Origin of the sequence: Bacillus sp. AG4(2022) (assembly GCF_031844465.1) — a bacterium.
Lineage (GTDB): Bacteria > Bacillota > Bacilli > Bacillales > Cytobacillaceae > Bacillus_AB > Bacillus_AB infantis.
The window spans coordinates 399,225-454,783 of record NZ_JAUZVH010000001.1 but is presented as its reverse complement, the minus strand read 5'-3'; the positions used below and the strand labels follow the sequence as shown (position 1 = coordinate 454,783).

At 41.7% G+C, this 55,559-nt stretch carries 65 protein-coding genes and 1 tRNA gene (1 of these 66 only partly in view); 45 read left to right on the top strand and 21 right to left on the bottom strand.

Annotated elements, in window-relative coordinates; translation table 11 throughout:
• Nucleotides 1–324 precede the first annotated feature (324 nt).
• Complete coding sequence (locus Q9R36_RS02290) at nt 325–591, bottom strand: hypothetical protein (protein ID WP_129612365.1); 267 nt, start codon at nt 589–591, stop codon at nt 325–327.
• 235 nt (nt 592–826) lie between these two features.
• Between Q9R36_RS02290 and Q9R36_RS02285 the strand changes: the two genes are divergently transcribed.
• Together Q9R36_RS02285 and Q9R36_RS02280 are read left to right on the top strand one after the other, a co-directional pair.
• On the top strand, nt 827–1,234 hold the full coding sequence (locus Q9R36_RS02285; RefSeq protein ID WP_022543746.1) for a hypothetical protein: 408 nt from the start codon (nt 827–829) through the stop codon (nt 1,232–1,234).
• 97 nt (nt 1,235–1,331) lie between these two features.
• Nucleotides 1,332–1,865, top strand: a complete 534-nt coding sequence (locus Q9R36_RS02280; RefSeq protein ID WP_009791594.1) for a helix-turn-helix domain-containing protein — start codon at nt 1,332–1,334, stop codon at nt 1,863–1,865.
• 113 nt (nt 1,866–1,978) lie between these two features.
• Here Q9R36_RS02280 and Q9R36_RS02275 read toward each other — a convergent pair whose 3' ends face one another.
• The 3 genes from Q9R36_RS02275 to lexA all read right to left on the bottom strand — a co-directional run bounded on the left by Q9R36_RS02275 (nt 1,979) and on the right by lexA (nt 3,886).
• Nucleotides 1,979–2,521: an IseA DL-endopeptidase inhibitor family protein gene (locus tag Q9R36_RS02275; protein ID WP_129612363.1), complete on the bottom strand. Its 543-nt coding sequence runs from the start codon at nt 2,519–2,521 to the stop codon at nt 1,979–1,981.
• 207 nt (nt 2,522–2,728) lie between these two features.
• Nucleotides 2,729–3,010 carry a DUF4257 domain-containing protein gene (locus tag Q9R36_RS02270; protein ID WP_094767396.1) on the bottom strand — a complete coding sequence of 94 codons (282 nt, stop codon included), beginning with the start codon at nt 3,008–3,010 and terminating at the stop codon, nt 2,729–2,731.
• A 252-nt stretch (nt 3,011–3,262) separates the two neighbouring features.
• Complete coding sequence (gene lexA / locus Q9R36_RS02265; protein ID WP_009791598.1) at nt 3,263–3,886, bottom strand: transcriptional repressor LexA; 624 nt, start codon at nt 3,884–3,886, stop codon at nt 3,263–3,265.
• 158 nt (nt 3,887–4,044) lie between these two features.
• Between lexA and yneA the strand changes: the two genes are divergently transcribed.
• The 7 genes from yneA (at nt 4,045) to Q9R36_RS02230 (ending at nt 8,866) form a co-directional block, all read left to right on the top strand.
• Complete coding sequence (yneA, locus tag Q9R36_RS02260) at nt 4,045–4,377, top strand: cell division suppressor protein YneA (RefSeq protein ID WP_129612362.1); 333 nt, start codon at nt 4,045–4,047, stop codon at nt 4,375–4,377.
• A gap of 15 nt (nt 4,378–4,392) precedes the next feature.
• Complete coding sequence (locus tag Q9R36_RS02255; protein WP_009791600.1) at nt 4,393–5,040, top strand: YneB family resolvase-like protein; 648 nt, start codon at nt 4,393–4,395, stop codon at nt 5,038–5,040.
• A gap of 130 nt (nt 5,041–5,170) precedes the next feature.
• Nucleotides 5,171–5,410 carry a DUF896 domain-containing protein gene (locus Q9R36_RS02250; protein ID WP_009791601.1) on the top strand — a complete coding sequence of 80 codons (240 nt, stop codon included), beginning with the start codon at nt 5,171–5,173 and terminating at the stop codon, nt 5,408–5,410.
• Between the two features lie 179 nt (nt 5,411–5,589).
• On the top strand, nt 5,590–7,590 hold the full coding sequence (tkt, locus tag Q9R36_RS02245; protein WP_022543748.1) for a transketolase: 2,001 nt from the start codon (nt 5,590–5,592) through the stop codon (nt 7,588–7,590).
• Between the two features lie 200 nt (nt 7,591–7,790).
• The gene (gene sirA / locus Q9R36_RS02240) at nt 7,791–8,228 is read left to right on the top strand and encodes a sporulation inhibitor of replication protein SirA (protein WP_022543749.1); all 438 of its coding nucleotides are present in this window, start codon (nt 7,791–7,793) and stop codon (nt 8,226–8,228) included.
• An 86-nt stretch (nt 8,229–8,314) separates the two neighbouring features.
• Nucleotides 8,315–8,530, top strand: a complete 216-nt coding sequence (locus Q9R36_RS02235) for a YneF family protein (RefSeq protein ID WP_009790944.1) — start codon at nt 8,315–8,317, stop codon at nt 8,528–8,530.
• Nucleotides 8,531–8,668: 138 nt separating this feature from the next.
• Nucleotides 8,669–8,866, top strand: a complete 198-nt coding sequence (locus Q9R36_RS02230; RefSeq protein WP_009790945.1) for a hypothetical protein — start codon at nt 8,669–8,671, stop codon at nt 8,864–8,866.
• A 46-nt stretch (nt 8,867–8,912) separates the two neighbouring features.
• Here Q9R36_RS02230 and Q9R36_RS02225 read toward each other — a convergent pair whose 3' ends face one another.
• Complete coding sequence (locus Q9R36_RS02225) at nt 8,913–9,182, bottom strand: hypothetical protein (RefSeq protein WP_009790946.1); 270 nt, start codon at nt 9,180–9,182, stop codon at nt 8,913–8,915.
• 204 nt (nt 9,183–9,386) lie between these two features.
• On the opposite strand from Q9R36_RS02225, the gene Q9R36_RS02220 reads away from it, so the two are divergent.
• Together Q9R36_RS02220 and Q9R36_RS02215 are read left to right on the top strand one after the other, a co-directional pair.
• Nucleotides 9,387–11,150: an ABC transporter transmembrane domain-containing protein gene (locus Q9R36_RS02220; protein WP_311224492.1), complete on the top strand. Its 1,764-nt coding sequence runs from the start codon at nt 9,387–9,389 to the stop codon at nt 11,148–11,150.
• Nucleotides 11,140–12,939: an ABC transporter ATP-binding protein gene (locus Q9R36_RS02215; protein WP_009790948.1), complete on the top strand. Its 1,800-nt coding sequence runs from the start codon at nt 11,140–11,142 to the stop codon at nt 12,937–12,939. The genes Q9R36_RS02220 and Q9R36_RS02215 overlap by 11 nt, the downstream gene beginning before the upstream one ends.
• A gap of 49 nt (nt 12,940–12,988) precedes the next feature.
• Here Q9R36_RS02215 and Q9R36_RS02210 read toward each other — a convergent pair whose 3' ends face one another.
• On the bottom strand, nt 12,989–13,162 hold the full coding sequence (locus Q9R36_RS02210; RefSeq protein WP_009790949.1) for an aspartyl-phosphate phosphatase Spo0E family protein: 174 nt from the start codon (nt 13,160–13,162) through the stop codon (nt 12,989–12,991).
• A gap of 322 nt (nt 13,163–13,484) precedes the next feature.
• Here Q9R36_RS02210 and Q9R36_RS02205 point away from each other — a divergent pair, with 322 nt between their 5' ends.
• From Q9R36_RS02205 to Q9R36_RS02195, 3 genes are all read left to right on the top strand, one after another.
• Nucleotides 13,485–14,192 carry a cytochrome c biogenesis CcdA family protein gene (locus tag Q9R36_RS02205; protein WP_311224491.1) on the top strand — a complete coding sequence of 236 codons (708 nt, stop codon included), beginning with the start codon at nt 13,485–13,487 and terminating at the stop codon, nt 14,190–14,192.
• A gap of 229 nt (nt 14,193–14,421) precedes the next feature.
• Nucleotides 14,422–14,781 (top strand): response regulator, encoded by a 360-nt coding sequence (locus tag Q9R36_RS02200; protein WP_009790952.1) that lies wholly within the window; start codon nt 14,422–14,424, stop codon nt 14,779–14,781.
• A gap of 135 nt (nt 14,782–14,916) precedes the next feature.
• A complete protein-coding gene (locus Q9R36_RS02195; protein ID WP_101547531.1) occupies nt 14,917–15,411 on the top strand; it encodes a CcdC family protein in 495 nt (164 codons plus the stop codon).
• 82 nt (nt 15,412–15,493) lie between these two features.
• Here Q9R36_RS02195 and Q9R36_RS02190 read toward each other — a convergent pair whose 3' ends face one another.
• On the bottom strand, nt 15,494–15,928 hold the full coding sequence (locus Q9R36_RS02190; RefSeq protein WP_148975530.1) for a DUF2621 domain-containing protein: 435 nt from the start codon (nt 15,926–15,928) through the stop codon (nt 15,494–15,496).
• 160 nt (nt 15,929–16,088) lie between these two features.
• Here Q9R36_RS02190 and Q9R36_RS02185 point away from each other — a divergent pair, with 160 nt between their 5' ends.
• The 6 genes from Q9R36_RS02185 to Q9R36_RS02160 all read left to right on the top strand — a co-directional run bounded on the left by Q9R36_RS02185 (nt 16,089) and on the right by Q9R36_RS02160 (nt 19,669).
• Nucleotides 16,089–16,433: a hypothetical protein gene (locus Q9R36_RS02185; protein WP_311224490.1), complete on the top strand. Its 345-nt coding sequence runs from the start codon at nt 16,089–16,091 to the stop codon at nt 16,431–16,433.
• Between the two features lie 79 nt (nt 16,434–16,512).
• A tRNA-Sec gene (locus tag Q9R36_RS02180) sits at nt 16,513–16,609 on the top strand.
• Between the two features lie 118 nt (nt 16,610–16,727).
• Entirely contained in the window at nt 16,728–16,985 is a 258-nt protein-coding gene (locus tag Q9R36_RS02175) for a hypothetical protein (protein ID WP_311224489.1), read from the top strand.
• Nucleotides 16,986–17,054: 69 nt separating this feature from the next.
• Nucleotides 17,055–17,261, top strand: coding sequence for a hypothetical protein (locus tag Q9R36_RS02170; protein ID WP_311224488.1), 207 nt, complete (start codon nt 17,055–17,057; stop codon nt 17,259–17,261).
• 156 nt (nt 17,262–17,417) lie between these two features.
• A complete protein-coding gene (locus Q9R36_RS02165; RefSeq protein ID WP_311224487.1) occupies nt 17,418–19,145 on the top strand; it encodes an ATP-dependent nuclease in 1,728 nt (575 codons plus the stop codon).
• 329 nt (nt 19,146–19,474) lie between these two features.
• Nucleotides 19,475–19,669: a hypothetical protein gene (locus tag Q9R36_RS02160; protein ID WP_311224486.1), complete on the top strand. Its 195-nt coding sequence runs from the start codon at nt 19,475–19,477 to the stop codon at nt 19,667–19,669.
• A gap of 62 nt (nt 19,670–19,731) precedes the next feature.
• Here Q9R36_RS02160 and Q9R36_RS02155 read toward each other — a convergent pair whose 3' ends face one another.
• Complete coding sequence (locus Q9R36_RS02155) at nt 19,732–19,938, bottom strand: hypothetical protein (protein ID WP_311224485.1); 207 nt, start codon at nt 19,936–19,938, stop codon at nt 19,732–19,734.
• Nucleotides 19,939–20,031: 93 nt separating this feature from the next.
• On the opposite strand from Q9R36_RS02155, the gene Q9R36_RS02150 reads away from it, so the two are divergent.
• A complete protein-coding gene (locus tag Q9R36_RS02150) occupies nt 20,032–20,208 on the top strand; it encodes a hypothetical protein (RefSeq protein WP_311224484.1) in 177 nt (58 codons plus the stop codon).
• 190 nt (nt 20,209–20,398) lie between these two features.
• On the opposite strand, the gene Q9R36_RS02145 is transcribed toward Q9R36_RS02150, so the two are convergent.
• Nucleotides 20,399–20,650 (bottom strand): hypothetical protein, encoded by a 252-nt coding sequence (locus Q9R36_RS02145; protein ID WP_311224483.1) that lies wholly within the window; start codon nt 20,648–20,650, stop codon nt 20,399–20,401.
• A 478-nt stretch (nt 20,651–21,128) separates the two neighbouring features.
• Between Q9R36_RS02145 and Q9R36_RS02140 the strand changes: the two genes are divergently transcribed.
• Both Q9R36_RS02140 and Q9R36_RS02135 read left to right on the top strand, forming a co-directional pair.
• Nucleotides 21,129–21,506, top strand: a complete 378-nt coding sequence (locus Q9R36_RS02140) for a hypothetical protein (protein WP_311224482.1) — start codon at nt 21,129–21,131, stop codon at nt 21,504–21,506.
• A 151-nt stretch (nt 21,507–21,657) separates the two neighbouring features.
• Nucleotides 21,658–22,116 (top strand): hypothetical protein, encoded by a 459-nt coding sequence (locus tag Q9R36_RS02135; RefSeq protein WP_311224481.1) that lies wholly within the window; start codon nt 21,658–21,660, stop codon nt 22,114–22,116.
• A 342-nt stretch (nt 22,117–22,458) separates the two neighbouring features.
• On the opposite strand, the gene Q9R36_RS02130 is transcribed toward Q9R36_RS02135, so the two are convergent.
• Complete coding sequence (locus tag Q9R36_RS02130) at nt 22,459–23,709, bottom strand: MFS transporter (RefSeq protein WP_311224480.1); 1,251 nt, start codon at nt 23,707–23,709, stop codon at nt 22,459–22,461.
• A 597-nt stretch (nt 23,710–24,306) separates the two neighbouring features.
• Here Q9R36_RS02130 and Q9R36_RS02125 point away from each other — a divergent pair.
• The 7 genes from Q9R36_RS02125 (at nt 24,307) to Q9R36_RS02095 (ending at nt 30,544) form a co-directional block, all read left to right on the top strand.
• The gene (locus Q9R36_RS02125; protein WP_311224479.1) at nt 24,307–25,185 is read left to right on the top strand and encodes an ABC transporter permease family protein; all 879 of its coding nucleotides are present in this window, start codon (nt 24,307–24,309) and stop codon (nt 25,183–25,185) included.
• On the top strand, nt 25,178–26,104 hold the full coding sequence (locus Q9R36_RS02120; RefSeq protein WP_311224478.1) for an ABC transporter permease subunit: 927 nt from the start codon (nt 25,178–25,180) through the stop codon (nt 26,102–26,104). Before Q9R36_RS02125 ends, Q9R36_RS02120 begins: the two co-directional genes overlap by 8 nt.
• A gap of 187 nt (nt 26,105–26,291) precedes the next feature.
• Complete coding sequence (locus Q9R36_RS02115) at nt 26,292–27,386, top strand: L-dopachrome tautomerase-related protein (protein WP_311224477.1); 1,095 nt, start codon at nt 26,292–26,294, stop codon at nt 27,384–27,386.
• Nucleotides 27,387–27,839: 453 nt separating this feature from the next.
• Entirely contained in the window at nt 27,840–28,091 is a 252-nt protein-coding gene (locus Q9R36_RS02110) for an ArsR/SmtB family transcription factor (protein WP_249276775.1), read from the top strand.
• An 11-nt stretch (nt 28,092–28,102) separates the two neighbouring features.
• Nucleotides 28,103–29,068: a TIGR03571 family LLM class oxidoreductase gene (locus tag Q9R36_RS02105; RefSeq protein WP_311224476.1), complete on the top strand. Its 966-nt coding sequence runs from the start codon at nt 28,103–28,105 to the stop codon at nt 29,066–29,068.
• A 37-nt stretch (nt 29,069–29,105) separates the two neighbouring features.
• Nucleotides 29,106–30,128, top strand: a complete 1,023-nt coding sequence (locus Q9R36_RS02100; protein WP_311224475.1) for an LLM class flavin-dependent oxidoreductase — start codon at nt 29,106–29,108, stop codon at nt 30,126–30,128.
• Nucleotides 30,129–30,208: 80 nt separating this feature from the next.
• Nucleotides 30,209–30,544, top strand: coding sequence for an IDEAL domain-containing protein (locus Q9R36_RS02095; protein ID WP_094767376.1), 336 nt, complete (start codon nt 30,209–30,211; stop codon nt 30,542–30,544).
• A 219-nt stretch (nt 30,545–30,763) separates the two neighbouring features.
• On the opposite strand, the gene Q9R36_RS02090 is transcribed toward Q9R36_RS02095, so the two are convergent.
• Nucleotides 30,764–31,201: an Rrf2 family transcriptional regulator gene (locus Q9R36_RS02090; protein WP_101547548.1), complete on the bottom strand. Its 438-nt coding sequence runs from the start codon at nt 31,199–31,201 to the stop codon at nt 30,764–30,766.
• A 173-nt stretch (nt 31,202–31,374) separates the two neighbouring features.
• On the opposite strand from Q9R36_RS02090, the gene Q9R36_RS02085 reads away from it, so the two are divergent.
• On the top strand, nt 31,375–32,247 hold the full coding sequence (locus tag Q9R36_RS02085) for an SDR family oxidoreductase (protein WP_311224474.1): 873 nt from the start codon (nt 31,375–31,377) through the stop codon (nt 32,245–32,247).
• A gap of 164 nt (nt 32,248–32,411) precedes the next feature.
• Here Q9R36_RS02085 and Q9R36_RS02080 read toward each other — a convergent pair whose 3' ends face one another.
• Genes Q9R36_RS02080 through Q9R36_RS02060 form a run of 5 tightly spaced genes read right to left on the bottom strand, consistent with a single transcriptional unit; the run spans nt 32,412 to nt 34,727 of the window.
• Nucleotides 32,412–32,711 carry a spore coat protein gene (locus Q9R36_RS02080; protein ID WP_094767373.1) on the bottom strand — a complete coding sequence of 100 codons (300 nt, stop codon included), beginning with the start codon at nt 32,709–32,711 and terminating at the stop codon, nt 32,412–32,414.
• Between the two features lie 18 nt (nt 32,712–32,729).
• Nucleotides 32,730–32,924: a hypothetical protein gene (locus tag Q9R36_RS02075; RefSeq protein WP_094767372.1), complete on the bottom strand. Its 195-nt coding sequence runs from the start codon at nt 32,922–32,924 to the stop codon at nt 32,730–32,732.
• A 17-nt stretch (nt 32,925–32,941) separates the two neighbouring features.
• A complete protein-coding gene (locus tag Q9R36_RS02070; RefSeq protein ID WP_094767371.1) occupies nt 32,942–34,078 on the bottom strand; it encodes a zinc-dependent alcohol dehydrogenase in 1,137 nt (378 codons plus the stop codon).
• Between the two features lie 18 nt (nt 34,079–34,096).
• A complete protein-coding gene (locus Q9R36_RS02065; RefSeq protein WP_094767370.1) occupies nt 34,097–34,465 on the bottom strand; it encodes a spore coat protein in 369 nt (122 codons plus the stop codon).
• 16 nt (nt 34,466–34,481) lie between these two features.
• Nucleotides 34,482–34,727, bottom strand: a complete 246-nt coding sequence (locus tag Q9R36_RS02060; RefSeq protein ID WP_094767369.1) for a spore gernimation protein GerQ — start codon at nt 34,725–34,727, stop codon at nt 34,482–34,484.
• 1,081 nt (nt 34,728–35,808) lie between these two features.
• Between Q9R36_RS02060 and Q9R36_RS02055 the strand changes: the two genes are divergently transcribed.
• Complete coding sequence (locus tag Q9R36_RS02055) at nt 35,809–36,789, top strand: SDR family oxidoreductase (RefSeq protein WP_396137101.1); 981 nt, start codon at nt 35,809–35,811, stop codon at nt 36,787–36,789.
• 252 nt (nt 36,790–37,041) lie between these two features.
• Here the strand turns inward: Q9R36_RS02055 and Q9R36_RS02050 are convergent, their stop codons facing one another.
• Genes Q9R36_RS02050 through Q9R36_RS02040 form a run of 3 tightly spaced genes read right to left on the bottom strand, consistent with a single transcriptional unit; the run spans nt 37,042 to nt 40,721 of the window.
• Nucleotides 37,042–38,106: a Ger(x)C family spore germination protein gene (locus tag Q9R36_RS02050; RefSeq protein ID WP_311224473.1), complete on the bottom strand. Its 1,065-nt coding sequence runs from the start codon at nt 38,104–38,106 to the stop codon at nt 37,042–37,044.
• Nucleotides 38,103–39,227 carry a GerAB/ArcD/ProY family transporter gene (locus Q9R36_RS02045; RefSeq protein WP_311224472.1) on the bottom strand — a complete coding sequence of 375 codons (1,125 nt, stop codon included), beginning with the start codon at nt 39,225–39,227 and terminating at the stop codon, nt 38,103–38,105. Before Q9R36_RS02045 ends, Q9R36_RS02050 begins: the two co-directional genes overlap by 4 nt.
• On the bottom strand, nt 39,228–40,721 hold the full coding sequence (locus Q9R36_RS02040; protein ID WP_311224471.1) for a spore germination protein: 1,494 nt from the start codon (nt 40,719–40,721) through the stop codon (nt 39,228–39,230). It abuts the gene before it with no gap.
• 621 nt (nt 40,722–41,342) lie between these two features.
• Here Q9R36_RS02040 and Q9R36_RS26095 point away from each other — a divergent pair.
• Nucleotides 41,343–41,561 carry a hypothetical protein gene (locus tag Q9R36_RS26095; RefSeq protein ID WP_338120348.1) on the top strand — a complete coding sequence of 73 codons (219 nt, stop codon included), beginning with the start codon at nt 41,343–41,345 and terminating at the stop codon, nt 41,559–41,561.
• 76 nt (nt 41,562–41,637) lie between these two features.
• Here the strand turns inward: Q9R36_RS26095 and Q9R36_RS02035 are convergent, their stop codons facing one another.
• Both Q9R36_RS02035 and Q9R36_RS02030 read right to left on the bottom strand, forming a co-directional pair.
• Nucleotides 41,638–41,796, bottom strand: a complete 159-nt coding sequence (locus Q9R36_RS02035; RefSeq protein WP_156917049.1) for a YjcZ family sporulation protein — start codon at nt 41,794–41,796, stop codon at nt 41,638–41,640.
• Between the two features lie 189 nt (nt 41,797–41,985).
• Entirely contained in the window at nt 41,986–42,816 is an 831-nt protein-coding gene (locus tag Q9R36_RS02030) for a protein-glutamine gamma-glutamyltransferase (protein ID WP_311224470.1), read from the bottom strand.
• A 425-nt stretch (nt 42,817–43,241) separates the two neighbouring features.
• Here Q9R36_RS02030 and Q9R36_RS02025 point away from each other — a divergent pair, with 425 nt between their 5' ends.
• The 12 genes from Q9R36_RS02025 to Q9R36_RS01970 all read left to right on the top strand — a co-directional run.
• The gene (locus Q9R36_RS02025; protein ID WP_311224469.1) at nt 43,242–44,936 is read left to right on the top strand and encodes a M3 family oligoendopeptidase; all 1,695 of its coding nucleotides are present in this window, start codon (nt 43,242–43,244) and stop codon (nt 44,934–44,936) included.
• Between the two features lie 205 nt (nt 44,937–45,141).
• The gene (locus Q9R36_RS02020) at nt 45,142–46,110 is read left to right on the top strand and encodes a tRNA dihydrouridine synthase (RefSeq protein WP_035400989.1); all 969 of its coding nucleotides are present in this window, start codon (nt 45,142–45,144) and stop codon (nt 46,108–46,110) included.
• 220 nt (nt 46,111–46,330) lie between these two features.
• Nucleotides 46,331–46,588, top strand: a complete 258-nt coding sequence (locus tag Q9R36_RS02015; RefSeq protein WP_009790976.1) for a hypothetical protein — start codon at nt 46,331–46,333, stop codon at nt 46,586–46,588.
• Nucleotides 46,589–46,901: 313 nt separating this feature from the next.
• A complete protein-coding gene (locus Q9R36_RS02010; RefSeq protein ID WP_311224468.1) occupies nt 46,902–47,876 on the top strand; it encodes an SIS domain-containing protein in 975 nt (324 codons plus the stop codon).
• 56 nt (nt 47,877–47,932) lie between these two features.
• Nucleotides 47,933–49,213: an ABC transporter substrate-binding protein gene (locus Q9R36_RS02005; RefSeq protein ID WP_311224467.1), complete on the top strand. Its 1,281-nt coding sequence runs from the start codon at nt 47,933–47,935 to the stop codon at nt 49,211–49,213.
• Between the two features lie 64 nt (nt 49,214–49,277).
• Nucleotides 49,278–50,162: a carbohydrate ABC transporter permease gene (locus Q9R36_RS02000; RefSeq protein ID WP_101547554.1), complete on the top strand. Its 885-nt coding sequence runs from the start codon at nt 49,278–49,280 to the stop codon at nt 50,160–50,162.
• Nucleotides 50,162–51,052, top strand: a complete 891-nt coding sequence (locus tag Q9R36_RS01995; RefSeq protein WP_094767354.1) for a carbohydrate ABC transporter permease — start codon at nt 50,162–50,164, stop codon at nt 51,050–51,052. Before Q9R36_RS02000 ends, Q9R36_RS01995 begins: the two co-directional genes overlap by 1 nt.
• Nucleotides 51,052–51,873: a PfkB family carbohydrate kinase gene (locus Q9R36_RS01990; protein WP_311224466.1), complete on the top strand. Its 822-nt coding sequence runs from the start codon at nt 51,052–51,054 to the stop codon at nt 51,871–51,873. Before Q9R36_RS01995 ends, Q9R36_RS01990 begins: the two co-directional genes overlap by 1 nt.
• Nucleotides 51,874–51,938: 65 nt before the next feature.
• The gene (locus tag Q9R36_RS01985; protein ID WP_094767352.1) at nt 51,939–52,679 is read left to right on the top strand and encodes a GntR family transcriptional regulator; all 741 of its coding nucleotides are present in this window, start codon (nt 51,939–51,941) and stop codon (nt 52,677–52,679) included.
• A 94-nt stretch (nt 52,680–52,773) separates the two neighbouring features.
• On the top strand, nt 52,774–53,052 hold the full coding sequence (locus Q9R36_RS01980; RefSeq protein WP_148950303.1) for a hypothetical protein: 279 nt from the start codon (nt 52,774–52,776) through the stop codon (nt 53,050–53,052).
• Nucleotides 53,053–53,356: 304 nt separating this feature from the next.
• Nucleotides 53,357–55,297, top strand: a complete 1,941-nt coding sequence (locus Q9R36_RS01975) for a BglG family transcription antiterminator (protein WP_311224465.1) — start codon at nt 53,357–53,359, stop codon at nt 55,295–55,297.
• Between the two features lie 240 nt (nt 55,298–55,537).
• On the top strand, nt 55,538–55,559 hold the start of the coding sequence (locus Q9R36_RS01970) for a PTS sugar transporter subunit IIB (RefSeq protein ID WP_311224464.1). 284 nt of this gene lie beyond the right edge of the window; 22 of the gene's 306 nt are visible here — the first part of the coding sequence; it begins with the start codon at nt 55,538–55,540; the stop codon falls past the right edge of the window.

Sequence of the window (55,559 nt, the reverse complement as noted above, 5' to 3'; positions counted from 1 at the left end):
CAAGTATTGAGGAGGTTAGGGCTTGCTTGGGGACTTTTCTCCACATTTATTTAAGCCGATGTCAATTTAGAATGGTGAAAACTTAGTAATCCACTTTTTCCCTTTTTCTGCTGGACCGCTGCCCGGGCAGAGGGGCGCTCATATAAGATGGTACAAAGTTATCCTAATGTTTGAAGGGGTGCTTATTCCCACTAAGGGCTCCTTTTAGAAAATAATGATGCAGCCATTTATATTTTTATAGTTATAACGGAAAACTCCCCCTATTCTAGATTTTTCTAAATCAAAAAAAGAGCCCTTTTATTCGGAAAGGGCCGGATTGCTTCCTTACTTTGGCTGTGCCTCGATGACCGTCGTTCCGAGTAATGTGTTGTCCACATACGTGTTTAATTTCCAGAGTCCTTCCCTGACTGGAGTAATATTCGCTATAAATTTTAGTGCATTTTCCGAATAGGGCATGCTTTGTTTTTCGTCGCTGGACAAATCAACCAACTTGGTGTCTGCAAGGTATATCTCCTCGTTTTTATCCTTCTCGCTGATTCCCTTGATTGTCACTTTCTCATGAAGCATTTCCTTTTTTTCTTCTGGTGTCACCCGAACATCCTGAACTTATCAATAGTGTGAAGAGTACATAAGCTAATATTTTCTTCAAAAGTCTATCTCCCAACTGTATAATATATACAATTATAATGTGATATTTTAAGAGCAGGAATAACAAGATGGTTGGGAAAATTTTAAGCACATGGTTTATAAGTGATTGCACCCTTCTAATATGAGAGCGAATTTACGCCGTAAAGGCAGGCAAAAAGTTGATAAGGGGGTTATATGCATGCACTTTGACAGGATACTGAATTCGACTGAACTGGAAGCATGGGACATTTTTTTGGATGATAAAACGTATCGAATGATAATCATTGATGAAAAAAGGCCCAGCACTCCTGATGATTTTTCTCAGGAAGATAGTTTGCCATCTGACGAAATGAGATCGAACATCATCAAAGCAGAAGTTTACTCAGAGGAAAAAGTTCTGGATGACCACATATATCCTCTGGATCAGCTGGCAAAAAGCTTTACTGATCATCTTGCGCTTGCTCATTGCCATGTAAGAGTGAATTTTTATGTGGAAGATATAGAAAGTGCACTGAATGACCATGTAAAAAGGAAATTGGGCTGCAGTTACGATGAGATTCCTATGGAAAGATTTTTTTATCTCAATCAAAATCCGGATTCGAAATAATGGCCAATCGTTATTCATTGAAATTACACATTGACTAAGTTCTATTCCTTCTCTTTTCACCAAGGGGGCCGTATTATGATAAAGAGGGGGGAATAGTATGAAACGCGACTGGCTGATAACGCTTAGAAAAAATAAAAATCTGACTCAAGCGGACGTGGCAGACTCGATTTTTATCGACCGGGCCTATTATTCGCAGATCGAATCTGGTACAAGAAATCCCAGTGTGGATATAAGCAGGAACCTTGCTAAGGTTTTAGATATAAACCCTTCGCTTCTATTGTCTGATTTAGCCGCCTTTCAAGAGGTGTTCACGCGAACGAAATGCATGCTTGCGCACAGTGACCTTGATCTGAGATATACATGGATTTTTGATTCGGCCAATCAGGAGGAAGTCAATCAGTTTATCGGTGCAAGGGATGATGAATTAAGCTTTTGCATCGATTCCCAAAAATTGATCTCTCTTAAACAAAGAGTACTGGATACCAAAGAAACATCAGGAACATTCGCAGAATATGAATATAACAATGAAGTACACACGCATTATATAGTAGGATATCCCCTGCTAGGGGAAGAAGGCGAATTAATTGGCATTGGTACATTTGGGATCAAAATAAATGCTTTGGGTTTATAATTCCTGGATTAATGTAGGCTGCAGATATTCTAAATGGCCATAAACAAATAGCGCGGCCAGCTAAAAAGGGAAATGCCTTGAACAAAAGTTCAAGGTATTTCCCTTTTCTTATACTATCTCACTGCATCAAAAGCATTGATCTGCCACTTCCCGCGTACCTTTACAAACGTAACCTTTTTCTTTTCATGCTGCTTTTCGCCGTAAGGCACCGTGAATTCAAACTGGCGGATATCTTTCCTGGAATAGATCAGCTTTGCCTTAGCATTATTCCACTGGAGCAGGCTGCCGCCATCGGCATTTGGCTGTGCCATTTTTCCTTTATACTCAATGAATCTGTATTTCTTGTAGCCTTTATCAATCGCATTTAAGGTGAAAGATTCGTTAAGGTACTTGGTCAGCTTTGCTTTCGTATTGATTTCACTGCAAAGGTAGCGATATTCTGTGCCTTTGTACTGAAAACTCTTGATGGAGCAGGCTGTATTCTTCTTAGATGGGATATGTCCGTTCATAGCATTCCAGTGATGCACACGTGCGCTCTGCGCCAGTTCGACTGCTTTCTTGCTGCTTAAATCTCCGCTCGCGGATTTGGCCGAGGCGCCAAGGCTGAAAGTAAACAGGGCGACAGCAGCCAGCAGGATGGATAATAATTTTTTCATTTTAAAGCCTCCAATAAGTTGTAGTCACTTGCTATCCTTATATTATCGTTCCATCTCTTCAAAAGAGTTACAGAAAGGTTACCGAAATGCAGATGATTGTTTACAGTTTTCAGGCATAAAAAGAGCCTCTGCCCCAATTTCCCGGGAGAGGCTTCTTACGTCTTTACTTTTGCAGTTTTAAGCATAGCTTCTGCATTTCCTCCTGTTTCATTTCTTTTCGGCCCTGATGAGGTCAAGGCTGCGGATCAGAGCTTCACCGCCAAGTCCTGCCAGCATGGACAGGAATGCTACCTTCAAGAGGGAGCTTGCATCTGATGAAAGCACAAGCAGCGCTGAGGCGAGTGATCCTAATACCATTTCCTCCAAAAAGCCGAGATAGATGAATTGCTTTGTTCTTTTCGGCATGATCAGCTTCCCGTGCTTCTTAAGATGCCCAACCGCGCCGACAAGGCCACCAATGAATATTGCGAAGACGACATGCTGCCACATTTGCCTCACACTCCTAAAGCCGGAATTTTTGGTGCGACCTTAGGTCAATCATGGTGCTGTCTCTATTATATAACAGAGCGGGAGGGGAAAGATATGCATAAATCGACTGAATTTTCAGCATACAATGAATGGTACATATGTACTCTTCAGGAAAAAATAAGCAGCAAAGATGTGACTATTCTAGTGCTCACAAGGTTTTTGGGCAGAAAAAAACCCAGGCAACACATGGCCCGGGCTGAGAGAATCATATAATCAGTGGATATGGCGGTAGACGCCAATGACCTTGCCAAGAATGGAAACATTCCTGAGAATGATAGGCTCCATTGTAGAGTTTTCAGGCTGAAGCCTGATATAATCCCTTTCCTTGAAGAAACGCTTGACAGTTGCTTCATCCTCATCTGTCATTGCAACGACGATATCGCCATTGTTGGCTGACTGCTGCTGGCGGACGATGACGTAGTCTCCGTCAAGGATGCCGGCTTCAATCATACTTTCACCCATGATTTCAAGCATGAAGACCTGTTCGGCTGCCGGTGCCATGCTTTCAGGAAGCGGGAAGAACTCTTCTACATTTTCAATCGCAGTGATCGGCTGTCCTGCTGTAACCTTCCCGAGGATAGGAACGTTGACGACATTATTCCTTGGAATGTGAGATGTTTCATCAAGCTCCAGGATTTCAATTGCACGCGGCTTTGTCGGATCCCTTCTGATCATCCCTTTGCTTTCAAGGCGGGCAAGATGCCCATGTACAGTCGAGCTGGAGGCCAGGCCGACTGCTTCCCCAATTTCCCTGACTGAAGGGGGATAGCCCTTCGCTTTCACTTCTTCCTTGATAAATTCGAGTATATCCTGCTGCCTTTTTGATATTTTAGCCATGTATTCGCACCCCGTATGGTTATTATTGATTAAATTATAGCATGTACCCGGAACAGATACAAACATAAGTTCGAATTTTTGTTGACGGAAAACACATGTTCGGTTTATAATAAATTTAACGAAATGCGAACATATATTCTTGCAGTGGGGTGTCTTGTATGAAAAAATTGTGGAATCAATACTCATATGCTATTATACTTATCGTTTTAAGCTTTGGGGCGGCTTTGCTGCTTACCGGATACGACAAAATTTTCGGTGAAGAAGACTACATAAAGGTGACGGTAGATGAAGGAGATACATTATGGGGGCTTTCTCAGCAATTTTCGGACAAGCATAAGCTGTCTGCAGAAGACTTTGTGATGTGGGTGGAAGAGGAGAATGGAATCGCCGGCAGTGCAATCCAAGCGGGGGAGCAGATTATGATCCCGGTTAAAGCAGACAGCCATACAAGGCAGCTGCAGGATGATCTGCAGAACTTTGCGGGTGAATGACATAAAGGAGCATATATGAAAGCAGTAATCTATTGCAGGGTATCGACAACAAAAGAAGCGCAGGAAACATCCCTGGAGAGGCAGGAGGAGGAACTGACTGCGCTTGCCGGGGAAAAAGGCTTTGAAGTAGCCGCGATCATCAGGGAACAGGCAAGCGGGTATGACCTGGAGAGGGACGGTGTACTCGAGCTTCTTGATCTTATAAAGGATGAAGGCATCAAAGCGGTCCTTATCCAGGATGAAACGAGGCTCGGAAGGGGCAATGCCAAAATCGCCCTGCTTCACTTCATATATAAAGAGGGCGCTGTGCTCTACAGCATTTCCCACAATGGTGAGCTGCAGCTTTCCGAATCAGATTCCATGGTTCTTAATATCGTCTCGATGGTGGAAGAATATCAGCGCAAGCTGCATAATATCAAGATCAAAAGAGGCATGAAAAGGGCAGTGGACAAAGGATTCAGGCCAGAGAAGAACCTGAAGAATCTGGGGGAGCACTCTGGAAGGGAACGGATCGAGGTTCCAATAGAAGAAATTGTCCGCCTGAGAGCCAGCAGGCTGACATTTTCGGAGATCGCGGCAACTCTCAGGGGCTTCGGCTATCCCATTTCCAAGGCGACAGTGCACAGGCGCTATCAGGAATACATAGATGCACAGGAAGAGTAAGAGTGTTTGCCTTGGCAAACGCTTTTTTTTATAGTAACATTTGATGTATTCTCCGGCCGTTTAGACCAGGGCCCTAAGGGGAAGACGACTAGAGAAAGCCAAATGAAATGAATGAAAAAGGAGCGTTATTATGCTGCCTAAAGATAAAATGGCCAGAATCAATGAGCTGGCAAACAAAGCTAAGACCGCAGGGCTGACGAATGAAGAGGCAAAGGAACAGACAAAGCTACGCAGCGAGTATCTGCAGACATTCCGTTCCAATATGCTCACAACCTTAAAAGGTGTAACCATCATGGATCCAAAGGGGAATGACGTTACACCGAAAAAGATAAAAAAGCTGCGTGAGGACGAGAAGAAGCGCCTTCATTAATGCATCAGGCCAAAAAGGAATACAACAATCTGTGTTCCTTTTTGGATTTATTTTTTGGTTCTCTTTTACATACAGGTTTCCAAAATGCACAAGATATACAGAAGCTTCTCAGTTGTGTAAAATAAAGAGCCGCTATAAAATTAATTGAGCAGGATTTTTTTAAAGAGAGGATGTAGTATATGTTTGAATCTATCGATGATTTGTCCATAAGCTCGATCAGAACTCTATCTATCGATGCTATTGAAAAAGCAAATTCCGGCCACCCTGGCATGCCTATGGGGGCAGCTCCTATGGCGTACACACTCTGGAGCCGTTTCATGAACCATAACCCGGCAAACCCTGAGTGGTTTAACCGTGACCGTTTTGTCTTATCTGCAGGACATGGTTCCATGCTTCTATACAGCCTGCTCCATTTATCAGGCTATGGTCTCACAATCGATGACCTGAAAGAATTCCGCCAATGGGGAAGCAAGACTCCCGGACACCCTGAATACAAACATACAAAGGGCGTTGACGCGACAACTGGTCCGCTTGGACAGGGAATCTCAATGGCAGTCGGCATGGCTATGGCTGAGCGCCACCTGGCAGCCGTCTACAATAAAGACAAGTATAATGTAGTCGACCACTTTACATACAGCATTTGCGGCGACGGTGACCTTATGGAAGGTGTATCTGCCGAAGCAGCATCGCTGGCAGGCCACCTGAAGCTTGGCAAGCTCGTTGTCCTTTATGATTCAAATGATATCTCCCTTGACGGCGACCTTGACCGCTCTTTCTCTGAAAGTGTGGAGCAAAGGTTCAAATCTTACGGCTGGCAGTATATCCGTGTTGAAGATGGCAATGACCTTCACGAAGTGGCGAAAGCGCTTGAGGAAGCAAGAGGCGACCTTGACCATCCAACTATGATTGAAGTAAAAACGGTCATCGGATTCGGCTCACCTAACAAATCCGGGAAATCAGATGTTCACGGCGCACCGCTTGGTGCAGATGAGCTGAAGCTGACGAAGGAAGCTTACAAGTGGACTTTTGAAGAAGATTTCCATGTTCCGGATGAAGTGTACAGCCACTTCAAGAAACACATCGCTGAACGCGGAGAAAAGACTGAGCAGGAATGGAACTCTATGCTTGAAAGCTATAAGCAGGAATTCCCTGAGCTCGGTGCACAGCTTGACGGAGCAATGAAAGGCGAGCTTCCGCAAGGATGGGATAAGGATATCCCTGTATACGAAACAGGTTCAAGCCTGGCAAGCCGCGCCTCTTCAGGCGAAGCACTGAACGGAATCGCGCAGAATCTTCCATTCTTTATCGGCGGATCTGCTGACCTTGCCGGTTCAAATAAAACGATGATCAAAGGCTCGGGCGACTTTACCCCTGCTTCATTCGAAGGCCGCAACATCTGGTTCGGCGTAAGGGAATTCGCCATGGGTGCCGCCCTAAACGGTATGGCCCTTCATGGAGGCTTAAAGGTATTCGGAGGAACATTCTTCGTATTCTCTGACTATCTTCGCCCGGCAATCCGCTTAGCTGCCCTGATGGGTCTGCCTGTTACTTATGTATTCACGCATGACAGCATCGCGGTTGGTGAGGACGGCCCTACACACGAGCCGGTTGAACAGCTTGCATCACTTCGTGCGATGCCTAATCTGTCTGTCATCCGCCCGGCTGATGGCAATGAAACCTCTGCTGCCTGGAAAGTGGCGGTAGAATCACAGGATAAGCCGACAGCTCTTGTGCTGACGCGCCAAAACCTGCCTACCCTCCAGGATACTGACAAAAACGCGTATGAAGGCGTATCTAAAGGGGCTTATGTTGTCTCACCGGCTGGCAAAGATCAGGCAGATGCCCTGCTGCTTGCTTCCGGATCTGAAGTGCATCTTGCTGTAAAAGCGCAGGAAGCCCTGAAGAAAGAAGGCATCGATGCAGCAGTTGTTTCCATGCCTGCATGGGACCGCTTTGAAGCACAGTCCAAGGAATATAAAGAAAGCGTCATTCCGAAGGCTGTCAAGAAGCGCCTTGCCATTGAAATGGGCTCTTCACTTGGCTGGCACCGTTATGCCGGTGATGAAGGCGATGTATTGGCGATCGATACATTCGGCGCATCTGCACCAGGTGAGAAGATCATCGAAGAGTACGGCTTCACAGTTGAAAACGTGGTTGCACGTTTAAAGGCCCTTCTGTAAAGGGTATAAAGAGAGCGTCAGAGTACGCTCTCTTTTTTATTTCCTTACAATTGATTGAATATTTTTATTTTTTTATATAATTGATTGGCAAATAAGCTTGTTCGACAAAATTAGTGCCTATTTTTGACGCTGAAAGACAAAGTAACTGATTCTGTTCCCTTATACTTGAAGCAATATAGAAGATATTGGAGGAGATGTTGGTGAGAACCTATCAGCTTTATTTAATAGAAGACGAATTTGCTTCCCATTATTTCGGCAGAGAGCGGATGTTCTACCAGCTCTTTCAGGAATACAGCCGTTCGAAGGGAGAGCTGAAATCGATCCTGTCACGCCAGATTGAGTTTATCACAAGGCCGATTCCCGCCCTCAGGCTTCACCAGTATCTTACACAGCAGCTTTCAAGGAAAAAAGGAGCATCAGCCGATCAGGGGGCCTATGTTATCCAAAACGGAAAAAACAGTTCAGCGCGGCTTGAAATCTATGACCGATGTTTAGTGATTGAATCACATGGGAATTATGATGCAGAAACGGTGTTCTTTGAAATCCTCCGGAAAAATGAATCCTCTTATCTGGCGGTTGATATGACGAACAGGCGCTTTGGCTGGCTGAAGCCGATCAAAGAAAGAAAATTTATTTAAATAGGGGAAAAACAGGTGCAAATATTGTATAATAACCTTTGGTTTAGTACACTGTATGATAGACAACATGAAGGAGGAAGTTTTGAATGTGGGACGTTATTCTAGTTGGTATACTGGCATTGATCGCCGGTGTAGCACTAGGATTTTTCATCGCTCGTAAATATATGATGAGCTACTTAAAGAAAAATCCGCCAATCAACGAACAAATGCTTAAAATGATGATGATGCAAATGGGTATGAAACCATCTCAGAAGAAAATTAATCAGATGATGTCTGCCATGAATAAGCAGTCCGGCAAGTAAGGCTTACATAGGGCTCCCTATTGTAATAAAGTCTATTACATGGCCATCACTGTACATCAAGAAAGCCGCTTTTTCTGTGATTATGACAGAGAAAGCGGCTTTTTAGATAAATATAGTAAATGTTAAGCTGAGGGTAACATGAAAAAATACAGATTGAAAACCGGCTTTAACGGCAGATTCAAACGCGGTACAGTATTCTGGCTGATTGCTGAATCCGAATTCATCGGCATTAAGGAATATGTCCTGCGGACGAAAGACCTGGAGCACCGGATCCAAATTTCAGAAGAAGAGCTGATGAAGCATTTTGTGCGTCTTTATGACGGAAACGGAAGCTGATAGAGGACAAGCACCCTGGGTGACAGGGATACTTGTCCTCTTTTTATTATGCTTCTGGCGTGGATGTGAAAACGGAAAATCCGTAGATGCCGAAATCAAGAAGGGTCACGAGCTGAAAGCCGTTAGCCAGAAGGCATTCTGCAGCAGGGTTGTATCGTGCTCCTGTTTCAAGTGTCTCAAGGCAGGCTTCTGCATCATTTCCCAGAACAGTCGCCTGGGAAATCCTTCTCAGTGATACAGGACTTAATGGGTTCCGGAACCAGCAGACTGTTACGACTGTCGGAAGGCTTGGCAAAGATGGAATACCAGCAGACATTTAAACACCTCTTTTCCTTTTTATCTCTATAGTTAATGCTTGTACGCTCCAACTTGTCCCTGCCAATATCACGGATTCCGATAAATGATGAATATGTCTTTAGTGCGCCCCTTGAAAAATCTTTCTTATTTTTAAAATATTTGATAAACTATTTGGAGCATAATTGAGGAAAATTCAGGAACACGAGAGCCGGGGGAAGCAAGCATGAAAGTATTTGCAGATTTAATGTGGTTTTTTAAGCAAGAGAAGAAATCGTATGTGACAGGGATTTTCCTGCTGCTGTTTGTAGCATTCCTGCAGCTGATTCCGCCGAAGGTCATCGGGATTGTGGTTGATCATATCAAAAACGATACTTTGACCAGCGGCCTTCTTGTCAACTGGCTCCTGATATTGATTGGAGCCGCACTCATGATGTACATATTGCGCTATTATTGGCGGATCATGATTTTCGGATCTGCCGTCAAGCTGTCCAGGCAGCTGAGGAACAGGCTGTACCGGCATTTTACAGAGATGCCGCAATCGTTTTACCAAAGAAGGCGGGTCGGGGACCTGATGGCCCATGCGACAAATGACCTGCAGGCGGTCCAGCAGACGGCCGGCTCAGGCGTTTTGACCCTTGTCGACTCGCTTGCCACAGGTGGATTTGTCATCATCGCCATGGCTGCGACGATTAGCTGGAAGCTGACGCTCATCTGCCTGATCCCGATGCCTCTCATGGCGATTTTGACGAGCTGGTATGGGACGCTCCTCCATAAGCGGTTCCATGGGGCACAGGAGGCTTTTTCTGCTTTAAATGATAAGACACAGGAAAGCATCACAGGCATCAAGGTCATCAAGACCTTTGGCCAGGAGAAAGAAGATATAGAGGATTTTCGCAAGCAATCACATGATGTGGTGGAGAAAAATATTTCAGTGGCCAAGGTAGATTCACTATTCGATCCAACAATCAGCATCATCGTGGGGGTTTCCTTTTTCCTGTCTGTCGCTTTTGGCGCCAGATATGTGATTTCAGGGGAATTAACGATCGGGGAGCTTGTTTCGTTTACAACGTATCTCGGACTCTTGATTTGGCCGATGCTTGCCTTTGGCTGGCTCTTTAATATCGTTGAAAGAGGGCGGGCTTCCAATGACCGGATCATGAGCCTGCTTGCCGAAAAGGCAGAGGTGGCTGACAAGGAAGGGGCACTTGCAATCGTCCCGAGCGGGGATCTTGTTTATGATATCAATAAATTTCATTACCCTAACGAGGAAAAGCCTGTCCTCGAAGACATCCGCTTCCAATTGAAAAGGGGTGAAACCCTTGGGATCGTCGGGAAGACAGGTGCCGGGAAAACAACGCTCCTTAAGCTGCTGATCAGGGAATTTGACGGTTTTGAAGGGGATGTCCGCTTTGGCAGCCATTCAGTCAATGATTATACGCTCGAAAAGCTGCATGAGGCCATTGGCTATGTGCCGCAGGATCATTTTCTTTTTTCAGCCACGGTCGCTGAAAATATCGCCTTTGCGAACCCTTCCTCTGAGCGGGAGGAAGTATTCAAGGCAGCAAAGCTTGCCAATATCCATGAAGATATCCTTCAATTTACGGAAGGTTATGAAACGGTTGTCGGTGAGCGCGGCGTTTCCTTGTCTGGCGGGCAGAAGCAGCGGATCTCAATCGCCAGGGCGCTCATGATGGACCCGGAAGTACTGATCCTGGATGACTCTCTGTCAGCGGTTGATGCGAAGACAGAGGAAGCCATCCTGAACGGCCTCAGGAAAAACCGGGCAGGCAAGACGACCATCATCACCGCCCACCGTTTGAGTGCGATTCAGCATGCGAATCTGATCCTTGTGCTCGATGAGGGCAGGATCGCGCAAAAAGGCACACACGATGAGCTGATGGAAGAAGAAGGCTGGTATAAGAGCATGTATCTCCGCCAGCAGCTTGAAGAACTTGTAGAGCACGGAGGCAGAAATCATGGAGCATAACCAGCAGGATATCAATAAAAAAGAACAGCGGACCGTCCTATACCGGCTCCTTGCTTATACAAAGCCGCATAAAGCAACGCTTATCCTCGCCTTCAGCCTGTTGCTGCTGACAACGATCGGCGATATCATGGGGCCTATCCTTGTTAAAATATTCATTGACGATTATCTGACCCCAAGGAATCTGGCATTTGAGCCTTTGTTCCTGCTCGGGGCAGGCTATATCGGCATCCAGGTCATGAATGTCCTGATCTCTTATTTCCAGCTGCTTAAGTTCCAGGAGATCGCACTAAAGATCATTCAGCAGCTGCGGATCGACGTTTTTTCAAAGGTGCAGTCGCTCGGCCTGAAATACTTCGACCAGACGCCGGCCGGAAGCATTGTCTCGCGGGTCACGAATGATACAGAGGCCATCAAGGATATGTTTGTCAGCGTCCTGGTCATCTTCATACAGAGCGGCTTTCTGCTGATCGGGATATTCATCGCGATGTTTGCCCTGAATGTCCAGCTGGCATTATTCTGTCTGGTGATCCTTCCTATCATCTTTATGATCATGCAGATGTACCGCAAATACAGCTCGCGCTTTTATCAGGATATGAGAGAAAGGCTCAGCCAGCTGAATGCGAAGCTCAGCGAGTCGCTCCAGGGAATGGGGATCATCCAGGTGTTCAGGCAGGAAAAGCGCCTGCGCAAGGAATTTGCAGACATTAACCAGAAGCATTATGACGCAGGAATGAGGAACATCAAGGTTGATGGGCTGCTCCTCAGGCCGGCAATCGACCTGGTCTATACACTTGCGCTTGTAATTGTCCTGGGCTTTTTCGGGATTACCTCATTCAGCAATCCGATTGAAGTCGGAGTTTTGTTCGCATTTGTCAGCTATCTGGACCGCTTTTTCGAGCCGGTCAACAATATGATGCAGCGGTTATCCATGTACCAGCAGGCCATCATTGCCGGCTCCAGGGTCTTCAGGCTCCTGGATGAAGAAGAGCTTGCGCCCGCTCAAAAGGAAGAGAAGCTTTCAATCGGGGACGGACAGATTGAATTCAAGGATGTCAGCTTTTCGTATGATGGGAAGCGGGATGTGCTGAAAAACATCAGCTTTACTGCCAAGCCGGGCGAAACAGTGGCGCTGGTTGGCCATACAGGAAGCGGAAAGAGCTCGATCATCAATCTGATGATGAGGTTTTATGAATTCTCAAGAGGTGACATTCTGATTGACGGGCAGTCGATTAAGTCTTATCCAAGGGAAGAGCTGAGGGAAAAGCTTGGTCTAGTCCTCCAGGATCCATTCCTGTTTTATGGAACGGTCAAGGACAATATCCGCCTCCATGATACAGAGATGACCGATAAGGAAATAGAGGAAGCTGCCCATTTCGTTCAGGCTCATACCTTCATTGAGAAGCTTGATGACCGCTACGATCACAAGGTAGTTGAGAGAGGCTCGACCTTCTCCAGCGGTCAGAGGCAGCTGATCGCTTTCGCACGCACGATTGCAGCCAACCCGAAAATCCTCGTGCTTGATGAAGCGACTGCCAATATCGACACTGAGACAGAGGAGGCCATCCAGACGGCCCTTGAGAAGATGAGGAAGGGGCGCACAACCATTGCCATCGCCCACAGGCTATCCACCATCCAGGATGCTGAATTGATCCTTGTCCTTCACCAGGGGGAAATCGTGGAACGGGGCACCCACCAGGAGCTGCTCGCACTGAAAGGCTTGTACCATAAAATGTACCTGCTGCAGAACGGTTCAGTCGAGAGGGTGGAAGATGCTGTCGGCAACGCTTAAAAGACAAAATAAAAACAGCTTGGGCTTATATAGCTTCCAAGCTGTTTTTCTATTGTGTCTGAACCTTTTTTATAAAAATACGGTTATATTCGTTCAAGAGATGGTCAAGCTCCTGACTGTACTTAATCGCAGCAGTTGAATGCAGGCCATTCTTCATGGCGACTTGGATTAGTTCAGCCCGCTTATTCTCAATCAAAGACAGTAGTTCTTGTTTTCCTGCCACGGCTGATAGTCCTTTCCTGTGGATTTAAAAGAGGCCCCATTTTATTATTGTCTGTATGTAAGTTTCCAAATCAAAACCATGTAAAAACATGAAAGATTATAACAAATAATGTTAGTTACTCATACAGTATATCGAATAATGGTAATAAATTCAAAAGAAAGTTTCTCTGATATGACAAAAACATTATCAAAATTATAACATGTCCTTTATATGTTTTTAATATAATTATAGTAGGTCACAAAGTGTTCACAAGGTGTCCATTATCTTTCTTGGCGGGATTTTGTTAAAATGGTAAAGAATCAAGAAAAAGTAGGTGTCTTGAATGACTGATGTCAATATATTCATCGCCCTTGGAGCGGGCTTCCTGAGCTTCATTTCTCCCTGCTGCCTGCCATTGTATCCCGCATTCTTATCATACATAACCGGCATGTCAGTGGGCGAGCTGAAAGAAGAAAACGCGATGCTGCAGAAGCGCAGCATGCTGCATACCCTTTTCTTCCTGCTCGGGTTCTGCATTATTTTCATTGCCCTCGGCTTTGGGGGATCTTTTATCGGAAGAATATTCAGCGATTATAATGATCTGATCAGGCAGATCGGCGCCATCTTTATCGTCATTTTCGGATTGATGGTCGTCGGCGTTTTCAAGCCGGAGGCGCTTATGAAGGAAAGGCGCCTGGAATTTAAAAACAGACCTGGCGGCTACCTGGGTTCAGTCCTCATCGGCCTTGCATTTGCAGCAGGCTGGACGCCATGCACAGGACCGATCCTTATGTCGGTATGGGCGCTCGCTGCTTCTAATCCCGGCTCAGGCCTTGTGTATATGATCGCCTATTCACTCGGATTTGCGATTCCATTCTTCGTGCTGTCATTCTTTATCGGCAAAATGCAATGGATCCGCCGCAATAACGTGAAGATCATGAAGATCGGCGGCTATCTGATGATTGTGATGGGTGTGGTACTGTTCTTCAACTGGATGAACCATATCATTTCGATTCTCACAGCTCTGTTTGGAGATTTTAAAGGTTTCTAAAGGACGGCCCGGCGAAAATGCCGGGTCTTCTTTTATATTTCCATCATTTACTACTTGAAAAATAAAGAAAAAGCGAAATTTGTCGGATTCTATGGATTGAATTCTCCCTCACATTCCGTTATATTGAAATATGTGCTCTTTTGTCTGAAACTGTTTTTTGACGTGTGAAAATATAGAAAGATACATAATAATAGATTGATTTCTGTTGCAGTGTCGAGGGGGAACCAGCATGGCAAGAATATTAATTGTAGATGACGCAAAATTCATGAGACTCACTTTAACCGGCATCTTAAAGAAAGCCGAACATGAAATCGTCGGGGAGGCCGAAAACGGCCGCGAAGCAATTGACCTTTACCGCGAGCTCAAGCCGGAGCTTGTAACCATGGATATCACCATGCCTGAGATGAGCGGCCTGGAAGCCATGAAGGAAATCAAACAGGAATTTCCTGACGCCAAGGTAGTCATGTGCTCAGCGATGGGCCAGCAGAAGATGGTAGTCGAAGCCATCGAGGCCGGCGCCAAAGATTTTATTGTAAAGCCATTTGATGAAGGCCGCGTGCTCGACGCAGTCAACCGGGTCCTCAGCTGACCCAAAGCCATTTAAGCCTGCTTAAATGGCTTTTCTTTTTGCACCGATGTCCAAAGTCCTGAAAAATATTTTCTAAACAGAGGAATTTAGGATATAATATAATGGTAAATATTAAACATAAAAAGGATGAATGCTATGAACATGGTTGTAGCTTCTTCAATCGGAGCCATCTGCATGGCTGTATTTGTCATGTTCATCCGAATGCGGGCAGCCAAGAAACCTGCTTCAGCCAAAAAGATCATCTTGCCGCCGCTTTTCATGAGCACTGGCGCATTGATGTTCGTCTTTCCGTACTTTCGCGTCACACCGCTTGAGATATTAGAAGCTGCCGGAGTCGGCATGCTGTTTTCAATCCTGTTGATCAAAACCTCGGCATTTGAAGTGCGTGATAATGATATTTTCTTAAAAAGATCAAAGGCCTTTGCCTTTATCCTGGTCGGCCTTCTTGTCGTCCGGATTGTGGCCAAGCTGATTCTCAGCTCCACGATCGACGTCGGCCAGCTGAGCGGCATGTTCTGGATCCTTGCTTTCGGCATGATCGTCCCTTGGCGGATCGCCATGTACCTGAACTACAAAAAGATCTACAATGAGCTCAATGGTACATCATTGGATACAAAGACAACCGTATAAACAGTGAAAACATCGAACTCGCTTTCGGTGTTTTTTATTGGGCAAAAAGAAAAAAACCATTCCGCGTACAGCAGAATGGTTTCTAGAATAAATGCTCATAAGGAGCCATATCAATTTGTCTTTCAGTCAGTTTGCGGCGCAGGAATTTATGGTCGCGCTTTGGAGTCGCCTGAATATAACCGCGGATGATAAGATCCTCCGTAATGCGCTTTGCTTTCTCATTCAATGCCAGCTCGCCGATCTTCCCGGCAATCTTCTGCCGAGCCACATCACGGAAAAGCTCAGGCACCGGACTCACCAAATCCTCCAAGAGCACCTTCTGATCCTGGGCCCACAGGCTCCTCGTCTTATCCACATAATGCTCTTCCCAATCAAGGATCGACTTCCCATCCTCTTTAGGCATCCGCTTCAAAAACTTCCGGAACATAAAAAAGCCGCCGATCGCAAACAGTGATACCAGCACAACCACCCAAAACAAAATAAATACCAAAAACCAGCCAGTAAGCTCTGTTGTCATTCTATTCACCTACATTACATTCTCTTATTTAATTTTATTATAAGCATATGAAGGGAAGGAGACAAGCCGAATCCTGCATAAAAAGTGAAACATAGGGGAAATGGCCAAGCCATATAAACTTGTTTGATGGTACAATAAGGAAAAAGAGGAGGGGAACATAATGGAAAGCAGAAGCAGTCTTCAGGAGGAAAAAGAAAAGCTCCAAAAACAAAAGGATGGGCTATTATTGCAGATTTTCCTGCGCATCGCTCTTCTCGTGGCAGCAGGTATCGCCTATGGACTTTTTATGAGCTTTTTCAGCCCCATTGAAGGCACAGTTGAAACCCTTATCTTCTTTATCCTGGCCGCACTGGCCGTCTTTTTATGGATCCGCTTTATGGTCCAGCTTTTTCGAATATACAAGGTGCAATTTGAAATCAATAAGAATAATAAAAAGCTGCTGAAAAAGATCGCGGAAGAAGACCAGGGCCAGAACAATGGCAAAGGAACCGGCAGCTGGAGCTAAAGGCTTGAAAAGCAGCCCAAAATCCGGCATAATATCATTATGCTAAATAACAAAAGCAGCACATAACTGTTTTACTCATGGGGCTGAATGGGGTACTGGTGTCCCTCACGGTCTTCAAAACCGCTCGTGACCTGCGTGCCAGGTCAGCTGGGTTCGATTCCCAGGCGGTCCCGCCATAATATACATATTAGTGCCGTACAGTGATGAGACTGTGCGGTTTTTTTATTGTTTATTGCTTAAATGTGTGTGGGGTCAGGCCACTGACTGTAGGAACGTTGTCAAGATGAATCATACATGAAGCAACGATTAGATAGTAAGGTTCTGAATATTAGTGAAATACAGCAAAAAGCCATAGATAAAATAGTGTTATATAGAAATGAATTTGCACATTTTAAACCAAAAGCATTATCAGTTATTACAGAGGGTGAAGATTGGATTGTGAAAGAAGTGGTTGCTGTAATTAAATTTCTTGCTTTGGATTCCGGAAATGTTAATTATTTCGAGGATGGGATCTTTGAAAAAGTAAAATCTCTTATTGATGGATTTAAATAGCAAGCAGGACATTTATCTCTACTTATTCAATATTAGAAATGTAAATAATATATGGCGAGAGGGATAATTATGGAATACAATTTTTTGTATTTAATTGAAACAGGTAACAATAGCGTAGTTGTGTCAGCTAAAAACAGTATAGAAGCTGTTAGTCTATGGATCGAACAAAAAAATAAAGAACGTGAAGCAGACGGACGCCTTATAAAATTTAATCCCCAAAATTATTCAGTAAAACAAATTGAGCGAGAAGATTTGATTATAGGAGCACCCAAGTAAATTGGGTGCTTTTTTATTTGGGGAGGTAATTGGGAGGGATGCCCCTATTGAAAAACACTATTTCTTTTATTATTGTTTGAATTTTTGCAATTATTATGTAGTTTTTTGTTAAATAATGTATAATTATTCTAAACCGTGTCCTCAGGAGGGGTAAAATTGGAGCAAGGAAATCAAAGACCTAGACTTCAGAAGTTAATAATTAGGAATTTTAGAGGAATAGGTTCGAATCCGGTAGAAATAGAGCTCGATGATATTGTTGTTTTAGTTGGTCCCAATAATGCTGGTAAAAGTTCAATTTTAAGGGCATATGAAGTTGTTATGAGTGACGGTTCAAAAAAGAGTGAGTTAACATTAGATGATTTTCCTAACGGAACTATCTGTTCTGAAAACTTGCCTGAGATCATTCTCCACACAATAGTTTATGATAACTTACCTGCAGACAAATGGATTGACAAATCGACGGGAGAAAACCTAATAAAAGAGAGATGGATATGGAATACAGTAGGGAAGCCCAAAAGGAGCGGTTGGGATGCTGTAAACCAAGTATGGGATGAAACATTGGTTCCTTGGGGAGCAGCAAACGTTGCTAATTCTAGAAGGCCTTTACCTCATAAAGTAGACGCATTTTCAGATCCAGGAGAACAAGCATCTGCTATTATAAAATTACTATCGACCATCATCGCTAATCGTGTCAAATCTTTAACAGTAAAGAATGGTGATGAACAGGAAGAATTGACTGACTTTGGTAAGCTATTGGAACAGGTTAAGGAAATACAAAATAAAATAATTGCCGAATCAAAAGAAGAAATTGAAAAAGCTGAAGAAGGAATTTCTGATTTAATCAAAGAAATTTTCCCTAGTTATAAAATTAAGTTTGATGCAAGACCAGAAGATGATCTTGAAAAAAGCATTAATTTATTTAAAGCAGGTTCTAAACTCCTGATGGGTCCTGAAAATGGGTATCAGAGTACAATAGACCGTCAGGGAAGCGGTGCAAGAAGAACTCTGTTATGGGCTGCATTGCAATATATATCTGAAACCTCTTCTACCAATGAGAGACCCAATGTATTGTTATTAGATGAACCTGAGATTTGCTTACATCCTAATGCCGTACGAGAGGCCTGTCGGGTACTTTATGAATTACCCTCAAAGAGTAATTGGCAAGTAATGGTGACAACCCACTCTCCAACTTTTGTAGATTTTTCAAAAGATAATACTACTATTATTAGGGTGGAGCGTGATTTGTCTGGTGAAATAAAAGGAACAACACTATTTAGACCTCAAAGGGTGCGATTGGATGACAATGATAGGAGACTCTTAAAGTTGTTGAACTTATGTGATCCGTATGTTGCTGAATTCTTTTTTGGTGGGCATTCAATTATTGTAGAGGGAGACACTGAGTATACAGCCTTTAAACACATAATATCTAAATTTCCTGAACAATTTAAGGATGTTCACATAATAAGAGCTCGAGGGAAAGCAACTATTATTTCTTTAGTGAAGATATTAAACCATTTTGGTACAAGCTATTCAGTTCTTCATGACAGTGATTACCCTACGTTACGAAATGGTAATAGAAATCCAGCATGGACTAATAATCAAAATATATTGAATGCAGTGTATGAACATGACGACCCTTCAAAAGTAAGATTGGTAGCTACGATGAAAAATTTCGAATTTGCATTTTTAACAAATGAAGTTTCTGAAGAAAAACCATATAATGCTTTACTTCAGCTAAGTGAAAATCAACAAATGGCTGAAAATATTCGATTATTAATACTAGCCTTAATTGATCATTCTTCCCCTACTCCACCTGGATGCTTAGAATGGAATAATTTAGAGGAATTAGCCCGGCATTATAATGATAAAGTTAGCTCTAATTAAGTAAAAAAAGGATGCATATTATATATGTATCCTGTTTTTTATAAGCCAGGTCGTAAAAATTCCCCTTTGCTCCCGTTTACTCATATGAAGATAGTATTTAAAATTAAGGGCGTTAAATCTTCTAAGCCTGTGTCAAAATTAATCAAATTAGAGTTATGAAGAAGCTAATGGATAAAATTTTGAATTGTAATAAGTAAAAAAAATAGGTGCCTGACCCCACGTTTATTAAAGCTTTAAAGTGTGTGGGGTCAGGCACCATTCTTTTAGAAGTTGGAACAATATGTTGGAAAGTTAAAGGGGAAAGCTATTAACGTGTAGGAGGTATTCAAATGAAAAAGGTTTGGTTAATATTTACATACCTACAAAGACAAACACTATCCACTTTAAGAGTAACTCTAAAAGCAAAATTTAAGGGTATAGAAAAAAGAAAGAGAGATGGGGACTGGTTTGAATTTGCTAAAGAAGATGTAAAATATGCTAAGTCGAACTATCCCGATTTCAATTTGACAAATGCAAGCATGTGACGCCCTTCTCAAGGGTGATTTTGTTTTGATTAATTAAAAAGCACCCCGAAGGATGCCAATAATTATGCATATTTTTTATAATTACAATTTGTACATTTTGCCATAGGAATACCATCGTTATTTAATTTCTTATAGATCATATCAAAGGAAGGATAAGTCCGATCCAACCGATCAAATTCCTCTTCCCAGTTAGGATTTCGTGTCAGTGTAATTTCTTCACATTTAGGGCACTTTTCAGATGGATAATTGGCCACGTTTTCTTCGTTCATTTATTATTTCTCCCCTTTCCTTTTATATAATTCTACAAATAGGAGGATTTTCCTTCGTTTGTGGTGAATTTTGTAAAAAAGGGGGTGTTAAGAATGGTGAACTATAAACCTGGACAAAAACCAAAAGACTCTGGGCAATTTGTTGAGGTAGGGCCGCGCGGTGGTAGGAAAGGTAATATTGAAGTAACGGGAATAGAAGGAAAGCCTCTACCTCCGACATCAAAGCCAGGAAACCAATGGAAACAAGTTGATAAAACTAAACACAAATAAATATATTGAAGGGGGATGAGGAACAGGCTTTCCAACGTCCTCTTTCATTTTTTCTATAAGTTGTTGTTTTTCTTCCTTCTAAGGAAAATAGGTGCCTGACCACACATTCATTAAAGCTTAAAGTCTGTAGGGTCATGCACCTTTCTACGAGTTGTTGGAAAGGACGGAAAAAGGTGCGAAGCTTTCGTCCTTATAGTTCGAAATTATTGAACGACTCAGCTATTTCCTCATTATCTGATTTTCTGCCGTACTCTATCTTCGTAAGCAAGTCCGCAATTTCTCCACGAAGTTTTCTAATGTTCTGGTCCAATGCACCATCCATCCTACTGATGTTTCCATTGTACCCATAAACTCTCCCTTGCTCTAAATCTTTTAATCTATGCGCAATTTGAGATATTTCACGCTCATATCGGCCTCGCACATCTATGATTTTATCCTCCATAATTAAATCCTCCTATTGAGTTCTCTTTTAAATATATTTCGAAAATTTCTAAGTGTCAATTATGTGGAAATTTGGTGCTTGCCCCCACAAGTATTAAAGTCCTAAAGTGTGTGGGGCAGGCACCATTCTTTCTAATTACTACTGCGGTAGTCCCCTTGGCAGTTGGGTAGCTTTTAAAAGTAGTCCCAAACTTGTAAAATCAAAATAGAGTCTAAATATGTATTAAAAACCCAATGGAATTTCTGTAGCAAATAGGGATTTTTCAACAATACCTTTCGAGCCATTCCCATACCTAAATCAAAGGCAAATATCACCTAAGTTTAAAAAACAGTGCTGGTGAAGTAAAATTATATAAAAGTACAACTACTGAATTGACTCATTATCCCATGCCAAAGATAAAATTAGATATGTGGAGTGATAATCTTGAAAGAAATGAAACTTGAAGTATGGAGACCCCATAACAAAGATAGTGGGTGAAATGGAGTACGTCGAAATAATTTTATCTAATAATCTTACATTAATCTTTGAGGACATAAAAGGAACTAAAATAAAGTTTATATACGATCAAAAAATTAATGGAAGTGTTGTTTGGGCAAGCCGCTTTACTGATGATTTTATAAAAGGAGACATTTCTCATCTTACTGCAGATGCAAGAGAGAGAGGATTAGGTTCCCGCACATCTCCTTGGTCATTGTATAAAGTGGTGGATAACTCCGACTTTTTGCAGTGGTATGATACCTTACCTGGTCCAGGAAGTAAGGAGTACCCACACATTCAGCATCATGTGTTTGCTACGTCAGAAATTTTATACGAGATTTTAAGTGAAAATGAACCTAAAATTGAGATTATCAGTTAACTAGAGCCAGAGGGAAAGGTCCCTTGGTTCTTTTTTGGTATGAGCCAAAGGACCTGCCCCTCTGGCGCAAGAAAAAAAATTCTCACACCATGTCCATTTCCTATTCAAATCCATATATAAGAGATGAACAAACATATAGGAGTGAATAGGAATGCATATGCAGATCAAAGGGTGGACTCAGTTTATAAGGCTGGTTCGGTGGAGTGTGGTTTTTTATCATGTGGAGGGCTTGTGGTTATATTTGCTGCTGAAGAGTGATGTGAAGTTGAAGGAGGGGGGGCCGTGTGGGAAGATTATGCTGATTACGGGGCAGTGTGTCAATTCTATTCATTTACTGCGGGAGGACCTGTGGTTTTTTTACGTGAAGAAGAGGGATTATAGTAGTCATTCGCGGATTCAGAGTCCAATAAAGCAGCTGGAAAAGCTCGGTCTGTTTACGGCGGAGCTATTTCTGCTTGGTTTTTTGTTCAAGGTGCCTGGTGGGAGGGAGGCTTTGAATGGTCGAAAACAGGCTGAAACGGAAGAGGCAAGTACTGCCGAGGTACAGCCTAAAAACAGACCAGAAATTTTTTTATCGTCTGAAAGTGAATCGGTCGTGGAGGACACGTGAATCGAACCTGAATACACAATAGAGAAAAGAAATAAAGAAAGAATAGAAAGAATAAAAACAACAACAACAGCATCTCTGAAGAAGTCCTGAGAGCAAAAATCGCTGCTGTTGCTGACCACTCATGAGTGATGAGGGGCAAAAACTTTTTCCTAACAACAATGGAGTTAACAGTCATTGAACAGGATCTGTCAGCTACTATATTCAACTGAGCACCTGACAGCATTTATGGACTAGCAGTGAAGGAACAGCGTGCATCATTACACTTTGATAAATACGCTGTTGCTCAACCTTAACTTAAATTGATCCGTCCTTTACTGATATAATCGAAAAAAATAAACCCGCCTACGCTGAAGGCGAGTTCACTTTCTGAATGACAGTCTCAGAACGATCTTGCGATTGCAATTGCTGCTGTCTTAACCTCCACCATCCGATTGAAACCGCAATGATGGAAAATGCGCACGTGATTGTGAGTACAGTGGCTCCATCAAGCTTTAATAAAAGAACTCCTCCCAATAAAACACCAATTGGCTGCGCTATAGTGGCTCCTGAAGATAATACCCCCATTGCGCTTCCTAAAATGTTAACTGGTATAGCTTCCTGCAGAGTTGTTTGAAAAATGATCGTTATTGGCGCAGCGAGCAATCCGAATAGGCCGAAAGCTATTAAACTGAATACGATTGAATCTAAGAAATTGCTGCCCATGACGGCTGCTAATGCTGATCCAATGTATAAAAATATAGAGGTATTAAAATTTATCTGTTTGAATTTGTATGTGAAAGCTGCCCCTATTAAGGTGCCAGCGCCAATGGCAGTGAAGCACAATCCTAGAGCAGCTGAGCCATTAATTTTCAAATCAGAAAATAGAGTTGGCAAAAGAACATCCATGATCATAACGAATGACATATTGGTAAATACAGCTGAAGAAATAGCAATGAAAATCCATTTTTGCTCTTTCAGATCTCTGACAGTTGTCTTAAAGGCAGTCATCACACTCTTATTTTGATTAGAAGTGTGAGGTATTTTGACTTTAACTAACAGAACGATATAGCAAAGGACAGAAAAAAATGACAGGATAACAGCCACAATCATGGATAGGGAAAAACCGCCTGTCAGCAGAAGTATCCCGGCCGCGCTGGTTCCCAATAAATTGGTCACTTGTGTGACAACCGTTATCACACTATTAACGGACTTTAACTCCCCAGGATTGCATAATATCGGAACCAGAGTCCTTTCTAAGGGATTGAGAACAGCAGATGAGATCCCTATGAATATGACGACTCCTGCATATATCCAATAATTTGCTCCAGAAGGATCAATTTTTAACCATCCCACCACCAGCAGAAGCAAAAGAGAAAAAAGGTGCCAGATGCTTGACCACAGTCCTAAAGGTATTTTTTTCATACGGTCAATGGCAATTCCGCTTAAAGTAGTTAATAAAATGCCCGGTATGTAACGGAAAGCCATGAGTGATCCAAATACCAAAGGAGAATTTGTTATATTAGTGAAATACCAAGCCAGTGTTAAGAAAACAATGCTCGATTGCAAGGACTGAGTCCCTAAAGCAATTACTATTATGCTTACTCTCTTATTCATACTCCTTTACACCTTGTTTCATATACTCCATCAAGCTCCAACGTTGAGTTGGATAATTCATTGAACTTATATTGCTCTCCCAAATACAATCACCAGCCTTGTTGAAATTCTCCATTATTTTGTGGATTTTTTTCCTACTAACCAATCTTACTTTAAATTTACTATTTTTGGTATTGGGAAAATGATTAAGCAGTTCCTTCCTCCCGTATGAAGCGTTATAATCTAAATCAACAAGTGGTTTACAAATGGAACAGTTCTTTAACTAATGTTAACCTCACATAAAGTATAAAAAACCCTGTTAATTGGAGTGCAAGGCACGCAGACTCCAGCGGGAAAGCAGCGGCAATGCTGAGACCCCGCAGCGCGCAGCGGGAGGAGGCTCAGCGTCGCCTCGCGGAAAGCGAAGTGCCTGGAACGGAAATGAACAGCCCCATGATACCGCCACCCTTGTAAATTTTTATAAATCTCAGTTGAAAAGAAAGAAGATTATCAGGGTACCCTCAAACGGTCTTATCTTTCATACTAATAAGAAATTAATCGGTACTGACCGCCGTTAACTCACCTGCAAAATTAAGCAAGCTAAAGGAAGGATAATCCATGTATTATATTAGAAGCATACTAACACAAACTGCAGGATTCCTTGTTCTGTTGCTGGTTGCTGCACTGCCATTATATCTATATAACTTGGATGGGAAGGTCATTTTTCTTCCTTCAAATATTCCAGGCGAGGTACTTGCTTTCATAAAAGGTCTATTTACAGGTGAGTCCTACTATTACATGCAGGGGGACAGAAGGAGATTTTTGCTTTTTGACCTATTGAGCTTTTTTAGTGTCTCATATGTCTATGTCTCAGTCTCATTAGCTATTGTTATTGTATTATCCTTTATTTTTGGTATATGGCTATGGAAGAAAAGTGAAAAGTGGGTAAACTCCATATTAGGATTTGTGGGGTTTATACCGGATTTCATTTTAGTTTTAATGCTTCAGCTTTCTGTTACCTATATTTATAAACAAACTGGTATGCGCGTTGCAAAGGTTGCTTCGTTATCGCTCGAGGAACCGGCCATTTTACTGCCCGTTTTGACGTTAACGATCCTGCCCCTTTTGTATTTAGTCCGTTCCTTAAACGACCGCACTTTTGAGGTGGCTTCTGAAGATTACATACTAACAGCTGTTTCCAAGGGACTTACGAAGAGGCAGATTTATCTTTACCATGTGACCAGCAATGTACTTCCTTTTTTAAAGGCTGATATCTATAAGATCGTAGGGATCACGACAGCTAATCTTTTTATCATCGAGCATCTTTATAATACTAGGGGATTAACGGAAATCCTATTCGAGTATCCGGAGAACTTTGGCTACCAGTATAATCTTGTAGTCATTTCCCTGCTTTCTTTTTTTATCCTGTATATCGCTGTGCTATTTACGATGAAGCTCATTATATTCGGAATAGAGAAGGTGTTGCTGCGTGGGTAAATGGAATCTGAAATTAAAAGCAGGCATACTGCTGCTCATCTTCTTCTTCATCCTTTCATTAATAGGTCCTTATATTGCCCCCTATGGAGTAGACGAGCTGTCCGATGTTCAGTACGTAAAAACAGAATCAGGAAATAAATTAATAGCACCTCCATATCCTCCATCCGTAAAACACCTGTTTGGCACAGATCAATGGGGCTATGACATTTTATCCCTCCTATTGTATGGAGCAAAGTATACTTTTTTCACTGTATTAATCTGTGCTTTTTTGCGTTCCGTAATAGGTGGTGCGCTTGGGCTTTATTTTGCTGTCAGCAGCAGATCGTTTGCTGGCAGGAAAGAAAGGAAAAAGATTTCCAATCTATTAAGCGGATTTCCTGTCTTCATTTTTGTCTATTTTGTTCTCATCCGCTTGAATTTTGTCCCGGTATGGGGTGAAAACTCCTTAATCCTTCTCACTGGGACCCTTATAGTGATTCTGGGGATTAACGAAGTGTATAATGTCGTATTTGCCAAAACAGCAGAATTAAAAACCAGCCTCTATGTTTTAGCTTCTCAAACGATAGGCGGGAGCCGCTGGCACATTGCTAAAACTCATATTCTACCTGCATTGAAAGGCCAGTTCATGATTATCTTTATAAATGAAGTTATACTGGTTCTTCATTTAATAGGGCAGCTGGGCATATTCAGTATATTTCTAGGCGGAACATTTGTCCGGATGGATCCAGTTATTTATATATCAATGACAAAAGAATGGGCCGGTCTCATTGGCCAATTCAGATCAGCTTTCTATTATTCTCCTTGGGTCATCCTTTTTCCGCTAGCCGCATACCTCTTGCTGCTGTTTTCATTTTACTTAATTCTCCAGGGCTTTGTTCAGAAGGAGAGAGTAAAGCATAGGAAGGCTCCTATAATATAGCGTATGTCCGGGGCTTTCCCGAATACTCTTGCTGCCTGCTAATTGAATTCTCCTTGACCCGAAACTGAAAATTTTTAAAACAATCAATTAAACCGTCCTACATATAGATACTTACTGAGAAACATGCACTAGAAAAAAATTACATCATATATAGGTTATATCCCGTTTGAGGTCTGAGGAGGATATTATGAAACCTATATTACCCAGTGAAAAATATTTCGGTAATTTAGAATTGGTGTATACATTTTATGGGCCTATGCCTACAGGTGTTACGGTTTCAGAAAATGGCCGTATTTTCGTTTGCTTTCCGAAATGGGGAGACGATGTTAAATTTACGGTGGCGGAAATGGTTGGGGATCAATTGCAGCCTTATCCTAATTTACAAACCAATTTGGCTAACCCCGAGAATGTCACAATGACCTTCATCAGTGTCCAAAGTGTAGTTGCGGATGGTTTGGGCACTCTTTGGGTATTAGATACAGGAGCACCTAATTTTTCTGTACCCATTAAAGGCGGGGCAAAATTAGTGGCTGTAGATTTAAAAACCAATACGATTAGAAGGGTATATACCTTTACAGATGATGTTGTCCTGCCAACAACATATCTGAATGATGTACGTTTAGATTTTCGTGTTGGAAAAGCAGGTTATGCCTATATAACGGATTCTTCATCAAGAGGGCCAGGAGCTATTATCGTCGTAGATTTAGCAAATGGAAACGCATTTAGACGGTTAAATGGAGCCCATTCAACTTCGCCTGATCCCTATTTTATACCGAAAGTAGAAGGCCAAATCTTAATGAACCGAAACAAAGACGGTTCAACTTCACCATTTAGATTGGCGTCTGATAGTCTTGCGATTTCTCCCGAAGGAAAGATAGTATATTTTGCTCCGCTAAGCAGCCGTCATTTGTTCTCGATCTCAACAGAAGCCCTCAGGGACAGAACGATACCGGACACGGATTTACCTTATCATGTGGAATATTTGGGTGAAAAAGGGGCATCTGATGGAATGATTACCGATGCAAAAGGAATCGTTTATGCCGGGGACTATGAAAATAACAGTATCCGTAAGATATTTCCGAATGGAGCAATCGAAACCATCGCACATGATCCAAGAATATTATGGCCGGATACTTTTTCAATTGGCCCTGATGGATACTTATATGTCATTGTAAACCAATTGCATCGGCAGGCCAGATTCCATTATGGAAGAGATTTACGGGAAAAACCTTATAGTTTACTTCGTATGTATATTGGGGAATTACCTGCTCCAGCCTTTTAACCATGAGGGTCTACTTACTTCACTGCAGCTGGTATTTTAGGATGTTATTCAGCATTGTCAGGAATTCAGAAACAATATTGCTGCCCAGTATCAACTAATGGTATAAGCTAAAAATAATGGAAGAAGTTCAAAGATGGAGTGGCGAAACCGTCGGAAAAACCTGTTATTTGCAGGTTTTTTTATTGTCTTATTTTAAGATAGGAGATTTTTTCCGTAGCTCCTTCGAAACAAATCTTTTGCTTTGCACAGAACAGATAGGTAATATATGAATATCGCGAATTGCCGATTTGGCGTGACGCTTTCAGATCTCTATCCAGCTTCCATTGAGATAGTGATAATCAATATAGAAAGAGGCAAATGACATTGAAGCAGGAATTGGAACGCTTAAATGATGAACAAGCCGTTGAAATTTTTAAGGCATTGTCAAACCAGACGAGGGTGAGCATTCTTCAAATGTTAAAAGATCCCGAGAGTCATTTTTCACTGCAAGCCCATATTATTGCTGATGAAGGATTTAAAGGCGGGGTTTGCGTAGGGGATATCAGAAGTAAGGCCGGGATTTCGCAATCCACAACTTCACAGTATTTATCGATTCTGCTGCAAAGCGGACTGGTTGAAATGAAGCGAATTGGACAATGGACATATTATCGCCGTAATGAGGAGACAATTAAAAAGTTCGAAAAATACATTGGTACAAAAATTTAAGGAGAATTGAAGTGAGTTTATTACAGCATCGAGCATTTAACAGATTGTACCAGCAGGATAAAATGACGCTTGGTTTCTCGATTCCGACGGCAAGGATGTCGAAATATCCGATTATGGAAAATCAGCTGCCGCTTGCCCGCAAAATTGAAAACCATGGTTTCGCGGCATTGTGGCTTCGGGACGTTACGATTCAGAATTTGAATATTGATGATAATGGGCAAATGTATGATATATGGATTTATTTGACCTATCTTGCGGCCCATACCAGGAATATTGCACTTGGGACGGCGAGTGTGGTCCTCCCGCTGCGCCATCCTGTCCGGGTGGCAAAGGAAGCATCATCTATTGACCGGCTGTTTCCCGAACGCCTGATCATGGGAGTGGCCTCAGGAGACAGGGATAAAGATTTCACAGCCCTAGGAATCTCCAAGCTCGAAAGTGGAAATCTGTTTAAAAAGAATTATGCATTCCTTGAACGGCTGTTAAAGGAGGAGAATCCGACCATCAGCAGTGATTCAGGCATGATCGATGGAACCGATATGAGAATGTTTCCCAAACCTTTTTCAGCGATTCCGACCATGGTGACAGGATTCACAAATCAATCGATTGAATGGATCGCACAGAATGGGGACGGCTGGATCCAATACCCGAGGAACATGCCACAGCAAACTCAATTGATTAAAGATTATCGCGAGTTGTCGGAAATTCACGCCCCTGGAGTGTTTAAGCCTTTCACCCAGACTTTATTTATCGATTTATCGGAAAATCCCGATTTATCTCCTGTTCCGATTCCGTTAGGATTTCGTGCAGGGCGCAAGCACTTATTGGAAATTCTGTATCAATTTCAATCCATTGGTGTCAATCACCTGGCTTTTGTATTGTATTTTTCAAGGCGCCCTCCCGAGGAAGTCATCCAGGAGCTTGGAGAGTTTGTGCTGCCTTACTTTCCGACTCATGAAATTCCAGTAATAGATTAGTTTTTAAAAATATTTGATAAGGAAAGAAGATGAACTTATGTCTAAACATGCAAATAAACTAAACGAAATTCCATTCTCTGTGCTTGATCTTTCGCCGATAACAGCCGGAAGTACTCCTGCTGACTCTTTCCGCCATACATTGGAACTCGCACAGCTTGCTGAGAAACTTGGCTACAACCGTTTTTGGCTGGCAGAACACCATAATATGCCGTTTATAGCCAGCTCCGCCACTTCTGTTGTGATGTCCCATTTGGCAGCCGGTACATCAAAAATCAGGATTGGTTCAGGTGGAATCATGCTTCCGAATCATGCCCCGCTGGTAATTGCTGAGCAGTTTGGCACTCTTGAATCATTATACCCGGGGCGAATTGACCTTGGTCTGGGACGGGCACCTGGTACAGATCAGGGGACCGCTCGCGCATTGAGACGCGACTTGAGAAGCACAGGAGATGACTTTCCTGAGCAATTAGCGGAACTCCGAGGTTACTTTGATCCATCCCTGGCACAAGGGAACCCTATAAAAGCTATTCCTGGTGAAGGTTTGAATATTCCAATCTGGCTGCTGGGTTCAAGCGGCTTCAGTGCGCAGCTGGCCGGAGAACTGGGTTTGCCATTCGCGTTTGCCGCCCATTTTTCGCCGCTTAACACTCTGGGTGCACTGCAGATCTATCGCAAAGCGTTTAAGCCTTCGAATGTTCTCGATAAGCCGTATGCGATAGTGGCATTGAATATCATTACAGCAGAAACCGATAAAGAGGCAAAGCGCCTTTTTACCACCATACAGCAGCAATTTTTGAATCTGATGAGCGGCAGCCTTATCCCGCTTCAACCACCGGTAGATGACATATCCGAAGTGGCCGGCAGCTACCAGTTAAAGGCACTCGAGCAGCAATTAGGCTCATCGATTGTCGGCAGCAGGGAGACGGTAAAGGAAAAACTGCATACATTTTTGGAAGAGAGCCAGGCAGATGAAATCATGACCATTGCCCAAGTGTACGATCACAAAGCCCGCCTGCGATCATACGAGCTTCTGGCAGAAATAACAAATAGCGAACGGTAAAAAGGAGGACATCAGCAATCAAGCCTAAAAGTTATAGTTACTCGCGGTTTAGCCGAAAAATTTAGAGAGGTGAATAAAGAATGACTGCACATAAAGATCCCATTTTAAAAGCAGGGGATTGGGTAAAGGGAAAGTCAATCGATGGGGAGCTGCTAATGGGTTATATAGAATCTCTTGCTGCCCAGGGTGGGGCTCTGAAAGTAACAGCCGTTACATCTGATAATGATATGGCTGTTGGGAAAACTATTCTAATGCAGAGCAAAGATGTGAAGAAATTGCCGGAAACGAAAGTATCAAACAAAGAGCAAATTCGTTTTCTGATTGATTTGGCGCTTTCTACAGGAGACGAGGAATGGTTTATAGAACTTTCTTCTCAGATAAACTCCATGAGGCAGCTTGTTGATTCCATTAGATAACGCAAAAGAAGAAATGTCGATTCGGCAGGATGAGTGTCTGTAAGTTCCTTGCAAGGCTGGGAAGCGGCAGGCACTTTTTTCTCCTATCTGCCATTCTCCCCTAACTTAGTGAGGAGTGATTCAGCTGCAGGACCAAATGGACAAAGTGCTTTTTCGTTCACTTACTTTCGGCCAAACTTGGGAAAAAATTAAAAGACATTCTATATGAATGCCTTTATATTAACAGTCGATATTTGATTTTTCACCAATATCCTTAACAACATCCTCGAGCAGCACGTTACCCAATACTTTCTCCATTGCTAACTGTGCAGCTGAAAATATCGGCTCAATTGTGTTTTGGATGTGCCTTCCCACCGGACAGTCGGGATTAGGATTTTCATGCATTCCAAACAACTCATTATCTTGTACAACATTAACAGCCTTGTATACGTCAAGGAGTGTAATTTCCGACATTTCCCTGGCAAGCTTGGCTCCTGCGATTCCTGGGTGCACCTCTACCAATCCTGCTTTCTTTAACATCCCCATAAGTTTCCTGATTACAGCAGGGTTCGTGTTAACGCTAGAGGCCAGAAAATCGGAAGAGCTAATCCCGTCCTTATTAAACTCAATCAACGACAATATATGAATTCCTACAGAAAATCTACTGCTGATGGACATAAAGCATCCCTTCCGTTTGTAATTAATTCGATTACAGGTTTATTATACCTTAAAATCATGAAGAATAACAAAGGGCAAACCGTTTATGTTGACTTGACACTCTCTTGTAATTATAATGATTACAGGTAATTGAATTGGTTACAACCGTAAAGTGAAACTAGGAGGACTTTATTATGAAATTATTAGTGACAGGCGCCACAGGAAAACTTGGAACAAAAATTGTGGATTCTTTATTAAAAACTGTTCCAGCTGAGCAAGTGGCTGTCAGTGTCCGTAATCCTGAAAAAGCTGCAGGATTAGAAGCTCGCGGAGTAGACGTCCGTAAGGGTGATTTTGACAGCCCGGAAACATTGGATACAGCTTTTGCCGGCATTGACCGCTTGTTAATCATTTCTGCTGATGGGGACAATGAAACAAGAATCCGCCAGCATGGAAACGCGGTCGCTGCTGCGGAGCGCGCCGGTGTTAAATTTATTGCTTATACAAGTATAGCCAAAGCTTCTGAAAGCACCAATCTAATGGCTCCGCCTCATGTTGCCACTGAAGCAGCCATCAAGAAAACAGGGATCCCTTATTCATTTCTCCGCAATAACTGGTACCTCGAGAATGAAATTCCAACCATCCAGGCTGTTTTGGCTGGGGCACCATGGGTTACATCAGCAGGTAATGGCAGAGTAGGCTGGGCAACGCAGCAGGATTATGCAGAAGCTGCTGCTGCAGTCCTCTCTGGTAGTGGTCACGAAAACACAATCTACGAACTGTCAGGGAAATTATTGACCCAGGAAGAACTTGTATCCGAACTGGGGAATGTCCTGGGGAAAGATGTCAATGTGCAGCAGGTGGATGACACTGCCTATGCGGCTATCATGAAAGATGCAGGTCTCCCTGAGTTCATCATCCCGCTCCTGGTAGGCATTCAGGAAAGCATTCGCAGCGGCTCTCTGGAAGTTGAAAGCAACGATTTCGAAAAGGTTCTGGGACGTCCTGCCACACCTGTCAAAGAGGCATTAACTGAAATGGTCAATGAAATCTCCCAGACAAGATAAACAAAATTAAACCGGCCTTTCTTCGATAGAAATGGCCGGTTTTTATGTTCGTTGATGTTTTAAAAGCAGGAAGGCTTCTTCTATAGATACTCTTATGATGACACCAGGCAAATGGTTTCTAAAATACTTTGCCTGCAGTAGTTTTAAACTGTTCCCTGAATATTTTATAATGTCGGTAAGTTCAATGCAGTATCAATATTAGTTAAATCCAAACTGATCTGTTCGTTTGTATCATAAGCATGATACCATCCTTTTGCTGCCATATAAGTGGATATTTGTTCATGCATATCAAGAGCTTCCACTAAATGGCGGGTGAGTATTTCTTTAATTTCCGGTGTTCCTGACTCCGTAACTGCCATGGCATAATTTCTCACTCCGCTTTTAGCTGAAATGAGCAGATCCATTGCAACCACTTGATCTGATAATGCATTCATGCCAGTTAAATTTTCAATGATTGGATTCATTTTCATCCACCTCCTAATTTACTGCTTAGCATTCGAAAGGATAGAAGCATATTCTTGTAATTGTCTCGTAGATACATCAATGTCCTGCAGCATAATATCTTTTAATTGAGGGTCTGTAACCAACGCTTTCATCGTTTTGGACTTTGTTAGGCAATTGGTCTTAAATGCAGCCATCTCATGAACCTCAAGAACTTCATGCAAGGCGTAGTTCATTTTTTATTCCTCCTCCCTTAAGGTTTCAGCACAACTTTAATACATTCATCCATTTTTGTGTCAAATATCTCATATCCATGTTTTGCTTCGCTGAGAGGAAGGACATGACTTACTACATCACTTGGGTCAATCTTGCCAGTCGATACCAATTCAAACATGTATGGCATATAATGGATGACAGGGGCCTGTCCGGAGCGGATATTGATATTCCGCTGCATAATATCTCCAAAAGGGAAACCATTATATCTGCCGCCGTAAACGCCCGTAACTTGAATGGTCCCGCCTTTACGCACTGCTTGTGAAGCCATGATAAACGCACTTAATGCTCCCCCTTGAAGCTTCATTCCACTCGCAAGGAATTCCATATCAGTCATTTTACCGTCCATACCAACTGCATCAATGACAACATCAGCACCGCCCTTTGTCATTTCTTTCAAATGCATTCCCGCATTTTCAAATTGTTCAAAATTAACAATTTCAACTTTGTTGGTACGTTTGGCATGCTGCAGACGGTAGTCGACATAATCTACCGCAATGACACGCTTTGCACCTTTTAACCAGCAGAATTTTTGAGCAAAAAGACCAACCGGACCGCATCCTAATACAATAACTGTATCTCCACTTTTTACGCCTGCATTGTCGACGCTCCAAAAACCAGTAGTCATCGCATCGGCAATAACGGATAACTTTTCATCTGGTTCTTCACAAGTCTCAGGAATTTTGAAATGAGTAAAGTTGGCAAACGGCACTCTTAAATACTCTGCTTGTCCGCCTGGATAGCCGCCAGTCGTACCAGAATATCCGAAATATGCACCCATATCGCCATTATCATTAGAATTATCACATTGGCTTTCCAAATGGTTTTTACAATACATACATTCCCCGCAGGCAATGTTAAAAGGAATAATAACACGATCCCCTTTTTTTACTTTCGTTACATTTGGTCCAACCTCTTCAACAATCCCCATCGGTTCATGACCGATAATATAGTCTTCCTGCATGTTTGGAATCATTCCATGAATCAAATGTAAATCAGATCCGCATATTGCTGTACTCGTTACTTTAATTATCATATCATCTGGTTTTTCGATCTTTGGATCTGGAACTTCTTTGACTACAACATTTTTAATGCCCTGATATGTTACTGCCTTCATGTTATACAGCCTCCAGTGTTATTGTTCATCAGGTGTCCGGTCAAACATACCTTTTCTATTGGTTTCAACAGGGAACAGATTCATTTTGCCAATCATCAGTGTATTGTTGGCAGAGAGCTGATCTAGTTTATACTGTTCACTTAGTTCGTGTGGGTGGAACCATTTTTTGCTGACCATCAGGTCTGTAATTTCCTGATGCATGGTAATACCTTGCATTAATTGGTTTCGTAAGAGGGTTCTAACATCAGGTGATGCCGACTCCGTTAATGCGACAGCAATATTACGCACACCTTCTTTAGCACGAAGGAGGAAGTCCATGGCAAATGTGGTATCAGCCAGTTCAGGTACATGTAATGAGTTTATAGGGTCTAAATAGTCATTATTCAATGAAGTTGCCTCCTTTTCAATTTACTATTGGTGTAGGGCGGTTTTGAGGAACAGGAGCTTCAAAAGGTGCACGCTGATAAATCGCCTGTAATTCTCCAAGCGATTGGATAGATTGTTCAACATCTTTTTTCATTAATTCTCTCAAATCCTGATCAAATACCAGACCTTGCATTAGTTTTGATTTCGCCAGGCAAAGGGTTTTAAAGTTAATAACTTCATGCAGATCCAATGACTCATGATCGGCTAATTTTTGAACGTCCATTCTGGTGACCTCCTTATTGACTTGTACAAAGATATAGTTTCAAAATTTACAGCAAATTATCCCGATTTTTTTAGGGTATTTTTTAGTTAAAACTGCAGGAGGAAAAAAGAAGATTTAAGGAGAAATGAAATGCACAGTATTTATTAGAATAAGCAAAAAAGCGAGGGGGGCAATGATGAATTCACTGTATTTATTTGAATATTCCCAGTGATGAATATATTGTATTTTTCTTCAGTTTTATGTAGTGAAGTAAAAAGTCTGTTTTCAGTAAATAGAAAAGAAAAAATAGCTATTAAAAAAAGCCTGTATCCATGAATCTAATTGAAGATACAGGCATTTTCTTTTACTCGAAACTTTATGACGCCCAAATTTGAATATTAGATAATAGAGTAGTTAAAACCATACCTGGGATTAGTATAATAAGGCGGTCTCCAACCAATTTCCGGCATTGGCCAGGAATGGTTGATATAATCCATCCTTACTTTTTGATCTGAATGATTGACCAGCAATAATTTTACTTCAGGACTAAACTCGAAATTCAAATGGCTGCCTCCTTAACATTTTTTCTTACTTTTTACCTTATTCATACTAATTGGATATGGAGCATGTACCACTTTCTTAAAACGGTCATGAACAAACATCTGAGCCGATAGAAAGAGGATTTTACTTTATTGGAAAACAGGCACTTCGTTCAGACGCCCAACATAGGTTAAACATAAAGTTTTAAACCTGGAGGTTTCCTATGAGTCAAGAAAATCAGAATCGCGAAATGCCGCAAGTGGATCAGATGCAAGACATCGAATTCACGGATCAAATGGATATGATGGATCAAATGCCGGAAATGAATCAATCGCAATTGTATCAACCTCAAATGTATCAGATGCAGCAAGCCAATCAGATTCCCCATTATCATATGCCCCAAATGCAGCAAGCCAATCAGATGCCACAGTACCCAATGCCTCAAATGCAGCAAACCAATCAAATGCCCCAATATGTTATGCCGCAAATGGGCCAGCATGCTGGTAATGGGATAGGGCAATATCAATACGGAGATATGATGGGGAAATATCAGCAGAGTAACATGATGGGCCTGAAGGAGCAAAAGAAGCTGCAGGAGATCCAGCAGCTGCAGCAAGCATTTGATGCCAATAAAGTGGAACACCCATACCCGATGTATCCTAATTATGGAAAAATCATTCAATATGAGGAAATACCATTAAATTTACCTGAACAACGCCAGCTTTTCCATCCTGGTGTGGAAGGGTTAATGGTGCCCCGGCCGATCATTGAAAATCCCAATTATAAAGGAAGCGGAAAATTAAAGGGAAAGGTTGCGCTCATTACAGGCGGTGACAGCGGTATTGGGGCTGCGGTAGCGATTGCGTTTGCCAAGGAAGGCGCTGACGTAGCCATTGCTTATTTAAATGAACATGAGGATGCAAACCGCACCAGAATGAGGGTTGAACAACTTGGCCAGCGCTGTTTATTAATGCCTGGCGACTTGCGGGATAAAAGGCAATGTGTCGCCATTGTAGAGCAAACGGTAAGGACATTCGGCCGCCTGGATATACTCTGTAACCATGTGGGGATCCAGTTCCAGCAGAAGAGCTTGACGGACATTACCGATCAGCAATTCGATGACACATTTAAGGTAAATATCTATTCCCACTTCTACACAACAAGAGCCGCTCTTCCTTATTTGAAGCCGGGAAGCTCGATCATCCAAACTTCATCTGTTGTTACTTATGTTGGCGAAAAACAAATGATTGATTATACTGCCACAAAAGGCGCCAACGTAGGATTCACCCGGGCACTGGCCAAAAACGTGGTGAAAAAGGGAATCCGCGTTAATGCAGTAGCGCCCGGACGAATCTGGACGCCGCTTATCGCTGCGAGCTTTTCGTCAGACCAAGTGGCGGTGTACGGAGCCTCTAATCCTATGCAGCGTGTGGCCCATCCATTTGAATTAGCTCCAACATATGTATATTTGGCATCCGATGACTCACGCTTTGTCACCGGCCAAGTGCTGCATGTGGACGGCGGAGAATCTACTCATTCATAAAAGAATGCAGTATTTCCCACATCTAGATAAAGCGCAGCCGATTTCCAATTATTGTGGGGAATCGGTTTTTTATTGGTATGAACCTTGAAAAAACCGCTCTACTAAGGAGCGGTTTTTACAAACGGATTATTCTGGCCCCAGTCACGCATTTTTTCTAGGTATCTTGGACAGGGTACCAGCAAAGCCGAAGACTTTATAATAGAGAATCCGGCTTTTATTTTATGCAACAATCCTCTTTTTGAACATATTCTCTTAGATGGATAGTGGTTCAAGTTTCAGGTGGCACTCAACTTTAATGTTTGCATTCGCCCAGAACTTGCGCCAGTCTTCTTCTGAAATGGGCTTTGCAAAAGGTGATGTCGCCTGCCGGCCAATTTCAAGGGGATCTACTTTTAATTCTTGGAATTTTTTAAGCAATGAAAAATTTCCCTCCTCCATATAATGCTCAATCTCGTCATTTAATTGATAAAGGCTAGCTTGACTGTCCAGGGTTTTCGCGCCTCGGTATTCATCAATTTTTGCCCGATAATAAACTTTTAAGGTAACAGTATGGTCCATCAGATTTACTCGTGTTTCAACCTTTGAACGGACTTCCCCCAGAGAGACATCCAAAGGATCGATGACCATGTTTTTAAGAAATTTAGGATGGCTAAGAAGCTGAAAAAATTGGTCTTGTTCCTTATCCGTCTGCCCTTTAAGCTTTCCATTGCTGAAAAATCCAGTTCCCTCATAACTAAAGCCTTCTTTATCCATATTAAAAACCGGTATAAAGGGATCTGAAAAAGGAGTGTAGGACTTTTCCATAAATTCATGGATATTAGTAATAGTAATCTCTCCTTCATTATCCTTTTCGTAATGCTTGAGCTTCCTGTAAAGGTAGTAATCCAGATCTTTCTGCTTTTTCATTTGATTTTTCACAAACGCTTCGATATCACCTCTCATAACTACAAGGAAAACACGGTGCGAAACTTCCGGATCGGTTAAGAGCATGTCTACCAAGGGTACAATTTCATTTCTTGCAATTTTTTCATCTATGAACAGCATTCTCAGCTGTCCCAGCCTAATCTCCCGGTAATACTTCATATTAAATTCTTTTCTAGCCTGCTCTAACATTTTGACATCAGCGGAAAAGAATTGTCTTTCTTCGTTCATGGCAGGAGGAACCAGTGTAGAGACAGTTATCCTCTCTTTATCTTCCCCTTCTTCAACTGCCAAAAAGGTAACAGGTGCAATTTCCTCGACTGTATTCTTCTGATCTGTAAAAGAACAACCCGATAAAAGGTATATTAGAGTTAAAAAAATTATGGGTGCCTTCATAGGCGGGAACGCCTCCTCTTCCTTTTATTGGCTGCAAAGAGGAGAGTTGGAACGAGTATGTAGGTAATGGATCCAGTCCATAATTGCAGGTTTGTCCAGCCGTTAAGTTCCTTTCCTTCTCTCCAAAAGAGCTGATCTATTATGAATAGACATCCCAGGACAAATAAGCTGACTGCATATAAACTTCTGCGGGCAGTCTCCTTATACTGGGTTCCTGCAGAAATTCGAATAGCGCCGTATAAGCAAAGGAGAAAGAAGGAGGCAAAGAAAACATATTGGAACATTTGCAGAGAAATCATGATGATTTCTACTCTTTCAAAAATAGGTGACTGAAGGTATTCAACCATATTAACAACTGGAAAACTGATTTTCCCCAAGTACGGCGATCCGAAAAAAAACAGGCAGGCGATAAAAATTACCGTATATTGTAATATTGAAAGTAAATTGGCGATGGATAAATATTTCAGTGTCTTCTCTTTCGCATTGATCCATGGCAGCAATAGAATTAAATATTCCGGGCCTGATAAAGAGGACCAGACCATTAAGGTCCCTTTCCAAGGATGATGAGCCAAATCAACTGGAATCAAAGGGTATAAATCATGAATATCTGCTATAGGAGGAAGGAAATTCGGTATATAAAGAATAATTATCCAAAATGTACAAAAAAAAGCAATTATACCGAAGCGGAGTGTTTTTTCCATCCCTTGACTGGCAATATAGGTGCATGCCAGCATAATAAAAAGGATCAGCCACGGCCGCCGTATAGCTGGAAAAATAAATAAATGAACAATTTCAACGTATCCAAGAACGATAAAACATAACTTGATTAAAATGACAGCAATCCCTGTAAACGCGATTATCCTTAGTATTCTTTCGCCTAAAAGTTTGGCGAATCCTTCATAACCTTGCTGTGGGTCCATATAAGCTAGGCTTTTAGATAAGACAAACAGGTTAAGTTGAGACAGAATCCCTATGGCCAAAATTCCGAATAATAAATACGAATGCTGCAGTAACTTTGGTAACAATAAAACAAAATAGAGCATGTGGGATTGATGGACAAATGTAATTATATAACCATTTCCCAAGTCAGCTGTCTTATCAAATAATTTGATTGCCCCCATTTACTTGTCATCTCCTTGGTTATATCTCCACTTAAAGAGAGGATGCACATGTTTGGGCCGCTTTTTCATCCATGTAATAGGAGCCCGAATGATGAAATCCTTCCAATCCCTCCAATAGAGTGGTGCAACCGGAGCCAAATATGGCTGCTTCAAGCTTGTGAGCCCATTAAGGTGTGCGAGCATGAAAATCAAACCTAACACAATTCCCGGAATGCCGAGCAAGGAGGCTAAAATTAGGAATCCAAATTGAATCAATGTGTTTGTCTTGCTCAGCAGATAATTGGGAACCAAGAAAGAAGCAACTGCAGCTACTCCTACCAAAACAATTAATACCTTGCTTACAAAACCAGCTTCAACAGCTGCCTGGCCGATCACTATACCTGCGATTGTCCCTAGAGTTGTGCTGGTTTTATTAGGCATCCTTAAACTGGCTTCCTTAATGATCTCCAGCACCAGCAGCATTAACAACCCTTCCCAGAAGGGGCTAAAAGGCAATTTACTTCTTGATTCTAATAAAACAAACAGAATCTGAAGCGGGATTACCTGATAATGATAGGTGGTTAAAGCTACATATAGAGGAATTAATAAAAGGGACACCACGTAGCTGATATAGCGGATGCATCGCAGAAAGCTGGCGACTAACCATCGGTGAATATAGTCTTCAGGCGATTGAAAAAGATTAAAAAATGTAATCGGTGCAACTAAAGCAAAGGGTGTATTGGCTACTAGAATCACAATTTTGCCCAGTCCGAGAGAATAGGCACATTGATCCGGCCGGTCTGTCTGCTGAAATTGAGGAAAAACGGAATGGATATGATCCTCCATAAATGCAGCTAATTCTGACTGTTCAAGAATGATATCAAAATTTACTTTTGAAATTTTTTCACGAGCTATATCAATTATATCCGGATTGGCTATTCCCTCTATATACATCATTACTACCTTAACTTTAGTAAGATATCCGACGGAAAAATTCTCCGTTTTGAGTTCTGTGAGAGGAAGCCTTCTTCTAAGCAGGGTGACATTCTGGTCAATCTGCTCCGTAAAGCTGTCTTTAGGGCCGTATAAAATGGTTTCTGATTCCGATTGTTCAACATTTCTCCCTAAAGGATTTTCAAGTGGAACGGCCAACCAGTTACCCACAGTGTCATGAAGAAGAACATGGCCCTGCATCAATAGCTTCTGGGCTTCATCTAGTCCTGTAACGGCATCAGCCTTTGCTGTAAAAAGGCAGGTATGTATCATTTCTTCTGGACAATTTTTGATTGGCTGTATGATGGATTCGTTTAATCTTTCCTGGTCTATCAATGTACTGATATAAATAATTGTAACTTTCCGGTCTCTATTGATTCTGTGTTCTATCAGCTCTCCATCATCCATATTGGAAATCAGGTCCTTAAGAGTTTCAATCGATAAATGATCTCTTTTTTGAAGCAGCATGTTGCCGCCTTTTGTTTCATGCCGGATTTTTTTTAGTCTTTTTGTCCAAAACATGTATTTTATCCTCACCTAAAATCTTTAATTGATTCTGCTCAATAACTCTCTTGATTTCCGGTTTAGTCTGTCCGCGATGACTCTTTTTATCCATTTCTAAATTTAGAAAAAGCGGCTGCTCATCATTAGAAAATATATTTGAAGAGCCTGTATATTGCACGTTGAATTTAATAAGGGTGTTTGTACTTAAGTGAAGGATATATTTCTTATAAGCAAGAGGCAGGAAAACGGGGATTTTATTTCTGCCAAAATAGATGTTTATTATATTAGAGAAGGTGATCTATAACTCCTCCCATAAGAAAGACACCTATTAGTTTGAGGAAAAGAATTGTTGATTATCTATTTATTTTGCTAGTAATGTACGCGGGTTATTGAGCTAAAGGGGCAGGTTCTTTTGTTGAGGGAGGATAGTGATAGAAGGATTTTTATAAATAGAAAAAGAATATAAACATATTCATCCAAAATTAGGGGGATTGTAATGTGGAAAGAATTTGTCAATTCCATTTCTAAGGAATATCATTTTAAAGACCCTGCAACAAAGTTTGAGATTGCTCAAATTCAATAAGAATTAAATGTGAATTACCAGAAGAATTAACTGCCTTATTTAATGAAACAAATGGTGTGTTTGACAACTGGAATTGTCCTTTGGTTTGGCCAGCTTCCCAAATGATTAAGGATAATCTATTTTATAGAAATTTTGAAGATTATAGAGATATTTATATGCCATTTGATCATCTTTTCTTTTTTTCAGACGCAGGCAATGGAGATTTATTTTGTTATTTTGATAGGAAGAACGATGAACGCCTAATAGAATATGAGTTTAATGTTTTTCTTATATAAAAATAAGGCTTGAGGAGTTCCCCAAGTCCCTAGGTTGATCATTATTTTCACTTATTCTTTGCAATAAGCACTGAAGTTAGCATTTTTTATCGCAGTAAAAGCCTGCCCCCACAATGATAAGTAAAATAAACAGAACTACAATTAAGAAAAAATCGTTCCGGTGACTAGGGCAGCTGTAGCTATATGCAGGATATGGAGCTCCATAATCATATGCTGGGGATGTATAGGCAGGCATTGGAGCGGCATTAGGAGCAACGTTTGGAGGAACATTTGCACTAAGAGTCGGCGGTGCGTTAAGATTTGAATACATGTATCATACCTCCCTCGAGTAATGAATTTCTCTATATAGTACTCTCGAAGGTGAGTTTGGAGCCCGTCTATAAAAAAATGGGCGAATGTCCGGGTGATTTGATCTGACCGGTTATTAGATCGAATAATAGAGATAGTGTACATATGAAATGGAGCTTTTGTTATGGTGCACGATTGGACGCTGGGGTTTGTATGCTGCACTGTTCCTTTGCCAGCCTGCCGCTCTTAATAAATACTTGAAAGAAGGCCTGGTCACCAATTTTGTTATATATGCTGATTGATGGCTGTCCGGTTTTCTCGTCTCATTAAGGAGCCGAATCATTTCTTCTGATGTTCTAATATTAAATCCGTGTCCAAACAGCCTGCCATCCTCAAGGAGCACAGCATTAACACCCCTGAAATGTGGTGTTTTTCGATCAAAGTCAGGATTATTTACGTACAGGACGTCTCCAGGTATAAAATGATCAGAGTAAAAGGTGATGATGCCCAGGTCTGTATCTGTATGCCAGCTGTAAAGATAAAGATTTTGAAACAGTGAATTAAACCTTTCGCTGTCGATACTATTCAATATGGCATGGTAATAGATGATTGGAATAGCTGTCGCGCATTCAAATGCATAAAATGAACCGTTTCGAAAAATATCTATAATTGCATCAGCCGGCCGCACATCAGGCCTTAAAAGAAATCCGCCTGCTCTTGTTAATTGCCAGTACCTGGGATTGCAGCGGGCATATTCAAAGCTTGTAAACACAGCCTGACTTTTGTCCATTTCTTTCGCGCTTTGAATGATGTTCTTGCGCACTGTAAGCTCAAAAAGTAATTCATACTCGGAATTATAAGAATACAAAACTGGTGCAGACTGCATCTGCTGCAGGATCGTCTTCTCAACACTTCCAAGCTGGCCATTTTCTTGAATTTGAAAAGGTACCCCTGATATCTGGATCATACAATCCCCCAATTCCTATTTCGCTTTTCTTTGTGCTCATTTCTATCGTATTCTCTTATTTATGAATCATGTTAAAAAGAGCCAAGGGGTCAGGTCCCTTGGCTCAACAAACAAATCCGCTAAGGTAATTGTTGTTTCAGCTTAAGGAGTCTGAGAAGAATTAAGAAGGTACAGCTGATTATGTTTAAACTGGAGAACTTCTGCTCGGTGAAGGTTAGAAGAGGCAAAAAATAATAATGGCAAAAGTACGCATTTCTTCTGAAGATGGCTTAAATGCGCTTCCTTAGCCATTCTTGATGGTTTGGAACAACAGCAGCGATATTATATTTCGAAAAACGAAATTTTTCTTCAAAAATAAAAGGAATTTGTCTCATTCTGCCGAAATATGTACGTATGATATTTTTACTACATAAGGAGGATCTTTGATGAATTTTAATGATTACCCATACACAAGACCTAATATGGAAGAGGCAGAAAGAAATTTTAATCAATTATTAGAGAAGTTCCAATCTGCGGAGTCCTTTGAAGTCCAGGACGCCGTAATGAAAGAAATCAATGAGCTGCGTTCTGAGTTTGACAGCATGAGGCAGATTGTGCAGATCCGTCAGACGATTGATACGACAGATGAGTTTTATAAGAAAGAAAAGGATTTTTTCAATGATGTGGGACCAGCCTACAAGGGTCTGATCACAAAATTTTATGAGGCCCTTACAGCTTCTAAATTCCGCTCTCAGCTGGAGGATAAGTGGGGGAAACAGTTATTCCTATTGGCGGACAGCCAGTTAAAGACTTTTTCTCCTGATGTGCTGAAGGAGATGCAGGAGGAAAACAAGCTGGTTAGTGAGTATGTGGATCTGCTTGCTTCGGCTAAGATCCCATTTGATGGGGAAGTAAAAAATCTGGCTCAGTTAGTTCCTTACCACCAGTCACCTGACCGTAGTGTGAGGAAGGAATCCAATGAAGCGAAGTACAGCTTTTTTGTTGAGCATGCCGATCAGTTGGATGATTTATACGACAAGCTTGTAAAAGTGCGTACCAGTATTGCGAAGAAGCTGGGTTTCTCTTCTTTTACAGAGTTAGCTTATGCCAGGCTTTCACGGACGGATTATGATGCTGAAATGGTAGCAAAGTTCCGTGACCAGGTGAAAGAATATATCGTTCCATTAGCCACCAAACTCAAACAAAGGCAGCAGGAACGTATCGGCGTCGATACATTCAGGTATTACGATGACAGCTTCAGCTTTAAGACAGGAAATCCTGATCCTAAGGGAGATGCGGAGTGGATTGTCGATCAGGCGAAGAAAATGTACGAGGAAATGTCCCCGGAAACGAACGAGTTTTACACTTATATGGTGGAAAACAATCTGATGGACCTGTTAAGTAAAGCAGGTAAAGCTGGCGGCGGATACTGCACCTATATCAGCCAGCATAAGTCACCATATATTTTCGCAAACTTCAATGGAACAAAAGGCGATGTTCGTGTATTAAAGCATGAAGTGGGGCATGCGTTCCAGGTATTTGAAAGCCGTGGATTCGAAGTGCCAGAGTACGGGTTCCCTACGCTGGAAGCCTGTGAAATCCACTCCATGAGCATGGAATTCTTCGCCTGGCCATGGATGGACCTTTTCTTCGGGGAAGATACGGACAAGTATAAATTCTCTCATTTAAGTGAAGCGGTTCTATTTATTCCTTATGGTGTAGCAGTCGATGAATTCCAGCATTTTGTGTATAGCAACCCGGAAGCAAGTCCAGCTGAGCGCAAGCAGGCTTGGAGAGAAATTGAGAAGAAATACTTGCCGCATCGCGATTATGAAGGAAATGACTTCCTGGAAAATGGCGGCTTCTGGCAGCAGCAGGGACATATTTACAAAGTTCCTTTCTATTATATCGATTACACACTGGCTCAAATCTGCGCACTGCAATTCTGGAAGCGTACGCAGGAAAATACTGAAGAAGCCTGGAAAGATTATCTGCATTTATGCAAGCTGGGCGGAAGCCAATCGTTCACAGAACTTGTCAAAGAGGCGAACTTGATTTCTCCATTTGAAGATGGGTGTGTGAAGTCGGTGATTGATGAGATTGAGGCTTATTTGGATACGATTGAAGATAAGGCGCTTTAAAAAGCATAAGGGGATTGGCCGGTTTAAGAGGGCCAATCTCCTTATTTGCTTCAACTTAATATAGTTGGAAATATTCTAAATTTATTTTAGTTTGATTAATCTTGCCCAATCATGCTATAAGTGTATATGGAGCAAAAACTTTTGCCTAAGTTCTGGGATGAAAGTATGATAGAATATCCCATAATGAAAGGATTTGAATATCAGCATGACTAATAATTTCTGGCGTGAATTGCCACGGCCATTTTTTATACTAGCACCAATGGAAGATGTGACGGATGTTGTGTTTCGCCATGTCGTGAGCGAAGCCGCTCGGCCTGATGTGTTTTTTACCGAGTTTACGAATACGGAAAGCTATTGCCACCCGGAGGGAAACCAAAGTGTCCGCGGGCGGTTGACTTTTACCGAAGATGAGCAGCCGATGGTTGCCCATATATGGGGAGACAAGCCTGAGTTTTTCCGGCAGACGAGTATTGGTGTGGCGGAGCAGGGGTTCCGCGGCATCGATATCAATATGGGATGTCCTGTCCCAAATGTGGCTCAGAGAGGAAAGGGAAGCGGCCTGATCCTCCGTCCTGATGTGGCTGCAGATATCGTGCAGGCAGCAAAAGCGGGCGGATTGCCTGTCAGTGTGAAAACAAGGCTTGGCTACACAGAGGTGGATGAGTGGCAGGACTGGCTCACACACATTCTGGAACAGGATATCGCTAATCTTTCGATCCATCTTCGTACCAGGAAGGAAATGAGTGAAGTGGATGCTCACTGGGAACTGATCCCGGAAATCAAGAAGCTTCGTGACCGTGTGGCACCTGATACCCTTTTAACCATCAACGGAGATATCCTTGATCGCCAAGCAGGCCAGCAGCTGGTTGATCAATATGGAGTCGATGGTGTGATGATTGGCCGCGGTATTTTTAAAAATCCATTTGCCTTTGAAAAAGAGCCGAAAGATCATACTCCTAAAGAACTGCTTGATCTCTTGAGATTGCACCTGGATCTTCATGATAAATATTCGAAAGAACTGGAAGCACGTCCGTTCAGGGCTCTTCACCGCTTTTTCAAGATTTATGTGAAAGGTTTCCGTGGAGCGGGCGAATTAAGGAATCAATTGATGAATACGGATACTACGGAAGATGTGCGAACGCTGCTTGATGGGTTTGAGGGGACGATAGAGTAAAAGATTTAAGCATATGAAACAAAGTGACTGGGGAGTACAGGTTCATTTCATCAGCAGCACCTAAACAGGCTGAGACTTCAACTGATGTTGAGGTCTTGTTTTTTTCCGGTGGAGCTCAGCAGTCATCACGTGAAATTTACTGAGATGAATCCAGAGGAAAATTTTCGACGGATGAAAAAGAAATGACATCTCTAGAAATGCGCAGAGAAGGGTTTGAAGGATGCAAAAAAATCTCGTCTTGATGCTGGTTTTCCTGGCTTTAATCGGGCTAGGTACAAAAATATACTATTATTTCTTCTGGGAACAGGAAACTGAAGAGGAATATAGGAACAGAATGTTAGAGACACTTGATGAATGTCCCAGCCGGAACGGAAAATCAGGGTATTTTTCCAGAGGCACAAGAGTTGGGAAATATGATGGCGATTCAATTGAATGTGAAGAAGCATATGAATTCATGGATAAGCTATTAGAAGAATAGCTATATAGAACCTCATGACGTGGTGTCTGCCGCTTCCCGTTTTGTCGACTAAGACAAAAGGGAAGAGGCAGGCATCTTTTTTTCAATCAATGACAGAATCAATAAAAATCCTACAATATAATATAAAGCTTGTCGGAATTTGCATATTAAAATATACAGAAAATTTCAAATATACTGTTGACGTATAACATCATATGACGTACTATAATTATCAATATGATGTTATAGGACATCATAAAAAACCGGAGGTGCTAGTATGACACAATCAGTTTCTAAATCGCCAATCAAAAACAATAGTAAGGAGGGGGGAGTAATGAAACAGGAGCATACTAATCAAATCCAGATGGCCATTGAAGCCATTGAGAACAAAAATGTACAGAATGTGTTTTTCGTAGCATGCGGCGGATCGATGGCATCTCTATCTTTTGGAGATTATTTCATCACAAAAGATACGGGGAAACCGAGCTTTGTTTATACCTCTAATGAATTCGTCCATTTAAATCCCAAAGCACTAAATGAAAACAGCCTGGTTATCCTGCGCTCCCATTCAGGGACTACGCCAGAAACAGTTAAAGCAGCTACATATGCCAGGAGTAAAGGAGCTCTTACTGTAGCCATTTCTATGGATGTTGAATCTCCGCTCTGCAAAGAAGCAGAATATGTCCTTCACTACAATTACAAAGACGGATCAGATGCCATTGACGGTGAAATAGGAATCTATTACACATTCATTTTCAAGCTGTTAAAGATTTTTACTGGTGACGAAAAGTATGAGAGAGGAATTGAACAGTTAAGCAATCTGGGAGATTTGATCGAGAAGAACCAGCAGCTGTTTAGAGAAGCCGCTTTTGAATTCGGCAAACGCAATAAGAGGGAGAAGACCATCTATACGATGGCAAGCGGGGCCTATATCCACCATGCCTATTCCTTCACCAGCTGCCTGCTGATGGAAATGCTGTGGATCCATTCAAATGCTATTCATTCCGGAGAGTATTTCCATGGCCCATTTGAAATTACAGACTTTGATGTTCCATTCCTTCTGATCGCGGGTGAAGGCCCTAGCAGGCCACTGGATGAGCGGGCACTGGATTTCGTAAAGAAGTACAGTGAGAAAGTAGAAGTAGTAGATGCTTCTAAATTTGATTACAGCGGAGTCGATGAGGATTTGAAGGAGTACTTTGGCCCGGCCTTAACAGGTCCCGTCATGAGGCTTTATGCTGATGGCCTGGCAGAACATACAGGACATCCTCTTTCAGTAAGAAGATACATGTGGAAAATGGAGTATTAATTCTATTGGAATTGGTGTAAAATCTTTAAAAATAACTATATCAATGAGGCGATCATATGAAAAAAATGTTCAGCATTCTTTTAGTCGGCATTATCGCGGCCGGTATTATGGCAGGATGTAACTCATCTGTTGACTCAGGCTCAAAATCGAATGGCGATGATGTAGTTATTGATTTCTTCCACCGCTGGCCAAATGAACCAAGAAAATCATTCTATGATCAAAAAATCAAAGAGTTTGAGGAATCACATCCTGGTGTCACTATTAATGTAGATTCTGTCTTGAATGATTCTTATAAAGAAAAGATACGGGTTTTAGTATCAAATGATGGCCTTCCGGATATTTTCTCTTCCTGGTCAGACTCTTTCGCTGAAAATCTGGTAAGTTCCGGCCGGATTAAGGAACTTAATGACATCATGAATGAAGACACAGAGTGGAGCGGCAGTATTCTTGAGTCCCAATATGCCGGATTTACTTTTGATGACAGCACATACGGCATTCCTTTTACAGTAGATGGAAAAGCCTTCTTCTACAATAAGGAGATCTTTGAGGAAAATAATATTAAGGTTCCAAAAACATACGATGAACTGGTGGATGTATTAGAGCAATTAAAGTCTGCGGGTTATGAAACGCCTGTTGTCGAAGGGCTGACGAATGCCTGGGCTATCTCACACTACTTGGGTACCATTTTTGATAGAGTAGTAGATCCTGAGGTGCGGGAGGCAGACTATATTCTGGAAAGTGATACACCATACACAGATGAAGGATATATCCGCGGTTTAGAAATATTCCAGGAGCTGACTGGTTTTATGGGAGATGTATCTACCGCTATTGACCATGAAGCTGCCAGAAATATGTTTGCTGCTGGAGAAGTGCCAATTTTGTATATGCAATTTGCTGAAGTAGGATTGGTTCAGGACATTGGCGATGTAGACATTGGATTTTTCAACTTTCCGGAAGTTACGGATGGGGCAGGACGGGCTGATTCGCTGACTGGTGCGCCTGAAGGCTGGATGCTTAGCAAGGATGCTCCTAAAGAAGCGGTTGAATTTTTGAAATTCCTGACTTCCGAGGAAACGGCTCAGGAATTTACGAAAACAGATGGCCAGCTGAATGCTGTAAAGAATGGCGTGACTGAGGAAAACACAAGTCCTACCAGCTATGAAGCCTATCAAATAGTGCTGGATGCAGCATCGACAGCACCATGGTTTGACAATGCCGTTGATATTACGATTGCCGACATCTTTATGCGCGGAGGCCAGGAGCTGGCTACGAAACAAAAAACGCCGGAAGATATTATGAAAGAGGTTCAAAAAGAAGCAGCGAAAAAGAGCGAGTAACAGAGGATGGCCCTGACATTCGGGTGTCAGGGCTTTCTAATTATCGGGAAAGTGGGTAATAAGTATGAAATTAAGAAAAATGTCTTTGACGCCAATTCTCTTTCTTTTGCCAACTGTACTATTCCTGGGCATTTTCATCTACATACCACTCATTCAGAACTTTTATAACAGCTTCTTCGATTTCAACGTATTTTCAGATTCAAAATCCTTTGTGGGCATGAGTCATATAAAGCAATTATTTGAAGATGAAGTAGTCGGAATCGCATTATGGAACAATGTGAAATATGGAGTTATTTCAGTGATTTTTCAAATATTCTTTGCCTTAATCCTGGCAAGTATTCTTGAAGATAAGTTGTTTCGCAGAGTCGCTCCAGCCCTCAGAATCATCTACTTTATCCCTGTGATGATCTCCATTTCTGTTATCGCCCTGCTGTTTGGTTTTGTATATAATCCGCAAATTGGATTGTTAAATAGCTTCCTCGAGTTAATTGGACTCGGCGATCTTGGAAAACCATGGCTTGGCAATTCGACAACGGCTATCTATAGCGTTATTGCCATGTCCCAATGGCAGAGTATCGGTTTAATTACAATGCTTTTCATTGTAGCCATTCAAAAAATCCCTCATGACTTATATGAGGCATCCCATATAGATGGTGCAGGAAAAATACGCCAGTTTTTTCACATTACTCTTCCCCAGGTTAAGGAAACGATGTTTGTCAATCTGCTGATTACCGTTACTGGCTCCATCCTGGTCTTTAATGAGCCCTATATCCTGACTAATGGGGGGCCAGGGAACAGCTCGATGACATTGGCGGTTCATATGTATCAGAATGGATTCTTCAAAGACAATATGGGCTATGCTTCTTCAATCGCCACAACCATGTTTCTGCTGTCGGCAATCTTTGCTTTAATTCAGATTAAAGTGTCTAAAACAGGAAAGGAAGATTGATGATGAAAATAGAAAATCTTCAAACCCAAGAGTTAACTTTCCCGGCCGTAAAAAAAAGGCAGCTGACTCGTAAAACGCGGCTTTCCAGAAATTTAGTTTTCCTGGGATTACTCATTTTCGCCATCATGATCCTCTACCCGCTTTTTTGGATGGTGATCTCTTCATTTAAAAGCTATAAGGAGATTTATTCAAATGTTTGGGCGCTCCCCAGCGAATGGCACTTTGAAAATTATGCATTAGCATGGGAAAAAGGGATTCAAAATTACTTTTTGAACAGTGCTTATGTTACTGGCTTTTCCATTCTGCTTACAGTTATGACAGGTACAATGGCAGCCTTTGTTCTGGCCAGATACCGCAGCCGCTGGATAGATGCAGCTCTTCTATTTATCATTGGCGGTTTAATGATGAATCCACAGGTGGCTCTCATTCCTTTATTTGAGATTTTATCCCTGTTTAATCTAATCGATACAAGATGGGCTTTAATCCTGACGTATGTCGCTTATCGATTGCCCCTTACCATTATACTGATCCGCGCTTTCTTCATTACCATACCTCATGAGCTGTCAGAATCTGCCTTGATCGATGGCTGCAGTGAGGTTGGAATCTATTGGAGGATATACTTGCCGCTGTCCATTCCGATTGTGATAACTTCTGTTATTATTAACGCCTTTTATGCTTGGAACGAGTTCTTATTTGCAACAGTATTTATTAATTCCAGCGAACTGAAGACGATTCCATCAGGGCTGATGGTCTTCCGGGATGCATTGCGAACGGATTGGGGTGTCCTGTTATCAGGCATGGTCATAGCATCAGTCCCAATGGTTCTATTATTGATTGCTCTCCAAAAATATTTAGTACGAGGCCTTGCAGAAGGCTCGGTGAAAGGATAATGACGATGAAATTAATGGCTGTGGGTGACAATGTTGTAGACTGCTATTTGGACCGGAACGAATATTTTCCTGGCGGCAATTGTGTGAATGTCGCTGTAAATGCCAAGCGGAACGGTGCTAGCCGTGTCGGCTATATTGGGATATTTGCAACAGATGAACCTGCCCGGCATATAAAGCATGCACTTCAGCAGGAGGGGGTCGACTTTCAGTTTTCCAGGGATGCTATTGGCATCACAGGCCAGCCCAAAGTCGCGCTGACGGAGGACAATGACCGGGTGTTTGTGGGAGGGCCTAAAGACACTGTCCAGCACCGGTTCAAAATTCAGCTGATTCCGGAGGAAATTGATTATATCAAGCAATTTGATGTTTGCCATGTGAGCTGCTATTCGTCGATGGAAAGCGAACTGGCAAAGATCGCTAAAGAGATTAAAGTTTCGTATGATTTTTCAAACCGGAAAGACCTGGAATATATATCATCAATAGCCCCATCTATCACTTATGCCTTTTTCTCAGCTGCAGAATTATCTGAAGCAGAACTAAATGGATTTATTGCAGAACTTGCCCCTTTCGGTTTTGAGATTATAGGTCTGACGCGGGGAGGAGAGCCGGCTGTATTCGTCCATCAAGAGAATATTTATAAGCAGAAACTGAGGAAAATTAATGTTGTTGATACAATGGGGGCAGGAGACAGCTTGATTGCAGGCTTTCTGACTGAATATGCCACGAGCGGCGATGTAGAAAAGGCTCTTGAAAAAGGAACCCTTTCTGCTGAAAAGACATGCCAGGAATATGGGGGATTTGGGTATCCCGCAAACATGTGATTCTTTTTATTTACGGGCGGATTCATGTATAATTATTGTAAAATTGAGATATTGAGGCGTTGACAATGGAAAAAGACAATCTAAATCGAGATCAGCTTTATTTATACGAAGAGATCATGACCGGACTCATGCACTATATTAAAAGCCATGGACTAAAAGAGGGAGATCGAATCCCCACCGAGAAAGAATTGGGAGATTTATTCAAAGCCAGCCGCATATCTATCAGACGCGCCATCAAGGAATTAGTTGACGAAGGTACTCTTACAATTGTCAGAGGCAAGGGCACTTTTGTAAGTGCCCCAAGAAAAGAAATTCATTTATTGGACCTGCAGGGTTTTACCGAAGGATTAACAACCGAAAATGACACGATAACGAAAGATATCATTTCCATCCAGAAAATCAAAAGCAATCCGGATTTAGACAAGATTTTTAACAGCCGGTATAAGGAGTATATTGAACTTGTGCGAAAAGTCTACCGCAATGACCAGGCGCTAAGCGTAGATTACGCCTATTTGCCTGTTGATCTTTATCCAGGCATCGAAGAAAAAATAACGCCAGAAAGTTCTACTTTTGCTATTATTCATGATGAGTATGCTGTTAAGTTTAAAAGAGTCCGCAAAAACCTGGAATTTGTCTATCCAGACGAAGAATTGCAAACACACTTAAAAGTGAATAATTTCAATTTACTTGTCCTGGTGGATAAAGTGATTTATGGTGAACAGGATCTGCCTGTCCACTATTCAAAGTACTATCTGATTGCTGAACGTGTACAGTTGAGGTTAGAGCATATTATTAATCCTGAATGATCTATAACTATACTTCCGGACTCAAAATCCCTTAGAAACGAAAGTTTCTGGAAGTTATGGGTAAAAGTACTTCTCAGGGGGGCGGATGAGATAAGTGGAGTTTGAAATAGCGAATTACAATATCACAAGATCATCTGGTTTTAAGGGATTTGGAATCAATTTTGAAGTGGATGGCAAGGCTTTTGTTTTCCTGCTTGGCAATGATAGCCATCCTTTCCCAGTAGGAGTAAAACATCAATTTAGACTAAAAGGCAATTGCCCACTTTGCGGGAAGGTTATTTTTCCATCACCAATTGGGCAGCAGCCGTGTACATATTTTGCTTATAATAAGCAACAGGATTTATTGGTGTATTTTGCGCCATTTTTGCCATAATACTAAAATTGTTTTGATTGATTGCACTTATAGGGAGACTGCTCTGAGCAGCTCCCTATTTATTTTGCCGGGTGACGGGTTAATGGTCTATTTACCCCAATTTTTTTTGTGAAAGTGCCCAAATTAAACTTTTTTCTATTAAAATGGTATTAACTTAATATATTTCTGATAATTTAGATAACTAAGCATTTTTAATGACAAGTATTTGGATCCTGGAAAATAACTTCCAGATGTTTACTTATAACAATAGTTCTAAAGAATTACAAAATAGATAAAAAATACTGTTGGTGGGGGGAAGATTAGAATGCTGAATACCCGAATGAGCAGTATTCTAAAAGCTTTAATAGAAACAGATGATGTAATCACAAGCGAGTACTTGGCAAATATCATACAGGTTACTTCCCGTACAATCAGGAATTCAATAAAAGAGTTAAATATGCTGCTTGCTGAAAATGGCGCTGAAATTAAATCGGTCCGCGGAACTGGATATAAATTGACTGTTGGGGATGATGCCAAATTTCAAAATTTGCTGGCTCAAGTTGCAGGAGAAGATTCATTAAAAAGCGGGCATATACCGAACCTTCCGGAAGATCGTGTCCAGTTTCTGATCAAGCGGCTTCTTTTTGCTGATAAATATGTGAAACTGGATGACCTGGCTGAAGAATTATTCATCAGCAAATCTTCCATTCAAAATGATTTAAGAGAGGCCAAAAGGATTTTACAGCAGTATGCTATTACAGTTGAGAAGCGGCCGAATTATGGTCTCAAGTTAAAGGGAGATGAAGTTAAACTTCGCTTTTGCATGTCCCAGTATATTTACAATCGGGAAAAAACGGTCCTTGACCTATTTGAAAGCCGCATGTCCATTCTTCCAAAAGAAGAAGTCCAGCTGATCAGAAATATTATTCTTGATCAAGTCAGGGTAAGCGGTATATCACTTTCCGACATGGGCCTGAATAATTTGATCACTCATATTGCCATTGCCTGCTGCAGAATACGATGTGAAAAATATGTAATGATATTCCCGAAAGACATGCATGAAATCATAAACCAAAAGGAGTATATAGTAGCTTCTGAAATAGTCCAGGAAATAAATAAACATCTTTTCGTAGAGTTTCCAGAGTCGGAAATTGCCTATATAGCCATTCATTTAATGGGGATCAGAATGATTGCTCATTTTCATTTGAATGAAACAGAAATACGCAGTCTTGTTGATGAGGAAGTCTTTAATCTGGCAAAAAAAATCCTGAGTATGATTGAACAAAAGCTAAAGCTGGGCATTAAAAATGATAAAGAATTATTTGTTAGCATGTGTTTGCATCTTAAGCCCGCATTAAATCGGTTCCGATTCGGCATGAATATCCGGAACCCGATGCTGGATGCGATAAAAGCTAACTATCCGGTAGCCTTTCAGGCAGGCGTCCTGGCTGGAATTTGTATCAAAGAAGAATATGGATACCAAATTGGTGAAAGCGAGGTCGCATATCTGGCTCTTCACTTTGGTGCGGCGATGGAGAGAGTCAAGGCAAACCATTCAGTCAAACGCTGTCTGATTGTCTGTGCTTCAGGAGTCGGCAGTGCCCGGCTTTTATACCACAAGCTGGAGTCCCAATTTGGTTCCAGGCTGGAGCTGGCAGGAACAACAGAATATTATAAAATAAATGAAATCCCGCTGGATAAGATCGATTTTATTGTCAGTACAGTTCCCATTGCCTCTGAGCTTCCAGTCCCGGTCATTCAGGTGAACACCATACTTGGGGGAACAGATTTATTAAAGATTGAAAGAGTACTGGATGATTATACCGGACAGTCTTTCGCTTATACAAGAAAAGAGCTGGTTTTCCTGCAGAAGGAATTTGAAACAAAGGAAGAAGTTTTAAAGTTTCTGGCACGTGAATTAACAGATCTAGGTTTGACTGATGAACACTTCTTACCTGCTGTTTTGGAAAGGGAGGAAGTTTCTCCAACTTGCTTTGGAAACCTGGTTGCCATACCTCATCCGATTATGCCGCGAACGGATGAAACGTTCTGGGCCATATGCACACTTCAGAAACCTGTCGACTGGGATGATAAGCGGGTTCAATTTGTTTGTTTGCTATGTGTAAGAAAAAACAGTAAAGAAGACTTGGTCAATATGTACAAGCTCCTGATAGAAGTAGTAGAGGACAGCACTCTGGTACATCATTTATTGAAATGTAAAACCTATAAAGAGTTTATCTCTGTTTTTCTAAGCAAAAAAAAATAAAAGCCGTTCCACCATGCCAGTCAACTTGGCATGGTGTTTTTAAGTTTGTAAACAAACGAAATGACGAAGAAGATAAAGTTTAAAAAAATTACTTCAGCTGAAGGAAATCTGAAATAGTCAGAATTGTCTAATAAAAAATTTCCGTTGCTCAACGGAAAAAGTGTATGTGTTAATGGAAGCGTTTTCAATTTAGTATTAAGGTACGAGCAAGGAGATTCCACTTAAAAGAGGGGTGATAAAGTGAACATATTGCTGTGCTGTT

Excerpts from the sequence above, each read along its gene's own strand:
- Q9R36_RS02285 (WP_022543746.1), top strand. The coding sequence starts at position 827 with ATGCACTTTGACAGGATACTGAATTCGACTGAACTGGAAGCATGGGAC.
- Q9R36_RS02280 (WP_009791594.1), top strand. The coding sequence starts at position 1,332 with ATGAAACGCGACTGGCTGATAACGCTTAGAAAAAATAAAAATCTGACT.
- Q9R36_RS02275 (WP_129612363.1), bottom strand. The coding sequence starts at position 2,521 with ATGAAAAAATTATTATCCATCCTGCTGGCTGCTGTCGCCCTGTTTACT.
- Q9R36_RS02270 (WP_094767396.1), bottom strand. The coding sequence starts at position 3,010 with ATGTGGCAGCATGTCGTCTTCGCAATATTCATTGGTGGCCTTGTCGGC.
- lexA (WP_009791598.1), bottom strand. The coding sequence starts at position 3,886 with ATGGCTAAAATATCAAAAAGGCAGCAGGATATACTCGAATTTATCAAG.
- yneA (WP_129612362.1), top strand. The coding sequence starts at position 4,045 with ATGAAAAAATTGTGGAATCAATACTCATATGCTATTATACTTATCGTT.
- Q9R36_RS02255 (WP_009791600.1), top strand. The coding sequence starts at position 4,393 with ATGAAAGCAGTAATCTATTGCAGGGTATCGACAACAAAAGAAGCGCAG.
- Q9R36_RS02250 (WP_009791601.1), top strand. The coding sequence starts at position 5,171 with ATGCTGCCTAAAGATAAAATGGCCAGAATCAATGAGCTGGCAAACAAA.
- tkt (WP_022543748.1), top strand. The coding sequence starts at position 5,590 with ATGTTTGAATCTATCGATGATTTGTCCATAAGCTCGATCAGAACTCTA.
- Q9R36_RS02235 (WP_009790944.1), top strand. The coding sequence starts at position 8,315 with ATGTGGGACGTTATTCTAGTTGGTATACTGGCATTGATCGCCGGTGTA.
- Q9R36_RS02230 (WP_009790945.1), top strand. The coding sequence starts at position 8,669 with ATGAAAAAATACAGATTGAAAACCGGCTTTAACGGCAGATTCAAACGC.
- Q9R36_RS02225 (WP_009790946.1), bottom strand. The coding sequence starts at position 9,182 with ATGTCTGCTGGTATTCCATCTTTGCCAAGCCTTCCGACAGTCGTAACA.
- Q9R36_RS02220 (WP_311224492.1), top strand. The coding sequence starts at position 9,387 with ATGAAAGTATTTGCAGATTTAATGTGGTTTTTTAAGCAAGAGAAGAAA.
- Q9R36_RS02215 (WP_009790948.1), top strand. The coding sequence starts at position 11,140 with ATGGAGCATAACCAGCAGGATATCAATAAAAAAGAACAGCGGACCGTC.
- Q9R36_RS02205 (WP_311224491.1), top strand. The coding sequence starts at position 13,485 with ATGACTGATGTCAATATATTCATCGCCCTTGGAGCGGGCTTCCTGAGC.
- Q9R36_RS02200 (WP_009790952.1), top strand. The coding sequence starts at position 14,422 with ATGGCAAGAATATTAATTGTAGATGACGCAAAATTCATGAGACTCACT.
- Q9R36_RS02195 (WP_101547531.1), top strand. The coding sequence starts at position 14,917 with ATGAACATGGTTGTAGCTTCTTCAATCGGAGCCATCTGCATGGCTGTA.
- Q9R36_RS02190 (WP_148975530.1), bottom strand. The coding sequence starts at position 15,928 with ATGACAACAGAGCTTACTGGCTGGTTTTTGGTATTTATTTTGTTTTGG.
- Q9R36_RS02185 (WP_311224490.1), top strand. The coding sequence starts at position 16,089 with ATGGAAAGCAGAAGCAGTCTTCAGGAGGAAAAAGAAAAGCTCCAAAAA.
- Q9R36_RS02175 (WP_311224489.1), top strand. The coding sequence starts at position 16,728 with ATGAAGCAACGATTAGATAGTAAGGTTCTGAATATTAGTGAAATACAG.
- Q9R36_RS02170 (WP_311224488.1), top strand. The coding sequence starts at position 17,055 with ATGGAATACAATTTTTTGTATTTAATTGAAACAGGTAACAATAGCGTA.
- Q9R36_RS02160 (WP_311224486.1), top strand. The coding sequence starts at position 19,475 with ATGAAAAAGGTTTGGTTAATATTTACATACCTACAAAGACAAACACTA.
- Q9R36_RS02155 (WP_311224485.1), bottom strand. The coding sequence starts at position 19,938 with ATGAACGAAGAAAACGTGGCCAATTATCCATCTGAAAAGTGCCCTAAA.
- Q9R36_RS02150 (WP_311224484.1), top strand. The coding sequence starts at position 20,032 with ATGGTGAACTATAAACCTGGACAAAAACCAAAAGACTCTGGGCAATTT.
- Q9R36_RS02145 (WP_311224483.1), bottom strand. The coding sequence starts at position 20,650 with ATGGAGGATAAAATCATAGATGTGCGAGGCCGATATGAGCGTGAAATA.
- Q9R36_RS02140 (WP_311224482.1), top strand. The coding sequence starts at position 21,129 with ATGGAGTACGTCGAAATAATTTTATCTAATAATCTTACATTAATCTTT.
- Q9R36_RS02135 (WP_311224481.1), top strand. The coding sequence starts at position 21,658 with ATGCATATGCAGATCAAAGGGTGGACTCAGTTTATAAGGCTGGTTCGG.
- Q9R36_RS02130 (WP_311224480.1), bottom strand. The coding sequence starts at position 23,709 with ATGAATAAGAGAGTAAGCATAATAGTAATTGCTTTAGGGACTCAGTCC.
- Q9R36_RS02125 (WP_311224479.1), top strand. The coding sequence starts at position 24,307 with ATGTATTATATTAGAAGCATACTAACACAAACTGCAGGATTCCTTGTT.
- Q9R36_RS02115 (WP_311224477.1), top strand. The coding sequence starts at position 26,292 with ATGAAACCTATATTACCCAGTGAAAAATATTTCGGTAATTTAGAATTG.
- Q9R36_RS02110 (WP_249276775.1), top strand. The coding sequence starts at position 27,840 with ATGTTAAAAGATCCCGAGAGTCATTTTTCACTGCAAGCCCATATTATT.
- Q9R36_RS02100 (WP_311224475.1), top strand. The coding sequence starts at position 29,106 with ATGTCTAAACATGCAAATAAACTAAACGAAATTCCATTCTCTGTGCTT.
- Q9R36_RS02095 (WP_094767376.1), top strand. The coding sequence starts at position 30,209 with ATGACTGCACATAAAGATCCCATTTTAAAAGCAGGGGATTGGGTAAAG.
- Q9R36_RS02090 (WP_101547548.1), bottom strand. The coding sequence starts at position 31,201 with ATGTCCATCAGCAGTAGATTTTCTGTAGGAATTCATATATTGTCGTTG.
- Q9R36_RS02085 (WP_311224474.1), top strand. The coding sequence starts at position 31,375 with ATGAAATTATTAGTGACAGGCGCCACAGGAAAACTTGGAACAAAAATT.
- Q9R36_RS02080 (WP_094767373.1), bottom strand. The coding sequence starts at position 32,711 with ATGAATCCAATCATTGAAAATTTAACTGGCATGAATGCATTATCAGAT.
- Q9R36_RS02075 (WP_094767372.1), bottom strand. The coding sequence starts at position 32,924 with ATGAACTACGCCTTGCATGAAGTTCTTGAGGTTCATGAGATGGCTGCA.
- Q9R36_RS02070 (WP_094767371.1), bottom strand. The coding sequence starts at position 34,078 with ATGAAGGCAGTAACATATCAGGGCATTAAAAATGTTGTAGTCAAAGAA.
- Q9R36_RS02060 (WP_094767369.1), bottom strand. The coding sequence starts at position 34,727 with ATGGACGTTCAAAAATTAGCCGATCATGAGTCATTGGATCTGCATGAA.
- Q9R36_RS02055 (WP_396137101.1), top strand. The coding sequence starts at position 35,809 with ATGATGGGCCTGAAGGAGCAAAAGAAGCTGCAGGAGATCCAGCAGCTG.
- Q9R36_RS02050 (WP_311224473.1), bottom strand. The coding sequence starts at position 38,106 with ATGAAGGCACCCATAATTTTTTTAACTCTAATATACCTTTTATCGGGT.
- Q9R36_RS02045 (WP_311224472.1), bottom strand. The coding sequence starts at position 39,227 with ATGGGGGCAATCAAATTATTTGATAAGACAGCTGACTTGGGAAATGGT.
- Q9R36_RS02040 (WP_311224471.1), bottom strand. The coding sequence starts at position 40,721 with ATGTTTTGGACAAAAAGACTAAAAAAAATCCGGCATGAAACAAAAGGC.
- Q9R36_RS02035 (WP_156917049.1), bottom strand. The coding sequence starts at position 41,796 with ATGCCTGCCTATACATCCCCAGCATATGATTATGGAGCTCCATATCCT.
- Q9R36_RS02030 (WP_311224470.1), bottom strand. The coding sequence starts at position 42,816 with ATGATCCAGATATCAGGGGTACCTTTTCAAATTCAAGAAAATGGCCAG.
- Q9R36_RS02025 (WP_311224469.1), top strand. The coding sequence starts at position 43,242 with ATGAATTTTAATGATTACCCATACACAAGACCTAATATGGAAGAGGCA.
- Q9R36_RS02020 (WP_035400989.1), top strand. The coding sequence starts at position 45,142 with ATGACTAATAATTTCTGGCGTGAATTGCCACGGCCATTTTTTATACTA.
- Q9R36_RS02015 (WP_009790976.1), top strand. The coding sequence starts at position 46,331 with ATGCAAAAAAATCTCGTCTTGATGCTGGTTTTCCTGGCTTTAATCGGG.
- Q9R36_RS02010 (WP_311224468.1), top strand. The coding sequence starts at position 46,902 with ATGAAACAGGAGCATACTAATCAAATCCAGATGGCCATTGAAGCCATT.
- Q9R36_RS02005 (WP_311224467.1), top strand. The coding sequence starts at position 47,933 with ATGAAAAAAATGTTCAGCATTCTTTTAGTCGGCATTATCGCGGCCGGT.
- Q9R36_RS02000 (WP_101547554.1), top strand. The coding sequence starts at position 49,278 with ATGAAATTAAGAAAAATGTCTTTGACGCCAATTCTCTTTCTTTTGCCA.
- Q9R36_RS01995 (WP_094767354.1), top strand. The coding sequence starts at position 50,162 with ATGATGAAAATAGAAAATCTTCAAACCCAAGAGTTAACTTTCCCGGCC.
- Q9R36_RS01990 (WP_311224466.1), top strand. The coding sequence starts at position 51,052 with ATGACGATGAAATTAATGGCTGTGGGTGACAATGTTGTAGACTGCTAT.
- Q9R36_RS01985 (WP_094767352.1), top strand. The coding sequence starts at position 51,939 with ATGGAAAAAGACAATCTAAATCGAGATCAGCTTTATTTATACGAAGAG.
- Q9R36_RS01975 (WP_311224465.1), top strand. The coding sequence starts at position 53,357 with ATGCTGAATACCCGAATGAGCAGTATTCTAAAAGCTTTAATAGAAACA.